The sequence below is a fragment of the Geobacter sp. AOG1 genome (assembly GCF_019972315.1).
Taxonomy (GTDB): Bacteria; Desulfobacterota; Desulfuromonadia; order Geobacterales; family Geobacteraceae; genus Geomobilimonas.
The window spans coordinates 3237082-3281910 of the sequence record NZ_BLIZ01000001.1 but is presented as its reverse complement, the minus strand read 5'-3'; the positions used below and the strand labels follow the sequence as shown (position 1 = coordinate 3281910).

Below are 44829 nucleotides of genomic sequence, written 5' to 3'. Positions count from 1 at the left end.
AAGGTGCTTGAGAGAACACTGGTTAAGGAACTCGGCAAAATGACACCGTAACTTCGGGAGAAGGTGTGCCTCCACTAGGTGTAGCGATTCGCACGTGAAGCCGATGGAGGTCGCAGAGAAATGGCGGTAGCGACTGTTTACTAAAAACACAGGACTCTGCAAAGACGAAAGTCGACGTATAGGGTCTGACGCCTGCCCGGTGCCGGAAGGTTAAGGGGATTTGTCAGCCGCAAGGCGAAGCTTTGAACCGAAGCCCCGGTAAACGGCGGCCGTAACTATAACGGTCCTAAGGTAGCGAAATTCCTTGTCGGGTAAGTTCCGACCTGCACGAATGGCGTAACGATTTCCGCGCTGTCTCAACCAGTGGCTCAGCGAAATTGAATTCTCGGTGAAGATGCCGAGTACCCGCGGTAAGACGGAAAGACCCCGTGCACCTTTACTACAGCTTGACAGTGACATTCGGAATAATTTGTGTAGGATAGGTGGGAGACGTTGAAGCTGGCACGCCAGTGTCGGTGGAGTCAACCTTGAAATACCACCCTGGTTGTTTTGGATGTCTAACCCAGGCCCGTCATCCGGGTCGGGGACACTGTCTGGTGGGTAGTTTGACTGGGGCGGTCGCCTCCCAAAGAGTAACGGAGGCGCGCGAAGGTTCCCTCAGCCCGATTGGAAACCGGGCGTTGAGTGCAAAGGCATAAGGGAGCTTGACTGCGAGACCAACAAGTCGAGCAGGTACGAAAGTAGGTCTTAGTGATCCGGCGGTTCTGTATGGAAGGGCCGTCGCTCAACGGATAAAAGGTACGCCGGGGATAACAGGCTGATCTCCCCCAAGAGTTCACATCGACGGGGAGGTTTGGCACCTCGATGTCGGCTCATCGCATCCTGGGGCTGAAGTAGGTCCCAAGGGTTTGGCTGTTCGCCAATTAAAGCGGTACGCGAGCTGGGTTTAAAACGTCGTGAGACAGTTTGGTCCCTATCTACCGTGGGCGCAGGATACTTGAGAAGAGCTGTCCTTAGTACGAGAGGACCGGGATGGACGTACCGCTGGTGTTCCAGTTGTTCCGCCAGGAGCAGTCGCTGGGTAGCTATGTACGGAAAGGATAACCGCTGAAAGCATCTAAGCGGGAAGCCTCCTTCAAGATTAGGTATCCCCGGGGTTAGCCCCCCCTGAAGGCCCGTTGTAGACCACAACGTTGATAGGCCGGGTGTGTAAGTGCAGTAATGCATTTAGCTGACCGGTACTAATCGGCCGTGAGGCTTGACCATAAAAATTATTGAAGAGGGGGTGGTAACCCCACCCCCTCGATAAATCAATCACCACTACCTACAAATCAAATCTATGCAATTGCCGAGATAAATTCGGGACTCGGACCCCGGGACTCGGGATCAGGAAAGTCAAAAGCTTTTGCTGATCCCCGATTCCAGGTCCCCGTTCCCCAACGATTTCTCGGTGGCTATGCCGAGAGGGTCACACCCGTTCCCATCCCGAACACGGAAGTTAAGCCTCTCTGGGCCGATGGTACTGCACGGGCAGCTGTGTGGGAGAGTAGGTCGCCGCCGGGAATTTTATCCAAAAGCCCCACCATTCTTTATGGTGGGGCTTTCTTTTTACTCAAAATTTGTCGGCTATCTGTGTCTATGAAATGTGCAAAATCTAGCTAGCGGATGCCGGCTGGAAGATGGATCGATTCGAAAAGCCTTTCCATGTAACGGGAATTCATCTGCCTGCTCGCCAGAACCTGCTTGACAGGGGGGAGTCTGAGGACCACCCCGAGAATTGCCGCCATTGCCCGATGACTCATGTGTGCCTGATTGTCAAAGATGAGGTTTTGCAGGCAATTGCGTTCGATTGCCATGAGCACCACGCGATGGGCAGAGTTGACCGGCGTGAGGACTCTTGTCGTGCGCGACTCCAGGAGGAGGGCTCCGAAACGGCAGGCCCTGATGCAGATGCCGCAGCCGAGACAGCGATCCATGTCGATTTGGGGTATGTTGATATCAGCTAGCTCATTAGCCGGATCAGTTGTGTGCACTATCGCTTCAACAGGGCATACGGCAGCGCACCTGCCACACCCCCTGCACCGCTCTGCCCGGATAGTCGGGGCAAAGTTGGTGGTGTGGACCGGGTGAAGGTTGGCGAAGCGTCGGACTGCGAGTAGTGCATCGCAGCAGCAGCCGCAGCAGTGGCAGATGAAATTTACCCCTTCCCGTACATTGTCGCCAAACTGAACGAGTTGCCGGTCGCGGGCCTGCTGGAGGAGATCGAAGGCCTCGCTCACCCCGATCTGCCGGGCATGGCCATGACGGATCAGAGGTTCTGCCACTGTGTTGAACGTCATGCAGATTTCCTGCGGTGCTGCACACGCCTTCCCGAGATGGGACATCTTGTGGCGACAGTAGCACATTCCCACGCCGATCCGTTGTGCGGTACGGATCACCTCGCTCGCCCGCTCGTACTCCAGCACCTGGCTGGAGTTCTCAGTTGAAAGTGCCGGTTCGTGTACAAATACCCGTCCCAGTTTTGTCTCGCCGCGGATAAACAGATCGCGGATGAAGTCCTCTTCGACGTTGAGGTACTGGTAGAAGAGTTCGCTCAGTGCCTGCTGGTCGATGTCGGTGCGAACCCGCATGAGGGAGAATTCGAAAAAACCTGCCATGGGGGGAGGGAGAACGTAGAAGGTCTCGCTTTCTTTTGCCAGGTCGAGGAGAAGGGCGCGGCTAGCGAGTCCGTCCAGCAGCGACCGGGCTTCGCGCTCCGGCATATTCCAGACCTCTGAAGCCCGTCTGGCGGTAAAGGGCATGAGGGGCAACCGGGACACCAGTTCCGCTTCCCGTTCGCTGACGAGCAGGGCGAGGATGTCGTAGAGGAGCGGGGAAGGGACCGCCCCTTGGGGGAATCGGTTGAGGCGTTCCACTAACTGCCGGTAACCGGTTTTCGGCACGTGGTGTGACATGCGCCTCCTGTCGTACGAGGGAATCGGTCGCCGTGGGGACGGTAAGGAAAAGAGCCCGTATCAGAAAGGTACGGGCTCTTTTGTTGTCCTGATCGGGCTGGTTATTTCCGTACCGTTACCTTCAGGGTTGTCGTATTGAACAGTGTCTGGTCATCGACCTTACGATCGTTGTAGCGGTTAAGGTCATAGATCAGCCGGGCCTGGATGGTGTAGTTGCCCGGTTTGAGCGGGGGAGACCAGGCAAGAACCCGCTCTTCGCCGGCCCGGATGATCTGTTCGTGGGGGCCCTGGGAGTCTGCCTGCATGGCTGCTTTGACGTCGGGGCGCTGCCTGTCCTCCTCCAGGAACTTCCGGTCATCGGGACGGGGGCCGTACCAGGGAGCGAACATCCATTCGTTCCGTGCCACGGTTTTGCCATGTTTGTCGGTGGCGTCCACCTGCAGATAGATGGCGCGGCGGTTGGAACCGGTTGGCACGGAGTGACCTGCGCCGATATTGATGACGTGGAATTCGAACGATGCCGCCCCCACTGCTGGCTGGACAACGACCTGACTCGGGGCGTTCTGCAGGCGCTGCAGCGATCGTCCGCCAGTCCAGAGGTGACGTGCTGCCACGCGCTCCGGCGAGTTGCCGCTTTCGGCAAGCTTGCGGGTAGTCCGCGGCATGTGGCAGTCTTGACAGTTCTGGCTCCCCAGTCCCTGTTTCCAGAAGTCGTCCCGCCATTCCAGGAACGTCTGGGTCTGTTTTCCCACCACCCGTTTCCCCATGCTGTGGCAGTAAGCGCACATGAGGGATGTTTTCATCCGCACATCGGGGAAGTTTGCGTGAGGAGCCTGCAGACTGTACGGGCCGCGAATTTTTCCGTCGGGAGTGAGGTGACAGCTGGCGCAGGTCAATCCGCCCGCTTCTGCACCTTTCGCCCTGGGTTTGGGTTTGAAAACTTCCGCTACGTCCATGTCGGGGATCTCGAAGGCTTCGGGGAAGTGACAGACGTTGCACGATCTCCCTTCTTCCTCTGCCTCCCGCGCATGAATGGGAAAAGGATCGACGCCGGCCATGGCATGGGCGGTGGCAGTCGATGAAACATGGGCGGGAAGGTCGAGTCCCTGTTCCCCGGGAGTTTTTAACGCGACGCCACGGTTGTGAATGTCGCTTCCGTAACCGAGAGCGAATTCACGATAGATAGCCTTGTGGCACTCCCCGCACACTTCTGAAGGGGTAACGGTTCCCTGGGGAAACGTTACCGTGACAGATGAAGACAACGGCTGTGGTGCCGGTTTTTCTGGTTGGGCGAAGGCCTGCCGAACAAGCAGCATTGTCAGTAGCAGGGTAAAGAGCGCATAGCGGCAAGGTCTGGTCATGGTGGTGATCCTCCATGTGGAATTGTGGCGTGATTGGTCAGTTCGTAAATTTTACCATCAATAACTGACAGAGCCAGTGCCTCCCAGCCGCGCGAGTTGATGAGTTCCCGGCGCTGGGCCGTTTCAAGCCAGAGTTCCTTGCGGTAATGGCGCATCTGCCTCTCCTTTAATGGTCGATATTTTCTTGAAACATCAGGTTATGCGTGTTGAGCTCCAGTACGGACAGACTCCCCATACCGGGCATGCCGGCATAGACGCAGCCGTTATCAAGAGTTATAAGACCGGTTGCCAGGCTTGCCTCAATTGCCTTGCGGGTTTGTGGCGTGTGGCCGCAAACTAGCTTGCGGCCCCCCAGCTGCACGTTGTCCACGCTGGTGGGGCGGAGCCAGAGCATGGCTTCCCGGTCGCTGAAGGGGTCGTCGAGGTCAAAATTCAGGCCGGCATGGACGAGGACCACATCGTCCAGTTTCAGGTATAAGGGGAGGTCGGCAAGCATCGTGCGATAGGTAAGCGGGATCTCGCAGGCGTCTTCCACCCCGAAGCTTGCCAGGGTAGCACCACCGCCGTTGAGCATCCAGAGCCGGAACGACGCCCGGTCGTGGCAGGCGTTCAGCAGCATCTCCTCGTGGTTGCCGCGCAGGGGGTGGATGGTGAAACCGTCATCGCGCCAGGACCGGATGAGCTCAAGCACCTCCCTGCTGCGCGGTCCGCGGTCGATATAGTCTCCCAGCAGATAGAGCGTATCAGTTTTGCGGAAATGGATTACCTCTTCAACCAGGCGTTGCAGGGTGAGGGCACATCCATGGATATCTGGTATGACGAAACGTCGGGGAGTCATGGCGATAATTATACACAATACCCCCTTCGCGCGTAATCGCCAATGTGGTATTGTTGTGGCATCGTTGAGGACACTAGTATTTTCGAGGGTGTCATGAGTCTTTTCCTGTTCACATTTTTCCTGGTGTATGGCGGCGTCCATGTCTACACTTTTGTCAAGGCGCGGCAGGCCATTGGCTTCGGTCCCCTGCCGGGAACCTTGCTCGCCATCTTTCTGGTGGGAATGGTGATAGCCCCGCTCCTGGTCCGTGCTATCGAACGACAGGGGCATGAAACGGCAGCCCGCCTCATGGCATATACGGGCTACAGCTGGATGGGATTCCTCTTTCTCTTTTTTTCCGCGGCCGTGGCCATCGACTGCTATCGTCTTGTTCTCTTCCTGGTTGCGCACGTGTGGCACCTCGACCTTGGCCGGCTGGCCGTTTCACCCCGTGCCGCGCTCTGTCTCCCCCTCGCCTGGGGAGTAGCGACGTCTCTCTACGGCTATTTCGAGGCAAGGGACATCCGCACCGACCGGGTCGTGGTCAGAAGCTCCAAGGTTCCCCGTGAAGCCGGGAAGCTTGTCATCGTGCAGATGTCCGATGTCCACCTGGGGCTTATCGTCAGGGAAGAGCGGCTGGCAAAGATGCTGGCCTGTGTCAGGGCAGCATCCCCTGACCTCCTCGTCGTTACCGGCGACCTGGTGGACGGTCAGATCAACGGCCTTACGGGATTGGCCGAGCAGTTCCGGCAGATTTCCCCCCGCTTCGGTAAATATGCGGTGACGGGGAACCATGAATTCTACGCCGGTATCGGCCAGGCACTGGCGTTCGAGGAACGGGCGGGGTTCACCCTCCTGCGGGGGAAGGCCGTGCCGGTGACCAAGTATCTGACCCTGGCCGGTATCGATGACCCTACAGTAAGTCGCAGCAAGAGAGGAAGTGCGTCGCCTGAGGCGCAACTCCTGCAATCACTTCCCCGCGACAGATTCACCATTCTGCTCAAACACCGGCCGGCCGTGGAAAAATCCAGTCTTGGCCGGTTCGACTTGCAACTCTCGGGACATGTCCACAAGGGGCAACTCTTTCCCTTCAACCTCGTCACCTACCTGTTTTATCCCGTCAAGGCCGGTCTTAGCGGGGTTGGCGAAGGCTCGTCGCTCTACGTGAGTCGGGGGACCGGTACCTGGGGGCCTCCCCTCCGGTTTCTGGCTTCGCCGGAAGTCACCGTTATTGAACTGCTTCCGACGTCCGGAGAGTGAAGAAATCCTGTTTACTTCAACATGGGTGCGTGTTAAGAATGGACATTGCCATGGAGAGAAGGAGGTAGTCATGGAGCTCAAAGCAGCCAAGACAGCAAACCCGGAGCTGAAGCTGGGGGAACTGCTCTGTCAGGCCGGCGTCGTCAGCCAGGAGCAGCTGGATCAGGCGCTGAACCTGCAGAAACAGAAGGGGGGGAGGATTGGGTCACTGCTTCTCGACCTCGGCGTTCTTACCGTCCCCTCTCTGGTCGCCGCCCTCAAGGAGAGGCACCAGGTCAACGCGGCGGACCTGTATGAACTGGAGATATCGCCCCATGTCCTCGGCATTCTCCCCCTGGAAAAGATGAAGCAGTTCCAGGTATTGCCGATTGCGGTCGGCCCGAAGAGCGTCTTTCTCGCCATGGCAGATCCCGGTGACGTGACGACCATTAATGAGTTGGAATTCTTTTTCGGCCGTAGCGTCCAGCCCCTTGTCGTGCCAAACTCCCAGTTGCAGGCGGCTCTTCGCCACCTGGAGGAAAACCCGGTGGATAGCAGCACACCACTCAAGGGGAAGGAGTTGCAGCGGCAGCCGGCAAGCACTGTGACGGCAAGCAGGACAGATGGTTCCCCGTCGCTCCATGACCTGTGCCGTCTGCTTGTTGAGGAGAAGGGCTCCGATCTCCTTCTCTCCGCCGGTGCTCCCCAAACGCTGAAAAAACATGGAAAGCTGGTCCGACTCCCCTATCCGGCCCTTACCCCCCAGCAAACGCTCGAATATGCACGGGAAATCATGACCCCCAGCCAACGTGATGAATTCGAGCGAACCAGTGAACTCGATTTTGCCTTCACCTTCCCTGATATCTGCCGTTTCCGGGCCAATGTTTACCGTCAGCGGAGTTCGGTCGCCCTTGCCATCCGGACGATTGTGGAAAACATCCCGACCCTTGCCGATCTCGGCCTTCCTTCCTGGCTGGGGGAGTTCGCCCTGCGTCCCCACGGTCTGATCCTTGTCAGCGGTCCGACCGGTAACGGCAAGACAACTACGTTGGCTGCGCTTCTCGACCTGATAAACACCAATCGGCAGGCCAACATTGTTACCATCGAGGAACCGATTGAATACCATCACCGGCACAAGATGAGCAACGTGAACCAGCGAGAGGTAGGGATCGATACGGACTCTTTTCATGAAGGGTTGAAAAGGGTCTTCCGGCAGGCGCCCGATGTCATCGTGGTCGGCGAGATGCGCGATCCCGCCAGTGCAGCCATCGCCATCCAGGCTGCCGGGACCGGCCACCTGGTCATGACAACCCTCCATGCGCCTAACGCCACCGCGACTATAGAACGGATAATCGACCTTTTTTCACCCAACCAGCAGCAGCTTATCAGAGCCCAGCTGGCAGAGAGTCTCCTCCTGGTCCTCAACCAGCGGCTGGTGCCGACGAAAGACGGCAAGGGGATCGTGCTCGCCGTCGAGAAACTCGTCAACAGCCATCGGGTCCGCTCCTTCATTCGGGAAGGGAAGACCCACCAGATCAGGAACATGTTCCAGCAGGGGGCCGAAGACTTCCTCCCTCTCGACTTTACCCTCGGCCAACTTTGCCGGGAGGGGAAAATCAGTCGGGAAGAAGGGATGAAGCTGTGCGAAAACCAGAATTTCTTTCAGGAAGTGTCCTCGCGCGCGCCGGGGCGCTAAGGCGGCCCCATTTCCTTTCTGCGGGGCTTCCACTCGGGGAAGCCCCGTTTCCCCTCTCTGCCCCCGCTTCCCCCTGCTAGCCAATTCTCTTTCCTCTGCATGATTGCCGTTAGTGATGCCTCGTTTGTTAACCGGTGTAGCGTGACAGGTTGACGATTTGGGTGGAGCTGTGCTACAAAAAGGAGAATGCCGGCATAATAAGGGGCGTATTGGTGAACGGTTTTCGTGAAGAACTGGAAACGCTGCGACAACAGGGATTGTTCCGGAGCATGCGGGTAGTGGAGGGTCCCCAGACCGGTCGGGTGCTACTCGACGGCAGGGAGGTGCTGCTCCTCTGTTCCAACAATTATCTCGGGCTGGCGGACCATCCGGCGCTCAAGACAGCGGCAATCCGTGCGGTGGAACGGTATGGGGTCTCCAGCGGCGCCTCGCGGCTGGTATCGGGCACCATGGAGTTGCATGAGGCTCTGGAGGCGCGCCTGGCCGCTTTCAAAGGGACGGAGTCTGCGCTTGTCTTCAATTCCGGCTATGCGGCCAACACCGGCATCATCCCCGCCCTGGTCGGCAAAGGGGACGTAATCTTTTCCGACCGACTCAACCACGCAAGCATCGTGGATGGTGCACTCCTTTCCCGGGCAAGATTCCTGCGCTACCCTCACAACGACATGGTGGCCCTGGGCCGGCTGCTTGCCGAGACAAGCGTCGCCGGCCGGCGTCTCATTGTCACCGACGGCGTCTTCAGCATGGATGGCGACCTTGCCCCCCTGGCTGAGCTGGTTGCACTCAAGCGGGAGTATGGCGCCCTTCTCATGGTGGACGACGCCCATGGCACGGGGGTCCTCGGTCCAACCGGCCGGGGGAGCGCCGAACTCTGCGGAGTACTGGGGGAGGTCGATATCCAGATGGGGACACTGGGGAAGGGCTTGGGGAGTTGTGGCGCGTACGTCGCCGGTTCCCGGGAGCTCGTCGATCTCCTCGTCAACCGGGCGCGGAGTTTCATTTTTTCCACAGCCCTCCCACCGGCGGTTCTGGCGGCGTCGCTGGCCGCCGTCGATCTGGTGGATTCCCCTGCCGGTGCCGATCTGCGGCGGCAGCTTGTCCGCAATACCGACCTGTTCAGTACCTCTCTCCGGGATGCCGGATTCGATACCATGGGAAGCATGACCCAGATCGTGCCGATCTTTGTGGGGGATGCGAAGCCGACCATGGAATTTTCACGGCGGCTCCTGGCGGAAGGGTTCTTCGTGCAGGGGATTCGTCCCCCCACCGTGCCGGCCGGCAGCTGCCGGCTCCGCTGCACCCTCATGGCGACCCACGGGGAAAGTGACCTGGAGCGGGGAGTGGCGGCGATCGGCAAGGTGGGTAAGGAGTTGGGTATAGTATGAGACGTGAAGGTTGTATTCATGCCGTTTCTTGAAACCCCTGGCGGGGTATCCATCCATTACGAAGAATCCGGTACCGGCCGGCCGCTGGTTCTCGTCCACGGCTGGGCCACGTCCGGCGTGGTCTGGCGGTTCCAGGCGCCGCTGGCAGAGACATGTCGGCTCATCACCGTCGATCTGCGCGGCCATGGCTGCTCCAGTTCGCCTTCATCCGGCTATGGCCTCACCGACCTGACGGATGATCTTGTCGCACTTTTCATCGAACTTTCCCTGAACGATGCGGTTCTCCTTGGCTGGTCACTCGGCGCCCAAGTGGCGCTTGCCGCGTTTCCTTACCTGCGGGAGCGACTTGCGGGGCTTGCCCTGGTTGGCGGCACTCCCCGCTTCACCCTGGCCGATGATTACGATTTCGGTCTTCCCTCGTCAGAGCCCCGCGGAATGGGGTTGGGAGTCAGGCGGGACTTCCAGAAAACAATGGGAGGCTTCTTCCGGAAGATGTTCGCAGCGGGAGAACTGACGCGTGAACAGGAAAACCTCATCGCCCGGGAGATCGTGATTCCTGGCAGACTTCCGGAGCCAGACGTTGCCCTGGCTACCCTTGACATCCTTTCCACCGCCGATCTGCGGGAGATGCTCCCCGCCGTGGACCGGCCGGTCCTGCTCATCCACGGCGGCGCCGACACCATCTGTCTGCCGGGGGCTTCCCGTTACATGGCAGAGCAGATACCCGGTGCGCATCTCGTGGAACTGGCAGGAGTGGGGCACGCACCGTTCCTCTCCCGTCCCGATGAGTTCAACCGGATTCTGTCCGGCTTCATGGAGGACATCCATGGTCGGGATTGATCGCCAGCGAGTCCGCAACTCGTTTCATCGGCACGCGACCGAGTACGAAGCGTACGCCGACGTGCAGAAGCGTGTGGTCTCACGGCTTGTCGGGATGCTGGACGGCGAGTCGCTGGCACCGGCAGGTGTGCTCGATATCGGTACCGGTACCGGCATGCTCCTGCGCGCCCTGTACGGCTTGTATCCGACAGCCCGGCTGGTGGGGCTCGATCTGGCCCTTGGCATGTGCCGGACGGCCAGGGGGGGCTTCAATGACTCTGGCAGGGTGGGTTTGCTGGCAGGGGATGCGGAACGGTTGCCGTTCCGGGATGGGGCTTTCGACCTGGTGGTTTCCACATCTACGTACCAATGGCTTGAGGAACCTACGGCCGCCTTTGCAGAGGCCTGCCGGGTGCTCCGGCCGGGGGGGCTCTTCTGTTTTGCCCTCTTCGGGGAAAAGACCCTGTATGAGCTGCGCAGTTCCTACCGGCAGGCCCATGAAGCCGTCTGCCACGCGGAAGAATCCCGTACCCACACGTTTCTCTCGCAGGAGCGGGTTTATGAATCCCTGATACGGGCAGGTTTCGTCGCTCCGCGCACCAGTTCCGAACTGGAGACAGAGCGTCATGCCGATGTCCCGGCACTTCTGCGCGCCATCAAGCGGGTCGGTGCCGGCAATGCTGCGCCGGTCAAGGGGCGGGGCCTTGCCGAACGGCGGGTCATGCTTGAGATGATGGCTATCTATCGGCGGGAATATGCTGCGGATGGCTTCATTCCGGCCACCTACGAGGTGATCTACGGGGTAGGGCGAAAGGGATGATCGCTGGCTTCGTTCCTGGCCGAAGCGGCCAGCTGGCGTTTGTCGGCATGTTTCATCTTCTTGATCTCGATTTCCCGTTTCCCCGCACTGCTCCTGTCGTGCCCCCCTTCCAGGTAGAGTAGCTCTTTCGGTCCGCGTCCCCGGAAGTATTTCGCTCCCTTCCCCGTGGCATGCTCCCTGAGCCGCCGGTCAATATCCGTGGTAATCCCCGTATAGAGGGTGTCGTCGCTACAGAGAATGATGTAGATGTGCCAGGTCATGGTGCGTCTCGCATAAACCGTGGCCGGTGAATTCCCCCGGCCACGGCGGGTCATGGCGTTAAGGTGATGTATTCAACAGTGCGCCGCCACAGGTGCGGTCAGTTCCCCCATCCTGCTAAAAATGCTCGTCGTCTTCCTCTCCCGCTGGAATTTGTGGCGTGGCCTTGGGCCTGCCACGCTTTTCCCACGGGTTTGCCTGCCAGTTGTCCGCGTGGCCCGCCCTGATGCCCCAAGGGGGAACGGTTATCCGGAGATAGGTGGCAAGGGCATTGGCGTACGGTTCATACTGTCGGCGCAGTTCCGCCAGTTCATGGTCCGCCTCTTCCCCCAGCCGCAACGTGAGACCGGCTGCCATCAGTTCGGTGCGCAATTTCTCCAGTTCCTCGGACGGCAGGCGGTTGTGGGTCGGTTCGTGGGGCGGCATATGGAAGACGAGAGAAAGGTCTACTACCGCGTGGCGGGCAATGGCGTAGGTCAGTTCCGCCTGACGTTTGCAATTCGCTTCGAGACTGACCATGAGGAATGCACAGGTGTCGAGAATGGAGGTGAGGGCCGTCAGCCAGGACTGGTTGTCGTGTTGGGAGCGGAAGTAGGCGAGGACCGGGTAGGAGAGGTGACTTTCCAGGAGTTCGGCAGACCAGTGTTCCCAATCGTGGAGCAACTCCCGGAGGGCCTCCATGCCCCGTTCATGGCTGTGTCGGCGGAGTATTTCGGAGGCCGTGGGAGGAGAGCCGGCCCGGGCGTCCAGCATTGAGATGCTCACCTCCCGCTGGGCAAAGGACTGGTTGAGCGCAGGCAGGTACCCGATGATGAGGGCGAGAAATCCGAACCCCATCCCCGATTCCGCGACGGTGAGAACCCTCGCCAGGTTTGTACGGGGGGTCACGTCGCCGATGCCGAGAGTGAAGAAGGTCGTGCCACTGAGGTAGAGGTCGGCAATGAAACTGTCTTGCAATGATGTGCTGGCCAAGGGGCCGACCCCCTGGTAGAGGAGGGCAAAGCCCAGAATCAGCCCGCCGGCCCAGATGCCGAGAAGAAGCAGTAAGGAGATGGGGCCAAAATAGCTGAGATAGGTTTCCCGCTGCTTCTCCGGCACCAAGCGACGGACCAGCGCGGACCAGGGGCGCCAGGTGGACCGGAAGAAAAGCCGGGTAAAACGATAGCGCCGGGTGACGCGCCGGGGGAGAACGATGGTCTCGAACCCCTCCCAGAAGACGGTCAGGACGAGGGCAGTACCGACCAGTGCCGACAGGATTGCCATGGGGACCTCAAGGTTGCATACGAAGCAGGGATGTCCTTTACTATACACGCTCCGACATCATCTGCAATCGGTCTGTGGCGCTCAAACCGCCTGGAGCACGAAGCACTTGAGGTACTCGGTTTCCGGTACTGCCAGAAGCACCGGATGATCAGGCGCCTGGGAACGGACTTCCACAACCCGCATTTCCCGCCGCGCCTGGAAAGCCGCAGTCTTCAGCAGGTCGTGAAACAGCTCCCTCCCCATGTGGTAGGAGCAGGAACAGGTAATGAGATGTCCTCCCGGTTTCAGCAGTTCCATGGCCCGGCGGTTGATGGTGAGATACCCCTTTTCCGCCTCCTTCAACGTCTTTCTGCTCTTAACGAAGGCCGGGGGGTCGAGGACGATGACGTCGAAGCTGCGCCCTTCCGTTTTGAGGCTCCGGAGCCGGTCGAACACGTCCACCGCCTCGAAGGCCATCCGGTCCGCCACCCCGTTCAATACCCCGTTCTCCCGGGCCAGGCCGATGGCTCGCTCCGAGATGTCGAGGCAGGTGGTCATCGAGGCACCGTACCCCGCCGCATGCACTCCCCAACTTCCCGAGTAGGAGAAGCAGTCGAGCACCTCCTTGCCGGGGGCAAGCAACTCCAGCAACCGGTGATTCTCCTTCTGGTCGAGGAAATGGCCGGTCTTCTGCCCCTCCCGAAGGTTGACCCGAAAGCGGAGTCCGTGTTCCTCCATCTCGATGACGTCGGGTATCTCCCCGTGGAGAAGTTCCACGGTTTCCGGCAGCCCTTCCAGCCCCCGCACTGCCACATCGTTGCGGGCAATGATCCCCTTCGGCGCAACGAGTTCCACCAGTGCAGTGGCAATGAGCTCGCGACGCACTTCCATGCCGCAGGTCAATAACTGTACCGCCAGGCAGTCGCCGTACCGGTCCACCACCAGCCCGGGGAGAAAATCCCCCTCGCCGTGGATCAGCCGGTAGGTGGTCATCGACGGATAGATTTCCCGGCGGTAGGCGAGCGCCTTTTCCAGCCGTTCCCGGAAGAACGTTGCGGAATCGATATCCACCCGTTCCCGGCTGAGGAGCCGGGCGGCGATGAGCGAGCGGGGATTGTAATAGCCGGTGCCGACGAAGCTGCCGCCGACGTCGTAAACCTCCGCAGCGCAGCCCGGTTGCCTGTCTCCCTGCAGTTCACGGATTTCGTTGCTGAAGACCCATGGATGTCCGCTCCGTATCCGCCTGTCTTCGCCTTTTCCCAGTGTGATCTTGAGCATGGGGTTTCCGTCTCTTTCGTCATAGTTTGCGGCTGAAATAAAAATCCCCTCGCGGGAGGGGATTGATGATGTGCTTTTGGTGCAGGGACTGGTCAGCTGAGCAGTTCGATGAGTTTCTTGGCCAAGGGGTGGACCACAGTGTAATGGACCTCGACACCATCCCGTTTTCCCTCGATGATTCGCTTGTTCTTGAGGAGTGCCAGGTGTTGGGAGACGGTGGCCTGGGGGAGACCAAGGCATTCCCATATGTGCTTGACGTTGCACTCCTTGGTGCAGAGTCCTGCCACGATCTTCAGCCGGACGGGATGGCCAAGGACTTTCAGGATTTCCGCCTCGTTGTCAAAGTTTCGGCTCTTGTCGAACTCCATCGGGCCATCCCCTTTCGTTGAGTAATATCCATATATATATTATTTTCCTAACCGATTGTCAATAAGAAGCTTTTTATGAGCGGTAAAGCTTTGTGCTGAAATGGCAGGCGGAAAGGTGCCCCGGTTCCCGTTCTGTCAGGGGGGGGGTGTGGGTCCGGCACTCTTCTTCGGCATAGGGGCAGCGGGTGTGAAACGGGCAGCCGGGAGGGGGTGCCAGGGGTGAAGGGGGGTCACCCGGCAGGATGATCCGTTTTTTGCCGGTCTGGCTGTGGATATGGGGAACGGCGGACAGGAGCGCTTCCGTATAAGGGTGGAGAAACCGTTCGAACACCGCGTCACGGGGACCGGTTTCGACGATGCGCCCCAGGTACATGATGGCGACCCGGTCACAGAGATGTCGCACCACCGACAGGTCGTGGGCGATGAAGAGGAAGGCCAGGTTGAATTCCCGCTTCAGTTCCTGGAGCAGGTTGATGATCTGGGCCTGGATGGAGAGGTCGAGGGCCGATACCGGCTCGTCGGCGATTAGCAAGCGCGGCTCCACTGCCAGTGCACGGGCGATGCCGATCCTTTGCCGCTGGCCGCCGGAAAATTCGTGGGGATAGCGGAAGTAATGCTCTTCCGCAAGGCCTACCTTTGTCATGAGCCGTGCCACACGATTGCGCAGTTCCGGGCCGGCAGCATGGCCATGGATGACGAGTGGTTCGCCGATGATGTCCCCCACCCGCTGGCGGGGGTTGAGAGAGGAAAAGGGGTCCTGGAAAATGAGCTGGGCCGCTCTGCGGAAGGCGGAGCGTTCGTGGTTTCCCATTTCCACGAGGTTTTTCCCTTCGAACAGCACTTCTCCCTGTGTGGGAGAGGTCAGACCGAGGAGAAGCCGGGCGACGGTGGACTTGCCGCAGCCCGATTCACCTGCGAGTCCGAGCGCCTCTCCCGCGGCAAGGCTCAGATCGAGGCCGTCTACCGCCTTCAGCAACTGGTGCGGGGCAAAAGGTCCGGAGGAAACGGGGAAATATTTGGCGATGGCTCTTGTTTCAAGGAGAGGAGCGGTCATGGGAACTTCCAGCAGCGGACCAGGTGGTTGCTGCCAACCTCCTTGAGGGGGGGAGGCGCCTGCTGGCACTCCCATGTTTTGTCCGGGCAACGGGGGCAGAAGCCGCACCCCGGCTGTTCATCGGCCAGGTTAGGTACGTGGCCGGGTATGGTGGGGAGCGGTTTTCCCGGCACGGAGTTCTGCGGCAACGATGCAAGAAGACCGCAGGTATAGGGATGGTGGGGATTGTTGAACAGTTCTGCCGTGGGAGCACTCTCCACCATTTTTCCTGCGTACATGATGGCGGTATGGTGGGCACGCTCGGCAACAATCCCCAGGTCGTGGGTGATGAGAAGGAGTGCCATGCCGGTCTCGCCCTGCAGACGGTCGATCAGTTCCAGGATCTGTGCCTGGATGGTAACGTCGAGGGCCGTGGTCGGTTCGTCTGCAATGAGGAGCCTGGGCTGACAGGCAAGGGCCATGGCAATCATGATACGCTGCCGCATCCCGCCGGAGAGCTGGTGAGGATAGTCGTCAACGCGCTGCTCCGGTGCGGGAATGCCGACCAGTCCGAGCAATCTGAGCGTTTCTCCAAGGGCTTCACGTCGAGGAAGATTCCGGTGCAACCGGAGTACTTCCATAATCTGATCCCCCACGGTAAGTACCGGATTGAGGGAGGACATGGGTTCCTGAAAAATCATGGAGATGCTGTTGCCGCGCATGCCGCGCATTTCCCTGTCAGACAGACGAAGCAGGTCGGTGCCGTCGAAAACGATGCTGCCGCTGACAATGCTTCCCGGTGGTGGGACCAGTCGCATGAGGGAGTAGGCGGTCATGCTTTTTCCGCATCCCGATTCGCCGACGATGGCAAGGGTCTCTCCTTCGTCGAGGGAGAAGTCGATGCCATCGACCGCCTTAAGGGTCGATGTGCCGAGGTGGAAATGGGTGGCAAGGCCGGTGACGTGGAGAAGGGGGGGCAAGCGCTCACTCCTGCGGGTGGGTGATGAACCTGCGGATAGTTATGTGGGAGCAGGGGTTCGGGTTAAAACGTTATACCACGAAACGAGGGGAGGGGCAAATCCTTTGGGGAAGGGAGGGACGACAGGTTGTGTGTCTAGGCAGCAGAGATGCAGATGGGAACACGTGGCTGCCCGTATTCCTGGGTGCCATCGTTTACTGAAATGGCGGCGAAGCTGAACTTCCCGCTCTGGAGAACTTCGACGAACGGTTGGACCAGGTCGGGATCGAACTGGGTGCCGGCGTTGTCCACCAGTTCCTTGATGGCTACATCCAGGGAGAGTGCCTTGCGGTAGGGGCGGTCGGAGGTCATGGCGTCAAAAGAGTCGGCAATGGCAAGCATGCGTGATTCGAGCAGAAGATGATCGGCCGCCACGTTGTTGGGATACCCCTTGCCATCGAAACGCTCGTGGTGCTGGCCGATACAGAGGCGGACGTCGCTCAGGAATTCGATCGGCTCCAGTATCTTCATGCCGATGACCGGGTGCTGTTGCAGTTCCCGGATATCCTCCGGTGTCAGGCGCCCTTCTTTGTGGAGGAGGCTCAGGTCGATGCCGATCTTACCGATGTCGTGGAGGACGGCGGCCCGTTCGATGATTTTTAGCCGCTCGGGGGGCATGTCCAGTTTCTTTGCGAGTTCCATGCAGTAGCGGGTAACCCGTTCCGAGTGGCCACGGGTGTAACTGTCACTGGCTTCGATGGCGGAAACCAGGGCATGGATGGTGTTCATGTAGGTCTTCTGCTGCTCTTCGTAGAGCTGGACGTTCTTGATGGCAATGCTTGCCTGGGCGGCGATGGTGGTGAGGAGTTCCAGGTCTTCGTTGTTGTAGACCGAATTGTCGATCTTGTTGACGACAGTGATAGTCCCGATAGTTTCGTCTTTGGTCTTCAGGGGGGCGCAGATGAGGGTTTTCCGCTCGTACCCCATGGCGCTCATCCGGTCGAATTCCGGGGTTTCTTGAATATCGGTAATCAGCCGGGGTTTACCGTTGTTGATGACCCAGGCGGAGACGCTGGAGGGTTTCATTTCCAGCTCCCCCTTTTCCGGTGCAAAGCTGTCGTGGCCGAGGAGCGTAGTGACCTTGAGTACGTTTCGCTGGCGGTCGTGGAGCATGATGTAGCCGATCTGGGCCTCCAGTGTGTCCATGGTGGTCCTTACCACCAGGTCGAAGAGCGGTTTCGATTCCATGGTGGAATTGATGGCCAGACCGACTTTGTAGAGGGTGGAGAGCTTAGAGACGGCCTTTTCCAGATTGGTGTTCTTGTCTTCCAGTTCGCCTGCCAGGTCGGCGATCTTGTAGTTCGCCTCCTCGATTTCTTCTATCCGTTCTTCCAGCGAGACGTTGAGGTTTTCGATCTCTTTCAGCTGATCTTCCAGACGATGATTCATCGTGTGGATTTCCCGGTGGTGGGCGAGTTTTTCCTGTGCCCGAGCCAGTTCACGTTCATGGCTGATGGCCGATTCGACCATTCCTTTCAAACGCTCCACCATCCGGTTGAACTTGTCCGACAGCAGGCTCATTTCTTTGCTGCTTGAAATGTTGGTTGAACAGTCGAAATCTCCTCCTTCGACCTTCTGCATGGAAGCGATCAACTGTTGAATCGGGCGATCGACGTAATGGATGAGGAACAGGGAGATGGTTATTATGATGAGACAGATGATGATGAAGGTTGACGTGGTAACGGTTTTCCGTTCCTTGGCGACAAGGGCATCGAGGTTGGCAAGGGAGAGTTCTATCTCCATTATGCCCAGGACACTCTGCGTAGAGGGGTGGCAACCGTAGCATTCGGGCGTATTCATGATGCGGGTGTAGGAGTCGTACACCTGTTTTTCGGGATTATACTCCTTGAGGGGAAAGGCCCCTTTGCGGACCAGTTTCAGGTCCGAAGCGGGGAGCATCTGTCCGATCTCGGCCTCGTCGGCGGAGTTGATGATGACCCCCGACTCGGAAACGATACGGAGGTCGGATATGAAATTGGAGGAACGGATCTTCTTGAAGAGTTCCCGCACTTCGTCAGAGTGGCCGGACCTCATGGCGTTAATGACGCTGCTTTTGACGGTTTCGATGATGACGGTGGTATTGTGATCGGCGAGGTTTCTGATTAATTCCTTATTCTGCCGGAAGTTCAGGAGGGCGGCAATGACGAGAATCGTAACGACGATTATCGTGATGAGGCCGAGGATTTTGACTTTCAGTGATTTCATGTCACCTGCTCTTGGGAGAGATGTCCGATAGTCTGTTTACTACTCCATATAGCCGGGGATATCAAGTTATATAGCGATTAAAAGTGTTTACTTATGTGTGGCTAATACTATCTGTCTAATGAGCCGCACGTTATCTGTGGAGTGTGCTGCCGGCGGTAAAGCCCGGCTGGAAGCTATGTATCCCGGTCTTGGAGTGATGAGTCGTTTTACGCCATTTGGCCGAGAACAAGAAAGACCTTGCCACTAACGGCTTCTCTACGTTCCATCATGTGCATTTAACACCGACTATAGTTGCAATTGGCTTGCCAACTCCTCATTGCCACGGGGTATATTACACAGCAGGAAAACGCGATAAAATCGTTGACTTTACAACCTGAATTGTGATTTTATCGACCAGTTTTGTATAAGGATTGTACTACTTGAAACTACTTTTTTCCATACTCTTTTGTCTCTGTTTTATTTCTGTTGGGGTCGGGGGGGGAGAGCCGCTCCAGACCGACACTATCCGGGTGGCGTTGCAGAAGGGGAGTGAGACGGTTCGACTCGATGGTACCGGTGTTCTCGCCATCGCCGATGATGGCGAGCCTCTCCGGCTCAATCTGCCGGTGCAGATCAAAAAGGTCAGGGACGGGCTGGCGGTTAACGGTAGAACAGTCCGCAAGTTGGTTGCTTCGGCGCCTGCCTTTCTGCTCATCAACGGCAAGGGGTACCGGGGGACCGTTGAAATTACCCCCGCCGACAAGGGGCTTCTGGTCGTCAACGAGCTTCCCCTCGATGACTACCTGATCGGCCTCATCAACTGCGAGATTTCATCGCAGTGGCCGATGGAGGCGATCAAGGCCCAAGCGGTGATCGCCCGTTCCTACGCGGTATACCAGCGTCAGGCTCGGAAAAACGCCCCCTATCATCTGGAGTCGAGTGTGCTCGACCAGGTGTACGAAGGATGCGACATCGAAGACAGCCGAGCTGCCCGCGGGGTGCAGGAAACCGCCGGCGAAGTTTTGACATATGACGGTAACGTTATCCAGGCCTTCTACCATTCCAACTGCGGTGGCCATACGGAAGCTTCGGAGAACGTCTGGGGGTTTCCGCTGCCCTACCTGCGGGGGGTGGACTGTGCATACTGCCAGTTGTCTCCGTCGCTCAAATGGGAACAGAACCTGCCGCTCAGGCGGATCGAATCGCAACTCAAGAATAGTGGCTACCAGGTGGCCGGTCTCAGGGATATCCGGCTTGGCCGGCGTAATGCCAGTGGCCGTCTGGTCGATCTGGTGCTCGTCACGGCGGCTGGCCGTCAGACCATGCCGGCTACCAAATTCCGGATGGCCGTTGGTTCCACGATTATCAAGAGCACCAACTTCGAGGTGCGGATTTCCGGTGAAAATGCCGTGTTCAGCGGTGCCGGTTACGGCCACGGGGTGGGGCTCTGCCAATGGGGGGCCAAGCAGCGGGCGAGTGACGGGTTTGACTACCGGGAAATACTGAGTTATTACTATCCCGGCACACAGCTGGCAAAGATCTCCGGCGACTGATCATGGTGCTGGAAGAGTTCGACTATCACCTCCCTCCCGAGCTGATCGCCCAGGCGCCCGCAGCCAGGCGGGACGCGGCCCGGTTGATGACCCTGGATCGGACCACGGGACAGATCGGCGAAACGGTCTTTTCCGAAGTCGCCAGGCTGTTCCGCCCCGGCGACCTGCTCGTGGTGAACGACACGCGGGTGATACCGGCCAGACTTCTCGGCCGGAAAGAGAGCGGTGGCCGGGTGGAAGTCTTTTTGGTGCGGCGTCTGCCAGTGCTTGGTGAGAGCTGGCACTGTCTGATCCGGGCTTCAAAGTTACCGAAACCGGGAACTGTTCTTCTCCTGGCAGACGGGATGACCGCCAGAGTCGAGAGTCGAACCGAGAGTGACTGCTGGCAGGTCGCCTTCGCACCTGCCGAGGATTTTGCCGCCTGGCTGGAACGACACGGGAGTATGCCGCTTCCACCCTACATTCGGCGGGCCGCGGAAGAGCATGACCGGGAACGTTATCAGACTGTATTCGCACGGGCTAAGGGTGCTGTGGCTGCCCCTACTGCCGGCCTGCACATGACCGCTGAGTTGCTGGCCACCCTGAAGGCAGGCGGGGTCGAAATAGCGCCCATAACCCTGCACGTGGGGCTCGGTACCTTCATGCCGATTCGGGTGGAAAACCTGGATGAGCACCGGATGCATCGGGAAGAATACATCATCCCGACCGGGACGGCGGCGGCCATCGCCCGACGGAAGCGGGACGGGGGGCGGGTGGTGGCTCTTGGTACCACGGCCACCCGGGCGCTGGAGCAGGCGGCTGCCGAAGACGGGACGGTCGTTGCCGGAACAGGGGAAGCGGACATCTTTATCCGTCCAGGCTACACCTTCAAGGTTGTCGATGCCCTGATCACCAACTTCCATCTGCCGAAGTCGACCCTGCTCATGCTGGTCAGCGCGTTTGCCGGCAGGGACCTGCTGCTGAAGGCATATGAGGAGGCGGTGCGGCGTGAGTTCAGGTTCTTCAGCTACGGCGACGCAATGATGATATACTGAGGAACGCGGCTTTTCCGCAATCTCTGCGTTGATCTTCGTGATTTCTTGTGCGACGTACCTTCAGTACGTCTCCGCGTCATCCCTCGATCGCCTTGACCTTGCGAAAAATCCACGTTCTGGCGACATATGCAAGAAATAAATATGGATTTGAGAGCAATTTGCCCGCTATAAATTTCAAGGTTATCAAGCAGGACGGAACGACAGCGGCCCGTCTCGGCTCTTTGACAACCCCCCACGGCAACATCGAGACGCCGATCTTCATGCCGGTGGGAACCCAGGCGACGGTCAAGGCGATGACTCCCGAAGAGCTACGGCAGGTTGGAGCCCAGATCATTCTGGCCAATACCTACCACCTCTATATCCGTCCGGGGCACGAGCTGATCGGGCGTCTCGGCGGCCTGCACGAGTTCATGCACTGGTCGGGGCCGATTCTGACCGACAGCGGCGGCTTCCAGGTATTCAGCCTGGGGGAACTGCGCAAGATATCCGAGGACGGGGTACGCTTCCAGTCCCACCTCGACGGCTCCTACCACTTTATCTCACCCGAGAATGCCATGGCTATCCAGGAGGCGCTTGGTGGTGACATCATCATGTGCTTCGATGAATGCCCACCCTATCCGTCGGAGTACGCTTACGTGGAAAAATCCCTGGGGCTTACCACCCGCTGGGCCCGGCGCTGCAAGGAAGCACACGCCCGCCCCGACCAGGCACTGTTCGGTATCGTTCAGGGGGGGATGCACCGCGAATTGCGGGTGCGGAGTGCCACGGAACTCATGGAGATCGGTTTTGACGGCTATGCCCTTGGCGGACTGTCGGTTGGTGAAGAGAAGGAGCTGATGTACGAGGTGATGGGTTACTGTGCACCCATCCTGCCGGTTCACCAGCCGCGCTACGTCATGGGAATCGGAGCGCCTGAGGATCTCATAGAGGGGATTCACGCCGGTTTCGACATGTTCGACTGTGTCATGCCGACCCGCAATGCCCGGAACGGCATGCTGTTCACTTCCTTCGGCCGGGTGAACATCAAAGGGGCAGCGTATGCCGAGGACCGTGCCCCCATCGACCCGGAATGCGACTGTTACGTCTGCAATAATTACAGCCGGGCGTATCTCCGCCATTTGTACCGGTCCGGAGAGATACTTGCCTCACGGCTCAATACCTGGCACAATCTACACTACTACCTGGATCTCATGGACCAGGCGCGTAAGGCCATCGGAGCCGGCCGGTTCGGGGAATTCAGGAAGGAGTTTTACGCAAAACGGAGTTCAATGTAGAGGCGAATCTTGTATTCGCCCTTGCTTTGGGCGATCACAAGGATCGTCCCTACAAAAACTAAATGTTATTTATGGAGGTTTCAACTATGTTTGGTCTGGCATTTGCTATGGGTACACCACCGGGCGGAGCGGCTGGCGGCGGGCAGTCGGCGATCATGAACCTGGTGCCGCTCGTTTTCATGTTCGGTATTTTCTACTTCCTGCTCATCCGTCCCCAGCAGAAAAAGGCGAAGGAGCACCGGGCACTGCTCGAAGCCCTGAAAAAGGGAGATGCAGTGGTGACGGCCGGTGGCGTTCACGGCAAGGTCACGGCCATCGATGAAACGGTGGTTACCCTGGAAGTGGCCACCGGCGTCAACATCAAGGTCAACAAAGGGCACATCGCCAGCGTAACGAAGCAGGGAGCGTAGGGGCAAAACTTTGTGGCTGCCTGTTCGGGCGTTCACAATTATTGATTCTACACGTAGCGCAATCCGCAATACCAGGCGGCCCGGCAATGTGCCGGATATGCCATGCCGAAAGGAGCATCCTCAATGTCCAAGGGCTTAACTTGGCGCGTCAGCTTGATTCTGGTTTTTCTGCTCTTGTCGTTTCTCTACCTGACCCCGACTCTGGTCAGCAAGCTTCCCGCCTGGTGGCAGGGGTATCTCCCCAAGGACAAGATCCATCTGGGGCTTGACCTGCAGGGGGGCACCCACCTGGTGATGGAGGTGGAAACCCAGAAGGCGGTTGAAGGGACCCTCGACATCATCGCCACCGATCTGGAAGATTCCCTCACCGCCCAGAATCTCCGCTTCAAACATATTGGCCGGGTCGGATCGGACAAGGTGCAGCTCGTCCTCTATGACAAGGCGACGGCCGAAAATGCCCAGAAGCTGGTGAAGAAGAAGTATCCGGAAATGGAACAGCTCCCGACCTACGATGAGGGTGGCTTTGTCAATATGTCGCTCCGGATGGGGGAAAAGGTCGCCCAGGACCGCCGGGACAAGTCGGTACAGCAGGCTCTGGAGACCATCCGCAACCGGATTGACCAGTTCGGCGTGTCGGAGCCGGTTATCCAGCAGGAGGGGATCAACCATATCGTAGTCCAGCTCCCCGGCATCAAGGATCCGAAGCGGGCCATCGAGCTGATCGGTCGAACTGCCCGTCTGGAGTTCAAGCTGGTGGACGAGAATATCAATGCGGCCACCGCCACGCCGGGAACCATTCCCGAGGATGACGAACTCCTCGTCGAGAAGAAGACCGATCCGACCACCGGGGCCGTCACTGAAATCCCTCTGGTAGTGAAGCGGAAGTCGATGATCACCGGCGACCTCCTGACCGATGCCCAGGTGCGGATCGATTCCCAGTTCAACCAGCCCTATGTGGCGATCGAGTTCAATTCAACCGGCGCCCGCCTGTTTGACCAGGTCACCGCCGCTAATGTGGGCAAACGTTTCGCCATTGTCCTGGACAACAGCATCTATTCCGCGCCGGTCATACGGGAGCGGATTTCCGGAGGCAGTGCCCAGATATCCGGTTCCTTCTCCGAAAAGGAAGCGGCGGACCTCGCCATCGTCCTGCGGGCCGGGTCGCTCCCGGCGCCGGTGAAGATCATCCAGAACGTGACGGTTGGCCCGTCCCTGGGGCAGGACTCCATCCACAAGGGGCTCATCGCCGGCCTTGTCGGTGTCGTCCTGGTGATCTGCTTCATGGCCTTTTATTACAAGCTGGCCGGTCTTATTGCCGACCTGGGGATGGTCCTCAACATCATCTACCTGATGGGGGCTCTGGCAGCACTCGGTGCGACCCTCACCCTTCCCGGCATCGCCGCCATCGTCCTTCTTGTCGGGATGTCCGTCGACTCCAACGTCATCATCTTCGAGCGGATCCGGGAGGAGCTGCGACTCGGCAAGACGCCGGCGGCCGGTCTCGATGCGGGGTATGACAAGGCGTTCCTGACCATCATGGACTCCCACGTCACCACCCTCATCACGGCGGCGGTCCTGTTCCAGTTCGGCACCGGGCCCGTCAAGGGATTCGCGGTCTCCCTCAGCCTCGGTATCATCATCAATCTCTTCACATCGCTGCTGGCTACCAGGGTGGTGTTTGACTTCTTCCTCAGCCGCATGCACGTGAAGAAGCTGAGCATATAGGGGGCATTCATGGAACTCATCGGTAAAACCAAAATAGATTTCATGGGGATGAAGAAGATATCCTTCATCATCTCCGGCATCATTTCAATCATCGGTATCATCGGCATCATCCAGATCGGTCGCGGTGCGGCCAACATGGGGATCGATTTCTCCGGTGGTACGTCGGTCCAGCTCAAGTTCAGCCAGCCGGTCGGCATCGAACAGGCGCGGGCGGCCCTCGCAAAGCACAACCTGGCAGAGGCAAACCTGCAGGAGATCAAAGAGGGGAACAAACTGCTTGTCAAGGTCGGCAAGACCACCCTGGCGACCGGCAAGGCGGCCGATACCATCGTCGACGTCTTCACGAAGGAAATCCCGGGAAACAGCTTCACGGTGGAGAGTTCCACGGAGATCGGTCCCTCCATCGGTGACAAGCTTCGCAAGGACACTCTTGTTGCCGTGGCCATATCCCTTCTCGGCATCATCCTCTACATCGCCTGGCGGTTTGACTTCAGATTCGGTATCGGTGCGACTCTGGCCACGCTCCACGATGTACTGGCCATGTTCGCGGTGTTTCTCATCCTGAACCGGGAGGTCAACCTCCTGTTCATCACCGCGGTGCTGACCATCGCCGGGTATTCACTCACCGACACCGTGGTGGTCTTCGACCGGATACGGGAAAACCTCCACAAGAACCTGAAGGAGTCGATGCCGACCATCTTCAACAAGAGTATCAACGAGGTCCTTTCCCGGACCATCATCACGTCGCTCACTACGTTTATTGCCGCCATGTCGCTGTTCCTGTTCGGCGGCGATGTCATCCACGACTTTGCCTTCGCCCTCGTCATAGGAGTTGTGGTCGGTACCTATTCATCCATCTTTGTCGCCAGTCCTATCGTCGCCCTGTGGGAAGAACGGGCCGGCCAGGGCAAAGCCTAGAAGGGGGCCTTTGTGAAAAAAGAGCAGATTCTTGTTGCTGTAATTGCTCTGGTAGCCGGACTGTTGCTGGGGATACTCTTCTTCGGCGGCAAGAAAGATTCGGCGCCGGTCGGTGGTGGAGTTCCCATGGGTGGAGGAGCGCCTGCCGACTACCAGCAGCGGATCGCCGAAGTAGAGAAGATCGTGGCGCGGGAGCCGGGCAACATTCAGGCGTGGGTCCAGCTCGGAAACGACTATTTCGACACCGGCCAGACCCAGAAGTCGATCAATGCCTACGGAAAGGCACTGGAGCTCGACCCGAACAATACCAACGTCCTTACCGACCAGGGGGTCATGTTCCGGAAGATGGGGTGGTTCGACAAGGCGATTGCCAATTTCGAGAAGGCGCAGAAGCTTGACCCGAAACACCTGCAGAGTCTCTACAACCTGGGGGTGGTTTACGCCCAGGACCTGAAGCAGCCTGCAAAGGCAACGGAAATTTGGGAACGTTACCTGAAGATGGACTCGACCAGCCCGACTGCCCAGCAGATCAAGGGGATGATGGAACAGTTCAAGTCCCCTTCTTCGGGGAGGTAGGAAACTCATGACCCCGCCGCAAGGCGGGGTTTTTTGTTTTCGGGGAAGGGGATTAACAGCTGTGGAACCGGTTACCACGCGCCGTTGGAAAATAAGGGAAGCAGAACAGTCCCGTGCCGATCTGCTGGTCCGCGAGTGTGCCATTCACCCCCTTGTTGCCCGCCTTCTGGTCAACCGCGGCGTTGTCGAGCCGGGTGTTGCCCGCCGTTTCATGGGAGGGACCCTGGCAGACATCCACGACCCGTTCCTTCTGCGCGGCATGGAGCAGGCCGTTGTCAGGCTGGCCGCGGCGGTGGCGACGGGTGAGCCGATCTGCATCTACGGCGATTACGACGTGGACGGGATAACGTCGGTCGCGCTGCTCGTCAGTTTCTTCCGGGCTCTCGGGGCAGCGGTCTTCTACCATATCCCCCTGCGCCTGGAGGAGGGATACGGCCTCTCCGCCGAGGGGATCGCCGGGGTGGCTGAGCAGGGGGCGCGGGTCATCGTCAGCGTCGACTGCGGCATCACGGCAGTGGCCGAGGCCGAATTATGCCGGCAACTGGGGGTCGATCTCATCATTACCGACCACCACACCCCGGGAGAAGTGATCCCGCCGGCCTATGCCGTCATCAATCCCCACCAGCCGGAGTGCCCTTTTCCGTTCAAATTTCTTGCCGGGGTCGGCGTGGCTTTCAATCTCCTCATCGCTCTCCGCAGCAGGCTGCGCGATACCGGCCATTTTGCCAGCCGGCCCGAGCCGAACCTGCGCGAATATCTGGACCTGGTCGCCCTCGGTACCATCGCCGATATCGTGCCGCTGATCGACGAGAACCGCATATTCGTCTCCTACGGACTGCGGGAGCTGTCCGCTTCGACGCGACCCGGCATCCAGGCCCTGAAGACCGTTGCGGGCGTTGACGATGCGGTAACCTGCGGTGCGGTCGGTTTTCGTCTTGCCCCTCGCCTCAACGCCGCCGGCCGCCTGGAGGACGCTGCCCTCGGTGTCGATCTCCTTCTCAGCGGCGACAGGCAGCGATCAAGGGTGATGGCTGAATCCCTGGACGACAGCAACACCGAACGGCAGGCGCTGGAACAGCAGATACTGCGTGACGCCCTGACAATGGTGAAGGGAGAGCCGGGAGGGAGCGGAAGAAAGAGCATCGTACTGGCATCCGATGCCTGGCATCCCGGAGTAATCGGCATCGTCGCCTCCCGTCTGGTGGACCTGTTCCACCGCCCCACCATTCTCATTGCGCTGCAGGATGGCAATGGTCGTGGGTCGGGACGCAGTATTCCGGGCTTCCATCTCCATGACGCACTCTGTGCCTGTGCCGATCTTCTCGTCAAGTTCGGTGGGCACAAGTATGCCGCCGGCCTCTCCATCGACGAGGCGACCCTGGAAAAATTCGTGGCAGATTTCGAGGCGGTGGCGGACGGGCTCCTTGCCACTGAAGATCTTCTTCCCGAGCTGGCTATCGACGCTGAAATCGCACCGGACGACCTGACCCTCCAGATGGCGGAACAGCTGGAGAGCCTTGCCCCCTTCGGCATGGGGAATCCGGAACCGGTCTTCGTGCTCCGGGGAATGGCGGTGACGGAGCGGCGGCTCCTCAAGGAGCGCCATCTCAAGATGCGTCTTTCGGCGGGAGGCAGGATATTCAATGCCATAGGTTTCAACATGGCGGGGAGGGACGACCCTGGCGAACGGTGCGACGTTGCCTTCTCCTTCGGGGTCAACGTCTGGAAGGGAAAGAAAAGCCTTCAGTTGCGTCTGAAGGATTTCAAGATGGCGGAGGGTTAGGATGCAGAGGGAAGAACGTTTCAGCCGGGCGGACCGGGTTATAAAAGTCGGTTTCTGGGTCAACGCCCTGCTCATGGTGATGAAACTTCTGGCGGGCCATTACGGGCGCTCAGAGGCGGTCTTTGCGGACGGTGTGGAGAGTGCCTGCGACTTCGTGGCAATTTCGGCCACCATGCTGGCCCTCAGGATCGGCCGCAAGCCATACGATGCAAAGCACCCCTACGGCCACGGCAAGGCGGAAAGCATCGCCGCCATCGTCGTCGCGCTGGTCATCTTCCTAACCGGCGGAGGAATTCTCTACAAGGCTATCCATACGATCATGGACCGCAGCTACGGCGAACCGGAGTTGATCGCGGTGGCTGCGGCTTTTGCGACAATCATCATCAAGGAGGCGCTCTGCCGCTATTCAATCCGTGTCGGTGGTGCCCTGGGGAGCCCGGCGGTCATCGCTATCGCCAAGGACCACCGTAAGGACGCGGTCACCTCCATCGCCACCCTCATCGGAGTGGGTGGGGCCTTCTTCGGCCTCCCCATCATGGACCCGCTGGCGGCCGGACTCACCTCACTCTTCATCTTCCACATCGGCTTCGAGACCTTTCGTTCGGCGGCCCATGACCTGATGGATGGTCAGCCTCCTGCTGAAGTCATTGCCGACATGAAGGTCCTGGCCGAAGGAGTCGCGGGGGTCGAGCATGTTCACGAGATACGGGGGCGGCGTTCCGGCCAGTACCTTATCGTCGACCTCAAGCTCGATATGGACCCGGAGATGACGGTCAAGCGTTCCCATGACATCGCCACGGAGGTGAAGAGGCGCATTTTCGAGCGGTTTCCCAACGTGGGAGACGTGATGATCCACATTAACCCTCACGATGAAGAACATGAGGACCTTATTCGGCTCTGAGGGAGAGCTCCTCCAAACGTCAATGTCCGATTGCCATTCCGGCAGGGTGGGGTATACTGTAAGAGGTTGCCTGCAGCAGGTCCTTACGGTTTCCGCAAGGCAGCCGAGCGAGGTGCGGCATGAATATTCGGGTGCTCTACAGCGACAACAGCAGCGGCATGGTGCCGGATTCCCTGCTTCAGGAACTGATCGTCAAGGGGGAAGTCGTGGCCTTTTTCCGTTCTACCGGCTGGGTCCACGTGAAACGGGGCCCCCTCCGGAGAAGTGAAAGGCGATACGAAGGGCCCGAGAGACGGAAGGCTTCGCCGGCATAGCTGGCCTGCACTGCGGTAAATCAACATTCAGAGGAGGTTGTAATGTCGAACGGACCCAAATCGGAGAACGACCTGAAGGAAGCGTTTGCCGGGGAATCCCAGGCCAACCGCAAGTATCTTGCCTTCGCCAAACAGGCCGAGAAGGATGGTTATCCCCAGGTGGCAAAACTGTTCCGTGCCGCCGCCGAGGCGGAGACCATCCATGCCCACAACCACCTGCGGGCTCTGGAAGGCGTCAAGGGGACCCGAGAGAACCTTTTGGAAGCGATCGCCGGTGAGACCCATGAATTCATGGATATGTATCCCCAGATGATCGCCGATGCCGAACTGGAAAGGTCCGATCTGGCACGACGTTCCTTCGTGTTCGCCAATGCGGTGGAAAAGGTTCATGCGGCTCTCTACCAGAAAGCGCTCGACACCCTCGGTGCGGCGGCCGAGCCGTTCGATTACTACATCTGTCCGGTCTGTGGCCACACGGTGGAAAAAGGAGCGCCCGATACCTGCGAGGTATGCGGGGCGAAGGGGAGTGTGTTCTTCAAGGTGAGCTAACACAACGCCATAGTTGTGTCCGGCATCTACAAATCACGAAGTTCAGAATGGAGAGGGCGGCCGATGGCCGCCCTCTCTGTTTTTAGGTTGACATGGGTTCGGAAGGAAGTGTCTCATCCAGGTGAGGGGAGTAGGTCCTCCCTCACGTACAAAAAAATGGGCCTGCGTTGGCAGGCCCCATATACGAAGGATGGGTTGGAAGATGTATGAATATTGAGTGGCCAGAAGAAGAGGGGCGCCGGGAGGCGCCCCAGATGTTTACCCTAGGGGAAAACGTTTCCGTACCCCCTGATTTTAGGAGGTTGTTACCATTCTGGACCTAGTAAGACACTGCTGCTATGGCGGAAATCTGGGCCGCCGTCAACGGAGTTGATCCCGTTGAGCGGTATTGGCTCATGGCACCGAAGTTTGCAATGGCTGCCGTGATCTGGGCCGCCGTCCTTGGCCCGAGCGTTCCATGGCAACCGAGGCAGTCGGAGTTATAGAACGACAGGGCGTTAAAGACCGGTGCTGCGGCGCTGGTGGTGGCCATGGCCTGGATCGAAGCGGCACTCTCACCGGTGCTGTTGACTGCGGTAACGACATAGTAGTAGGCGGTGCCGGCGGTAAGACCGGTTTGAACGTAGGGGCTGGTGCCCCCAGCGATCTTGGTTCCGGTTGTTTTCGTGACGCCCGTCGCGGTCGCCCAGTAGATGTTGTAGGAGGTAGCACCGGTGACGGCCGGCCAGGAGATGGTCACCTGATTTGCACCACCGGTGGCTGTCACGCTGGCTGGTGCGGCAGGAGCGGTCGGCGTCGGGGTGGGAGCGGGTGTCGGCGTCGGGGTGGGCATCGTCGGTGCCAGAGCGGTGACGATTGCCTGCTGCTGGGTAGTGGTCAGGGAGGAGAGGGAGCCCATGCCGCCGGTGTTGCTGGCGATGGCTGTCTGAAGGCGTGCCAGGGTGATCCCTATCTTGCTGGAAGTGGCCAGAGGTCCGTGGCAGCTGGCGCAGTTGCTGGTGTAGAGTGCCGCGCCGTCGACCGGTGTGGGGGTTGGTGTCGGAGTCGGCGTAGGCATAGGAGTTGGAGCCGGTGTCGGTGCAGGTGCAGGTGCAGGTGCAGCCGTCCCGAGGGCATTGGCAATGGCCTGGACTTGTGCTGCGGTCAGGGTGCTGAGGAAGTTCATGCTGCCGACAGTGCTGATGGCGGACTGGATCTGGGCGGCAGTCCTCCCTTTTTTGGATGAGCTGGCCAGGATACCGTGGCAGGAGGCGCAATTCGTGCCGTAAAGAGCGGCGCCGTCGATTGTCGCGGCGGGGGGGACCTGTCCGGCGGTGGGCATGTTCCCCATGGTGAAGGTGCCGGAGGTCATGTTCTGGATCGGTGCCGTGCAGATGGTGGCGTTGGTGGTTTTATTGGTAACCACCATGTTGCCGCTGCTGATGGTAACCGATACCGCGTCCAGCATGGCGTCGAGCCCGGTATGGTTGGCGACGAAGGTGCCGGTGAGGGGGTTCGCAGTGACGCCGTAAAGGTCGAACAGAGGTTTGAGACGGGTCTGCAGGCTGGTGGTCGAGGCGACGATGCTGGCGGCCATCTGTTGCTGTACCGCAGGGGTGAAGCCGGCATAGAGCGAAGTGGGATCGGTGACCCCCGCGGCATTGGCGACGATGACGTTGGATAGGGGGGTAACGTTGGCGGTACCATGGGCGGTAGCAAAGGACATAAGGGTTTGGGTTCCGCTGTTCCAGTTCACCTTGACGATAAAGGGAGGGGTCATCCCCTCGACGTTGAAACTGTATGAGCCGTCGCTGCTGGTGGGTGCCGAGAGCTCTTTTGCCGGCATCGACGAATCCTTGATGTACACGGTGCCGACAATGGGGGCGCCGGTGGCTGCCACCCCGGAGAGGGTTGCGGTGCTTGTGGGAGCGCCGCTTCCGCTGCTGCCACAGCCGGCCAGCGCGATGGAGGCGGCTGCGCTACAGAGCGCAATCAGTCTCGTGATGGTTTTTCGCATTGATGTCTCCTTTGTTTGGTGAATCTGCTGTTTCCTGGTTTCTGCCCGCATGCGGACACAAAAAAAGCCGGGACCGAATATCAGGTTGATATTTCGGCGACCCGGCTGTCTCGGTGAGACCCTGTAGGCTTTCCGTCCCATCCTCGCGAATGGTTTAGTATTGTCGTCTATCGGCAATAAGGTGTGTCAATAATGTTTTAATGAACTTTACGGTAAACAAGCCGATACGTCAAGAAAAAATGTATAAAAATTGTTACAAATGTGAAAATTTATTGCGGGGCATGGGTCATGATGCAGCTGCCAGTGCTTCTCCAGCCAATATTATCCGGTCGTCTTCAATGGTTATTGCCTGGGCGCTGTGCTCGATCAGTTCGTAGAGACGGAGGTATTTTTCCACTTCCGCTGGCTGACTGGTCTTGCGGCCGAAATACTTGCCCGGCTGGATGAAGACGTCGGTAACCGACTGGTCGTCGAAGATGGCGAAGTCGCAGGAGCAATTGGTATCGCGTCCGCTAATGTCGCTGGCGGTGGGGAGCTCGTCCCGGTAGACGATCCGCACGTCGATATCGTCGTGATACTGGGCGAAAAGCACTTTTTGTACCTCGGAATCGATCAGTTCGTCTCTCCCCACCACGAAGATGCGGGTGATCCGGACTCCCCGGTCGAGGGCGCGCAGGTTGGACTGGTAAAAGTTGAGGAGCGCTCCGCGACTTCCCCAGCCGCTGGTGAGGGGATCGACCGCTTTTATGGAGCGGGTTGCCTGGTCGGCGAGTTTGGCTCCTTCCAGGTAGAACTCGGTATCGTCGAGGGGGATGTACCCCTGCTGGAGGAGGGCGAGGGTCCGTTTTGTTCCCGTCATGAGTTCGCTGGCCTTGGTCTGGCATTCCGGGTCGGTGATCCGGGCGATGGCTTCCGGAATTTCGTGGGCCTGCAGGTACTGGTCCCGCAGTTCTTCCCTGGTTTTTTCGATTTCCTCGCGCAACAGCCAAGTGACGAGGGACAACAAGATGCCGACGGCGAAGATGACGTAGGCCGCCTCCTTGTAGTCGAGTACCCAGTGGAAAAAGATAGCCAGGCCGGAGCCGGCAAGGAATTCGATGAAGACCGCCATGTGCTGGAATTTCCTGTTCATACATACCTCCTTCTGTGCCCTGCCAGTCGGGAGTTGGACAGAGCCATGGCAGAGCATAAAAAAAGCCGGGCCGCCCCATATCTGGTAAGATATTTCGGCGGCCCGGCTGTCTCGATGAGACCCTATGGGTTTTCCGTCCCATCCTCGCGGATGGTTTAGTATTGTCGTCTATCTGCTGCCGGTTTTTTTTAAAAGTCGTTCAGACCATACCCGCTTTGTTTCCGAAAGTCAAGTAAGGGCTCCCTGCTTTTGGCATAACGGCGCGATTACACTCGCTTCAGCTGGGCTTTTGCAGGCGATATTTCTGTAAAGGCGCTGTTTCTGATCAGTTCCCGGCAAGCTCTTTTCCCTCGGCCACCATCAGTTCGGCAACCAGCCGGGTGAAGCGGAGGGGGTCCTTGATGGGGGACCCTTCGGTCAGAAGCGCCTGGTCGTAGAGGAGTTCGCAGTAATCGGCGAGCCGGGCATTTCCCTTGTCCTTTTCATACAGCCTGCCCAGAACCTGGAGGAGCGGATGCTCGGGGTTCAGTTCCAGTATCCGCTTGGATTCCGGCACTGCCTGGTTCATGGCCTTGAGGATCCGCTCCATGTTGGCGTTGAGCCCGTAATCGTCGGCCACCAGGCAGCAGGCGCTGTCGGTGAGGCGGCCGGAAAAGCGCACCTCCTTGACCTGCTCCTTGAGTCGCTCCTGGATGAAGCCGAGGAGATCCTTGTACTGCTTCACCGCTTCCTCTTTTTTTGCCTCCTTCTCCTTCTTCTCTTCTTCCGTGTCCAGTTCCAGGTCTCCCCGGTCCACCCCCTTCAGTTTTTTCCCATCGTACTCGGTCAGGTGCTGGACGACCCATTCGTCCACCGGGTCGGTGAGGAAGAGGACTTCGTACCCTTTCTTGCGGAAGATCTCCAGGTGGGGGGATTGCTCCAGCGCCTCGCGGGCGGTGCCGGTGATGTAATAGATCTCCTTCTGCCCTTCAGGCATCCGGGCGACGTATTCCTTGAGGGAAACGTACTCTCCTTGTTGAGTTGCCGTGCTCTCGAACAGCACCAACTCCTGGAGTTTGTCCCGGTTGGCGTGGTCGAAATGGATACCTTCCTTCAAGACCGGGCCGAATTCCTTGTAGAACGCCAGGTACCCTTCCGGCTCCTTCTCCCTGGTTTCCGCCAGGGTGGCGAGGACCTTGCCCACCAGGTTCTTCTCGATTCTCTTTATCTGCACATCTTCCTGAAGAATCTCGCGGGAGACGTTGAGGGGAAGGTCGCTGGAATCTACCACCCCCTTGACGAAGCGGAGATAATCGGGGATGAGGTGTTCGCAGTTATCAGTGATGAAGACCCGCCGGACGTAGAGGTTTATTCCCCGTTTCCGGTCCGGCATGAACAGGTCGAACGGTTTGTGAGCGGGAAGATAGAGAAGTGCCCGGAATTCGCTCACCCCTTCGGCGGCGTAGTGGATGGTCTTGAACGGCTTGTCGTAGTCGTGGGAGATGTGCTTGTAGAATTCCTCGTACTCCTCGTCGCTGATCTCGCTCTTCGGCCGTGTCCAGATCGCCTTCATGGAGTTGAGGGTCTCGGTGGTGGTCTTTTCGATGGTGCCTCCCCCCTCGATGACCTTGCCGTCTGCGTCGGTGACCGGCTCCTCCCGGGTGATGTCCATGACGATGGGGTACTGGACGTAGTCCGAGTATTTCTTGACGATGGTGCGGATCTTCCACTCGTCCAGATACTCTTTCATCTCCTCCTTCAGGTGAAGAACAATGTCGGTACCGCGTCCCTCCTTGGTGCACTCCTCGATGGTGTAGCTGCCGTCGCCGGCGGATTCCCACCGGCAGCCGTTCTGGGTGCCGTCACCCCCCTTGCGGGTAATGAGAGTGACCCGGTCGGCTACCATGAATGAGGCGTAGAAGCCGACCCCGAACTGGCCGATCATTTCCGGATGTTCCGCCAGGTTCTGTTCCTTGATGTTCTTGAGGAAGGCGCGGGTGCCGGAATGGGCGATGGTGCCGATGTTGGTCTCCACTTCCTCCGCGGTCATGCCGATGCCGTTGTCCCGGATGGTGAGGGTGCCGGCCGTCTTGTCGGGGATCAGTTTGATCTGCCAGTCGGCGTTCCCCTCGAGGAGCGCTTCGTTGGAGTGGGCCTCGAAGCGTACCTTGTCGATGGCGTCGGAGGCGTTGGAGATCAACTCCCGAAGGAAGATGTCCCGGTTGGAGTAGAGGGAATGAATGACCAGGTCGAGGAGTTGCTGAACTTCGGTCTGGAACTGCTTGGTGGTTTTGGACATGAAACGCACGTCTCCTTTGTTGACAATTGAATTGATGCACAACCCGCATAACATAACCATCGTGGTCAGATTTTGCAAGGGTGCCGGACCGATTTTTATGAGAATGCGAATCAACAAAGGCCTGAATTCGCTCCCATTTGTTGACACAAACCGGCCACTGTGTTAGCTTAAACACCCTTAAAGTCGTGCTTATGACATGGTTGCGGTTTCGTACGTAACTTTACCTCAACCCCTACCTTTACCTGCTTCTGGAGCCCCCATGTATCGCCCTGATGTATCAACCTTCCAGACCCTTGCTTCACGGGGGAACCTGATCCCGGTCTACCGCGAGATCATGGCCGACCTGGATACGCCGGTTTCCGCCTTTCGCAAGATCGATGACGGCCGTTACGCCTTTCTGTTGGAGAGTATCGAGGGGGGAGAGAAGTGGGCGCGCTACACCTTCCTCGGTGCCGCACCGGAGGTGGTGATCCGGAGCCGCGGGACGGTGGTGGAGGTGCTGGAGACCGGCAAACCGCTCCGCCGGGAAGAGGTGGCAGACCCCCTGGGGTTCGTGCGGGACTACCTGGCCAGTTTCACGCCGGTGGAGATCCCCGGAATACCCCGGTTTTTCGGCGGTGCGGTCGGATACCTCGGTTATGACATGGTGCGCCACTTCGAAAAGCTTCCCACGGAACGACCGGCGGTTATCGGTGCGTGGGATTCTTACTTCGTCATCACCGACACCATCCTGATTTTCGATAACGTGAGCCAGAAGATCAAGGTAGTATCCAACGCCCATCTGGATGGGGAGAAGGCACCTGAAGAGGCCTACGCCGAGGCGGTCGCCAAGATCGACGCCCTCATCGCCAAGCTGAAGACGCCGCTTCCTCCATCCGTTGCGGTCTCCTCGGCACGGAAGGTCGCCTTCTCGTCAAATGTGGGGAAGGCCGACTTCGAGGCGGCAGTGGAAAAGGCCAAGGAGTACGTACGGGCCGGTGACGTCATCCAGGTGGTCCTTTCCCAGCGCTTCTCCGGCGAGCTGACGGTGGATCCCCTCGACATCTACCGCGTGCTCCGTACGCTCAATCCTTCCCCCTACATGTTCTTCCTCCGCTTTGACGACACGCTGGTGGTGGGGGCATCGCCGGAAGTCATGGTCCGCAAGGAGGGGGACCGGGTGGAGCTTCGCCCCATCGCCGGGACTCGTCCCCGCGGCACCACTCCCGATGAGGACGCGTACCTTGGTGAGGATCTCCTGGCCGATCCCAAGGAACGGGCCGAGCATGTCATGCTCGTGGACCTCGGCCGCAACGACCTGGGGCGGGTCTGCACCACCGGGAGCGTCCGGGTCTCCGAGTTGATGGTGATCGAGCGCTATTCCCACGTCATGCACATCGTCTCCAACGTGCAGGGGGAATTGGCGGCGGGAAAGGATGCTTTTGACGTGGTGCGGGCCACCTTCCCGGCCGGCACCCTCTCCGGGGCCCCCAAGGTGCGGGCCATGGAGATCATCGACGAACTGGAGCCGGTCCGGCGCGAGGTGTACGGCGGTGCGGCCGGCTATTTCTCCTTCTCCGGCAATATGGATCTCGCCATCGCCATTCGCACCCTCGTAATTCGTGACGGCAAGGTGCACCTGCAGGCGGGGGCGGGGATCGTCGCCGACTCGGTGCCTGCCGCCGAGTACCAGGAGACGGTGAACAAGGCGATGGCGGTGGTGAAGGCGATAGAGATCGCCGAACGGGGTTTGGATTAACCCCGACGGCCGAAGACAAAATCCCTTCGGCTGCGTAAACTACATGGACTGCGGATTTTGCGCCAGGTCGTTGCACCCGCAGGAGCGACCGCGGAGGCGTAGCACCCAACCATCGGGCATAAACAGCGCTACGCCGCACAAGGAAGCGACGAGGACGGCGGCGAGATGGCGTGAAAGCCGCAGTCCCTAGGACATTCATATGCTTCTGATGATCGACAATTACGACTCCTTCACCTACAACATCGTCCAGTACTTCGGCCAGCTGGGTGAGGACGTGCAGGTGTTCCGCAATGACCGGATCACCCTAGAGGAGATAGAGGCACTCAGCCCCGCGCGGCTCGTCATCTCTCCCGGCCCCTGTTCCCCGGAGGAAGCGGGGATATCCGTCGAGGCGATCCGGCATTTTGCGGGCAAGGTGCCGATCCTCGGCGTCTGCCTCGGCCACCAGGCCATGGGTGCTGCCTTTGGCGGCAGGGTCGTCCGGAGCGGCACCCTGATGCACGGCAAGACCTCAGCCATCCATCACGATGGTAAAGAGCTGTTCCGTGGGCTTCCCAACCCCTTCCAGGCGACCCGCTATCATTCCCTTATAGTGGAACGCGCCTCACTCCCCGCCTGTCTGGAGATCACTGCCTGGGTCGAGGAAGGGGAGATCATGGGACTTCGGCACCGCGAACTGCCCCTCTGGGGGGTGCAGTTCCACCCCGAGTCGATCCTGACGGAGGGTGGCATGGAAATCCTCCGTAATTTTCTGGAAATGACAAAATGAAACGCGACTTTTCCGCAATCTCTACGTTGGCCTTCGTGATCGTTTGTGCGGCGTAGCGCTGTTTATGCCCGATGTTTGGGTGCTACGCCTCCGCGCAATCCCTCGGCCGCCTTGACCTTGCGAAAAATTCACGTTTCACGGAGAAAAGGCACACTATGATAAAAAAAGCCATTTCGAAAGTTGTCGAACTGATTGACCTGACCGAAGCCGAGATGATCGAGGTGATGGACCAGATCATGTCGGGTGAGGCGACCCCGGCTCAGATCGCCGCCTTTATCACCGCCCTGCGGATGAAGGGGGAAACGGTGGCGGAGATAACCGGCGCGGCGCGGGTCATGCGAGACCGGGCAACCCGCATCCGGGTCGGGAGGAATGTCCTTGATATCGACCGGGACGACATCAACATCGATCAGGAGACCATGCTGGACGTGGTCGGAACGGGGGGGGACGGGACCAATACCTTCAACGTTTCCACCACGGTTTCCTTCGTGGTTTCCGCCTGCGGGGTGCGGGTGGCCAAGCATGGCAACCGTGCCGTTTCCTCCTCCTGCGGCAGCGCCGATGTGCTCGAAGCCCTCGGGGTGAACCTGGATGTCACCCCGGAAACGGTGGAACGCTGCATCAGCGAGATCGGCATCGGTTTCCTGTTCGCGCCGGCCCTCCACGGCGCCATGAAGCATGCCATCGGTCCGCGCAAGGAGATCGGCATCCGGACCATTTTCAATATTCTTGGCCCCCTTACCAATCCCGCTGGCGCACCTTGCCAGGTACTCGGGGTTTACCGGGACGACCTGGTGGAAAAACTCGCCTATGTCCTCCAGGGGCTGGGCTGCCGGCATGGCTTCGTGGTGTATGGCCAGGACGGGATGGATGAGATTACCCTGACCACCGAGACGCGGGTTGCCGAGGTGACTCCCGGCAAGGTGACGGTTACCCTTGTGAAGCCGGAGGATTTCGGGCTCAAACGTTGCTCCATGGCAGAACTCAAAGGGGGCAATGCGGTCGGCAACGCGGTCATCGTGCGTGATCTTCTGGCGGGGCAGAGGGGGGGGAAACGGGATATCGTTCTCCTCAATGCGTCCTATGGTCTGGTGGCTGCAGGGAAGGTTGCCGACGTCCTCGCCGGTCTCGATATGGCTGCCGAGGCGATCGATTCGGGCCGGGCCATGGGGCAGCTGGAAAAACTGGTGGCACTGACCAACGAATAATAGGTAAGGGCACGGTTGCCGTGCCCAGGGCGGGGTAACCCCGCCCCTACGGATTGGGTTTACATGTCCGACACTCCCGACATCCTGAAGAAAATTGTTGACCACAAGCGTGGCGAACTGGCTGCCATCAAGGCGGGCCGTCCGCTGTCCGAGGTCCGGGCAGCCCTTGCCGACCTTGAGGATACCCCGCGCGGGTTCATCCGGGCGCTCCGCACCTGTCGCGACTCGGGATGGACGGCCATCATCGCCGAAGTAAAAAAGGGGTCCCCGTCCAAGGGGTTGATCCGGCCTGATTTCGATCCGTTGGAGATCGCCGAGATCTACCGGAACAATGGTGCCGCCTGCCTGTCGGTTCTGACGGAGGAACACTTTTTCCTCGGCCACCTCCGGTACCTTGCACTCATCCGGGAGCAGGTAGGACTGCCGCTCCTGCGCAAGGATTTCATCTTCGACCCCTACCAGATCTATGAGGCACGCGCCGCCGGCGCCGATGCCATTCTCCTCATCGCCGCCATGCTCGACCTCCATCAGCTGCGGGACTTCAGCGCCCTGGCACGTGAACTTCACCTCGATGTCCTTCTGGAAGTCCACGATGAGGCGGAGCTGGAACTGGCGCTCCAGACCGACTGCGAACTGATCGGCGTCAATAACCGCAATCTCCGGACCTTCGTCACCGACCTGGGGACCACGGAGCGGCTCATCACGTCCATTCCGGCTGAGAGGCTGGTCGTTTCCGAGAGCGGCATCAACAGTCGGGCCGACATCGTGCGGATGGAACAGGCCGGCGCCGGGGCGTTCCTGATCGGCGAGTCGCTCATGCGGGAAGAGGATATTGGGGCAAAACTGAGGGGATTGCTGGGAGAATGAACCACGCATTTTGATGTGTAGTTGTGATTATTTCACCTGTTTGGAGGAGTTCTGATGGACACCAAGATCATGCTTACCGAAGAGCAGATTCCACGGCAGTGGTACAACATCATCCCCGACATGCCGGGGCCGCTCCATCCGGTCATCAATCCCCGCACGCTGCAACCGGTGACGCCGGATGACCTCCTCCCCATCTTCCCCATGGCCATTATCGAGCAGGAGGTTTCGAACCAGCGCTGGATCGATATTCCCGACGAGGTCCGGGACATCTATCGGCTCTGGCGGCCGGCCCCCCTGTTCCGGGCGCGGCGTCTGGAGCAGGCCCTCGGCACCCCGGCTAAAATCTACTACAAGTTCGAGGGTGTCTCGCCGGCTGGTTCCCACAAGCCCAACTCCGCTATCCCCCAGGCGTACTACAACAAGAAGGCCGGCATCCGCCGCCTTGCCACCGAGACCGGCGCCGGGCAGTGGGGGAGCTCGCTGGCCCTGGCCTGCAGCATGTTCGGCCTGGAGTGCACGGTCTACATGGTCAAGGTCTCCTGCACCCAGAAACCGTACCGCAAAAGCATGATGCAGCTCTGGGGGGCAAATGTCATCCCGTCCCCCTCCGAGTTCACCGACGCGGGGCGCTCCATCCTGGCCCATGACCCGGACAACCTGGGGAGCCTGGGAATCGCCATCTCCGAGGCGGTGGAGGACGCCGCCACCCATGACGACACCAACTATGCCCTGGGGAGCGTGCTCAACCACGTCTGTCTCCACCAGACCGTCATCGGCCAGGAGGCGAAGGAGCAGTTGAAGGTCGCCGGGGATTACCCGGACGTGGTCATCGCCTGCTGCGGAGGGGGCTCCAACTTTGCCGGTCTGGCCTTCCCCTTCATCGCCGACCGGGCTTCCGGACGGCAGGTCCGCTGTCTCGCGGTGGAGCCCGCTTCCTGCCCGACACTTACCAAGGGTATCTACGCCTTCGACTATGGCGACACGGCCAAGATGGCTCCCATCGCCATGATGTACACCCTGGGCCACGATTTTATGCCCCCCGGCATCCATGCGGGAGGGCTCCGTTACCACGGCGAGTCGCCGCTGGTATCCCAACTCTATGCCGCCGGTGCCATCGAGGCGAAGAGCTACAAGCAGAATGCCTGCTTCGAAGGGGCGGTGCTCTTTGCCAGGAGTGAAGGGATCGTGCCGGCCCCCGAGTCATCCCACGCCGTCAGGGCGGCTATCGACGAGGCGATGCTGGCGAAGGAAGAGGGGAAGGAGCGGACCATCCTCTTCGGGCTCTCCGGCCATGGTCAGCTCGACATGGGGGCTTATGATGCTTATCTGTCCGGAAATCTGGAGGACTACGAGTATCCGGAGGAGAAGATACGGGAGGCGCTGGAGCGGCTACCCAAGGTTTCGGTGTGAGAAAACGCGCCTTTTCCGCAATATCTGCGTAAGTCTTCGAAGTTACTTGTGACTCGGCCTGCGGCCGCCCCCTTCGGGGCGCCTTCGCGGTCCAATTTCGCAAGCGAAATTGTGCGGCGTAGCGCTGTTTATGCCCGATGTTTGGGTGCTACGCCTCCGCGCAACTCCTCGACAGCCTTGATCTTGCGAAAAATTCGCGTTTCGGTGGAGCACAACTTAGGAATGGGACACACAAGGGAAGTATGGTCAGGGTTAAAATCTGTGGCATAACGAATGTGGAAGATGCGCTCGTGGCAGTGGAGGCGGGGGCCGATGCCCTCGGGTTCGTCTTCTTTTCCAAGTCTCCCCGCTGCGTGACGCCGGAGCAGGCGGCGGAGATCATTCGGGTGCTCCCCCCGTTCGTGCAGGCGGTGGGGCTGTTCGTGAACGAAACGGCTGCCCAGGTGAATGCGATTGCCGACCGGTGCCGGCTCGACATCGTCCAACTCCACGGCGACGAGTCCCCCGCGTACTGCAACCAGATCGAGCGCCGGGTGGTGAAGGTATTCAGGATGAAGGACAGGGAGAGTCTCGCGACGATGCAGGAGTACCGGGTTGCGGGCTACCTTCTCGACGCCTGGTCTTCCTCCGCCTACGGTGGCACAGGTCATGTCTTCGACTGGGAACTGATCCGGGATGCGGGACGTTGTGGCCCACTCATCCTGGCGGGAGGGCTTACGCCGGAGAACGTGGCTGAGGCGGTCATCCGCGTCAAACCGTACGCCGTGGATGTGTCGAGCGGCGTTGAAAGTATGCCGGGACGAAAAGACCCGGCGAGAGTCAGGGCGTTCATCGCCCGGGCGAAGGAGGCATTACGTTGAAATATCCCGATAAGCAGGGCCATTTCGGCCAGTTCGGTGGCCGCTACGTTTCAGAGACGCTCATGCCGGCGCTGTACGAGCTGGAGCAGGCCTATGCCCATTATAAGAACGATAAAGAATTCAAGGAGGAGTTCGCCTATTACCTGCGTCAGTACGTAGGACGACCGAACCCCCTGTACTTCGCGGCGAAACTTACGGAGAAGCTCGGCGGCGCGCGGATCTATCTCAAGCGGGAGGACCTGAACCATACCGGTGCCCACAAGGTGAACAACACCATAGGGCAGGGGCTTCTTGCCAAGCGGATGGGGAAGCGGCGGGTGATCGCCGAGACCGGTGCCGGGCAGCATGGCGTGGCGACCGCCACCATTGCTGCCCTGTTCGGCATGGAGTGCGAGGTATTCATGGGGGAGGAAGACATCCATCGCCAGTCCCTCAACGTCTTCCGGATGAAACTGCTTGGGGCCACGGTAACGCCGGTCACCGCGGGCACCGCCACTCTCAAGGACGCCATGAACGAAGCACTCAGGAACTGGGTTACCCACGTTGAGCGGACGTTCTACGTCATCGGCACCGTGGCGGGTCCCCACCCCTACCCCATGATGGTGCGCGACTTCCAGTCGGTCATCGGGCGCGAGGCCAAGAGCCAGCATGCCAAGGTAGAAGGACGGCTTCCCGACTACCTGGTGGCGGCTGTCGGCGGGGGGAGCAACGCCCTTGGGCTCTTCTATCCCTTTCTGAATGATACCGGCGTGAAGATGGTCGGTGTGGAGGCGGCAGGCTATGGCATCCCTTCCGGCCGGCATGCGGCGCCCCTCTGTGCCGGGAGCGTGGGGGTGCTGCACGGTAACAAGACCTATCTGCTCCAGGATGACGACGGCCAGATTGCCCATGCCCACTCCATTTCGGCCGGCCTCGATTATCCGGGTGTCGGTCCGGAGCACGCCTGGCTCAAGGAGAGCGGTCGGGCGGAGTACGTATCGGTCACCGATGACGAGGCCATGGCTGCGTTTCAACTCTTGACCCGGGAGGAGGGGATACTGCCGGCCTTGGAGTCGTCCCACGCCATCGCCTATGTGGTCAAGCTGGCCCCCACCCTGACAAAAGACCAGACCATCGTGGTCTGTCTCTCCGGACGGGGGGACAAGGACATCCATACCGTGGCCGACGCCATGGGGGTTAAGTTATAATCCGGTTTCAGACCGTAATGGGGTTGTTGAGACCGACCTAAACCGACCTAACCTATTGAATATTAATGTAAAACTCAATTTAATGTTTGACACGTACGCCGTTGTCGTGTATAGTTCACCAACCTGTGATATGTCGCAGGGAAAGAAAAAGGGCCCAATCGGGTCCTTTTGGCGTTTCTTGGTTAGAATTTAATGAATGTGCAGGGAAGAAGTTCATTAGAAAATGCATTTGCTGTAATACCGCTATGTTATGGAGAGGCCACGTCCCGATGCTGGACGGAGTTGTTTGGGGCTTCTACATCAAAAGAAAGGAGGTTCGGCCGGAGAGATTACCGAAAACACTGAGGGTTACCAGAACCATCCGGCAAAGCTGAATACACCGACAAAAAAACTTATGAAAAAAACAATGACTATTATGGCAGCGACGCTGCTACTCGGGGTTTCCTGTGATCAGTCCCACATTCGTCAGGCCCCGTTGCAAAGCAATGCGGGGGATTCGGAACTGGACCGGGAGATTCGCCGAGTGATGGAAAAAGGAATCAATTTGGAGGAACGACAACGGCAGGTGCCGGCCATTGCCGCCGCCTTTGCCCGTCGTACCGACCCGCAGCGGGCCCGCTGGCTCGCCGCACTCTGCTACCTGAAAACCCTCGGCACGCCGTTCATGCCGATGGACATTGCCGAGATTGCCCTCGCGGAAACCGGCGGACACGGGCTTTCGGGAAAATCGGTTTCCCGCAAAGGGGCTCTCGGCGTCTGGCAACTCATGCCCTACCGGGCCAAGAGCCACGGCTATTCTCCTGATGAAATGGAAAACGATGAGAAGTGCGCCGAGGCTGCGGTGCGCGAGCTTGCCAGCAAAATGGCGATGGCCAAGGGAAACCTGGTAAGGGCAAAGAAACTTTACTGCGGTGTCGGCCCTGATGCCGATGCCTATGAGGTGAAGCGGCGCCAGTTTCGCCGGGAGATCCTTGACGGCTTGGCTGGCCAAGGGATGAAGCGTGCCGACATGCCGCAACAAATGAACGATACTCCTTCCTGAGGCCGACAAAATCTGTTAAACGTCAGAGCAGAACGTGATATGGTAGGCGAGCCCCCGTGGGTTCGCCTATTTTTCTGCGCGTAAATGAAAGGAGCAGTAGTTGAAACGACTGTTACTCGTACCCTTGATATTACTGGCCGGTTGTTCACTGTTCGTGAAAAATCCCGAGGTGACGGTGAAGGATGTTTCCCTGGTTGGCCTCGACAGCGCCGGAGCCACGCTGGAGGTCGGACTGGACGTGACCAACCCCAATCCTTATCAGATAAGCCTTCAGGGATACTCCTATGTCCTGCAGGTAACATCCCTTCCCCTTGCCAGCGGGGCGGCCCGACAGACCGTGGTGTTCGCATCCGACAAAACGACAAACGTCCGCATCCCCGTGAAAATCGCCTATGGCGACCTGCTGGAGATACTTAAAAGTCGGCCGGATCCGGATCGTATTCCCTATCGTCTCCACGCCGGTCTCGATGTGAACTTGCCGGTTGGCGGAATGATGCTCCCTATCGATACGAACGGAACGTTTGCCATCCCGCTCAAGTATCGCCCCGCGACACTCCTCCAGCAGTTCAGCGATTTTCTCGGCCGGGTGCGCTGATGAACGTGATCGACGTGACAGGGGTGGCCAAGAGTTTCGGTGCCCGCCAAGTACTGGCCGGTGTCACTTTTGCCATCGATGAAAACGAGCGGGTCGGCCTGATCGGAGCGAACGGCTGCGGTAAATCGACCCTCCTGCAGATCCTTGCCGGCCATGACGCGGCGGAACAAGGGGCTGTCGCCACCCGGCGTGGTGCGAGCATCGGCTATCTCCCCCAGGAACCGGAACTGGACGGGGA

General features: G+C 59.1%; 40 protein-coding genes, 2 rRNA genes and 2 riboswitches (2 of these 44 cut by a window edge). Of the genes, 28 read left to right on the top strand and 14 right to left on the bottom strand.

Translation table 11 applies throughout. The features are described 5' to 3' along the window. Positions 1-1266, top strand: a 23S ribosomal RNA gene (locus LDN04_RS14935); it begins 1694 nt to the left of the window's first position. Between the two features lie 180 nt (positions 1267-1446). Next, positions 1447-1563: ribosomal RNA gene (rrf, locus tag LDN04_RS14930) — 5S ribosomal RNA — on the top strand. 95 nt (positions 1564-1658) lie between these two features. Here rrf and LDN04_RS14925 read toward each other — a convergent pair. From LDN04_RS14925 to LDN04_RS14910, 4 genes are all read right to left on the bottom strand, one after another. Then, complete coding sequence (locus LDN04_RS14925) at positions 1659-2954, bottom strand: 4Fe-4S dicluster domain-containing protein (RefSeq protein ID WP_223912334.1); 1296 nt, start codon at positions 2952-2954, stop codon at positions 1659-1661. 101 nt (positions 2955-3055) lie between these two features. Continuing rightward, the gene (locus tag LDN04_RS14920; protein ID WP_223912331.1) at positions 3056-4315 is read right to left on the bottom strand and encodes a CxxxxCH/CxxCH domain-containing protein; all 1260 of its coding nucleotides are present in this window, start codon (positions 4313-4315) and stop codon (positions 3056-3058) included. Next, positions 4312-4470: a hypothetical protein gene (locus LDN04_RS14915; RefSeq protein WP_223912328.1), complete on the bottom strand. Its 159-nt coding sequence runs from the start codon at positions 4468-4470 to the stop codon at positions 4312-4314. Before LDN04_RS14915 ends, LDN04_RS14920 begins: the two co-directional genes overlap by 4 nt. A gap of 11 nt (positions 4471-4481) precedes the next feature. Next, positions 4482-5153 carry a metallophosphoesterase family protein gene (locus LDN04_RS14910; RefSeq protein ID WP_223912325.1) on the bottom strand — a complete coding sequence of 224 codons (672 nt, stop codon included), beginning with the start codon at positions 5151-5153 and terminating at the stop codon, positions 4482-4484. Positions 5154-5246: 93 nt separating this feature from the next. On the opposite strand from LDN04_RS14910, the gene LDN04_RS14905 reads away from it, so the two are divergent. The 5 genes from LDN04_RS14905 to bioC all read left to right on the top strand — a co-directional run bounded on the left by LDN04_RS14905 (position 5247) and on the right by bioC (position 11091). Further along, positions 5247-6392, top strand: coding sequence for a metallophosphoesterase (locus LDN04_RS14905; RefSeq protein ID WP_223912322.1), 1146 nt, complete (start codon positions 5247-5249; stop codon positions 6390-6392). 70 nt (positions 6393-6462) lie between these two features. Continuing rightward, the gene (locus tag LDN04_RS14900) at positions 6463-8067 is read left to right on the top strand and encodes a PilT/PilU family type 4a pilus ATPase (RefSeq protein ID WP_223912319.1); all 1605 of its coding nucleotides are present in this window, start codon (positions 6463-6465) and stop codon (positions 8065-8067) included. Between the two features lie 212 nt (positions 8068-8279). Beyond that, entirely contained in the window at positions 8280-9452 is a 1173-nt protein-coding gene (bioF, locus tag LDN04_RS14895) for an 8-amino-7-oxononanoate synthase (RefSeq protein ID WP_223912317.1), read from the top strand. A gap of 18 nt (positions 9453-9470) precedes the next feature. After that, positions 9471-10292 (top strand): alpha/beta fold hydrolase, encoded by an 822-nt coding sequence (locus LDN04_RS14890; protein WP_223912314.1) that lies wholly within the window; start codon positions 9471-9473, stop codon positions 10290-10292. Beyond that, on the top strand, positions 10279-11091 hold the full coding sequence (bioC, locus tag LDN04_RS14885) for a malonyl-ACP O-methyltransferase BioC (protein ID WP_223912311.1): 813 nt from the start codon (positions 10279-10281) through the stop codon (positions 11089-11091). Before LDN04_RS14890 ends, bioC begins: the two co-directional genes overlap by 14 nt. On the opposite strand, the gene LDN04_RS14880 is transcribed toward bioC, so the two are convergent. The 7 genes from LDN04_RS14880 to LDN04_RS14850 all read right to left on the bottom strand — a co-directional run bounded on the left by LDN04_RS14880 (position 11067) and on the right by LDN04_RS14850 (position 18493). Then, complete coding sequence (locus LDN04_RS14880) at positions 11067-11351, bottom strand: GIY-YIG nuclease family protein (protein WP_223912309.1); 285 nt, start codon at positions 11349-11351, stop codon at positions 11067-11069. The two genes, bioC and LDN04_RS14880, sit on opposite strands and share 25 nt — an antisense overlap. Before the next feature lie 115 nt (positions 11352-11466). After that, positions 11467-12612 (bottom strand): potassium channel family protein, encoded by a 1146-nt coding sequence (locus LDN04_RS14875; RefSeq protein WP_223912306.1) that lies wholly within the window; start codon positions 12610-12612, stop codon positions 11467-11469. Positions 12613-12693: 81 nt separating this feature from the next. Beyond that, positions 12694-13869: a class I SAM-dependent rRNA methyltransferase gene (locus tag LDN04_RS14870; RefSeq protein WP_223912303.1), complete on the bottom strand. Its 1176-nt coding sequence runs from the start codon at positions 13867-13869 to the stop codon at positions 12694-12696. Positions 13870-13961: 92 nt separating this feature from the next. Further along, positions 13962-14237, bottom strand: coding sequence for a helix-turn-helix transcriptional regulator (locus LDN04_RS14865; protein ID WP_223912300.1), 276 nt, complete (start codon positions 14235-14237; stop codon positions 13962-13964). A 73-nt stretch (positions 14238-14310) separates the two neighbouring features. After that, positions 14311-15291 carry an ABC transporter ATP-binding protein gene (locus LDN04_RS14860; protein ID WP_223912297.1) on the bottom strand — a complete coding sequence of 327 codons (981 nt, stop codon included), beginning with the start codon at positions 15289-15291 and terminating at the stop codon, positions 14311-14313. Next, positions 15288-16250, bottom strand: coding sequence for an ABC transporter ATP-binding protein (locus LDN04_RS14855; RefSeq protein WP_223912294.1), 963 nt, complete (start codon positions 16248-16250; stop codon positions 15288-15290). Before LDN04_RS14855 ends, LDN04_RS14860 begins: the two co-directional genes overlap by 4 nt. A 134-nt stretch (positions 16251-16384) precedes the next feature. Next, complete coding sequence (locus LDN04_RS14850; RefSeq protein ID WP_223912292.1) at positions 16385-18493, bottom strand: HD domain-containing phosphohydrolase; 2109 nt, start codon at positions 18491-18493, stop codon at positions 16385-16387. Between the two features lie 419 nt (positions 18494-18912). Between LDN04_RS14850 and LDN04_RS14845 the strand changes: the two genes are divergently transcribed. The 11 genes from LDN04_RS14845 (at position 18913) to LDN04_RS14795 (ending at position 29509) form a co-directional block, all read left to right on the top strand. Then, complete coding sequence (locus LDN04_RS14845) at positions 18913-20025, top strand: SpoIID/LytB domain-containing protein (RefSeq protein ID WP_374045155.1); 1113 nt, start codon at positions 18913-18915, stop codon at positions 20023-20025. A gap of 2 nt (positions 20026-20027) precedes the next feature. Continuing rightward, positions 20028-21059: a tRNA preQ1(34) S-adenosylmethionine ribosyltransferase-isomerase QueA gene (gene queA / locus LDN04_RS14840; RefSeq protein ID WP_223912289.1), complete on the top strand. Its 1032-nt coding sequence runs from the start codon at positions 20028-20030 to the stop codon at positions 21057-21059. Positions 21060-21217: 158 nt separating this feature from the next. Continuing rightward, positions 21218-22333 carry a tRNA guanosine(34) transglycosylase Tgt gene (gene tgt / locus LDN04_RS14835; RefSeq protein WP_223912286.1) on the top strand — a complete coding sequence of 372 codons (1116 nt, stop codon included), beginning with the start codon at positions 21218-21220 and terminating at the stop codon, positions 22331-22333. An 86-nt stretch (positions 22334-22419) separates the two neighbouring features. Further along, the gene (gene yajC, locus LDN04_RS14830) at positions 22420-22743 is read left to right on the top strand and encodes a preprotein translocase subunit YajC (RefSeq protein ID WP_223912282.1); all 324 of its coding nucleotides are present in this window, start codon (positions 22420-22422) and stop codon (positions 22741-22743) included. Between the two features lie 123 nt (positions 22744-22866). Continuing rightward, positions 22867-24468 carry a protein translocase subunit SecD gene (gene secD, locus LDN04_RS14825; protein ID WP_223912279.1) on the top strand — a complete coding sequence of 534 codons (1602 nt, stop codon included), beginning with the start codon at positions 22867-22869 and terminating at the stop codon, positions 24466-24468. 9 nt (positions 24469-24477) lie between these two features. Further along, the gene (gene secF, locus LDN04_RS14820) at positions 24478-25386 is read left to right on the top strand and encodes a protein translocase subunit SecF (RefSeq protein WP_223912277.1); all 909 of its coding nucleotides are present in this window, start codon (positions 24478-24480) and stop codon (positions 25384-25386) included. A 12-nt stretch (positions 25387-25398) separates the two neighbouring features. Then, positions 25399-25962 carry a tetratricopeptide repeat protein gene (locus LDN04_RS14815; protein ID WP_223912274.1) on the top strand — a complete coding sequence of 188 codons (564 nt, stop codon included), beginning with the start codon at positions 25399-25401 and terminating at the stop codon, positions 25960-25962. A 61-nt stretch (positions 25963-26023) separates the two neighbouring features. Beyond that, positions 26024-27745, top strand: a complete 1722-nt coding sequence (gene recJ, locus LDN04_RS14810) for a single-stranded-DNA-specific exonuclease RecJ (protein ID WP_223912272.1) — start codon at positions 26024-26026, stop codon at positions 27743-27745. Position 27746: 1 nt separating this feature from the next. Then, entirely contained in the window at positions 27747-28646 is a 900-nt protein-coding gene (locus LDN04_RS14805) for a cation diffusion facilitator family transporter (RefSeq protein WP_223912269.1), read from the top strand. A gap of 119 nt (positions 28647-28765) precedes the next feature. Next, a complete protein-coding gene (locus LDN04_RS14800) occupies positions 28766-28960 on the top strand; it encodes a GSU3473 family protein (protein WP_223912266.1) in 195 nt (64 codons plus the stop codon). A gap of 42 nt (positions 28961-29002) precedes the next feature. Beyond that, on the top strand, positions 29003-29509 hold the full coding sequence (locus tag LDN04_RS14795) for a rubrerythrin family protein (protein WP_223912264.1): 507 nt from the start codon (positions 29003-29005) through the stop codon (positions 29507-29509). 319 nt (positions 29510-29828) lie between these two features. On the opposite strand, the gene LDN04_RS14790 is transcribed toward LDN04_RS14795, so the two are convergent. From LDN04_RS14790 to htpG, 3 genes are all read right to left on the bottom strand, one after another. Beyond that, positions 29829-31505 (bottom strand): c-type cytochrome, encoded by a 1677-nt coding sequence (locus LDN04_RS14790; RefSeq protein WP_223912261.1) that lies wholly within the window; start codon positions 31503-31505, stop codon positions 29829-29831. Positions 31506-31597: 92 nt separating this feature from the next. Continuing rightward, positions 31598-31674, bottom strand: a riboswitch (cyclic di-GMP riboswitch). Between the two features lie 117 nt (positions 31675-31791). Next, on the bottom strand, positions 31792-32637 hold the full coding sequence (locus LDN04_RS14785; RefSeq protein ID WP_223912258.1) for a hypothetical protein: 846 nt from the start codon (positions 32635-32637) through the stop codon (positions 31792-31794). 93 nt (positions 32638-32730) lie between these two features. Beyond that, positions 32731-32807, bottom strand: a riboswitch (cyclic di-GMP riboswitch). 155 nt (positions 32808-32962) lie between these two features. Then, positions 32963-34915 (bottom strand): molecular chaperone HtpG, encoded by a 1953-nt coding sequence (gene htpG, locus LDN04_RS14780; RefSeq protein WP_223912255.1) that lies wholly within the window; start codon positions 34913-34915, stop codon positions 32963-32965. A 259-nt stretch (positions 34916-35174) separates the two neighbouring features. Between htpG and trpE the strand changes: the two genes are divergently transcribed. From trpE to LDN04_RS14730, 10 genes are all read left to right on the top strand, one after another. Continuing rightward, positions 35175-36653 carry an anthranilate synthase component I gene (gene trpE / locus LDN04_RS14775; protein WP_223912252.1) on the top strand — a complete coding sequence of 493 codons (1479 nt, stop codon included), beginning with the start codon at positions 35175-35177 and terminating at the stop codon, positions 36651-36653. 199 nt (positions 36654-36852) lie between these two features. Then, a complete protein-coding gene (locus LDN04_RS14770) occupies positions 36853-37422 on the top strand; it encodes an aminodeoxychorismate/anthranilate synthase component II (protein ID WP_223912249.1) in 570 nt (189 codons plus the stop codon). A gap of 155 nt (positions 37423-37577) precedes the next feature. Then, positions 37578-38630 (top strand): anthranilate phosphoribosyltransferase, encoded by a 1053-nt coding sequence (gene trpD, locus LDN04_RS14765; RefSeq protein WP_223912247.1) that lies wholly within the window; start codon positions 37578-37580, stop codon positions 38628-38630. Positions 38631-38693: 63 nt separating this feature from the next. Beyond that, the gene (gene trpC, locus LDN04_RS14760) at positions 38694-39497 is read left to right on the top strand and encodes an indole-3-glycerol phosphate synthase TrpC (RefSeq protein ID WP_223912244.1); all 804 of its coding nucleotides are present in this window, start codon (positions 38694-38696) and stop codon (positions 39495-39497) included. Between the two features lie 54 nt (positions 39498-39551). Further along, the gene (locus LDN04_RS14755; protein WP_223912243.1) at positions 39552-40907 is read left to right on the top strand and encodes a TrpB-like pyridoxal phosphate-dependent enzyme; all 1356 of its coding nucleotides are present in this window, start codon (positions 39552-39554) and stop codon (positions 40905-40907) included. 242 nt (positions 40908-41149) lie between these two features. After that, positions 41150-41767 (top strand): phosphoribosylanthranilate isomerase, encoded by a 618-nt coding sequence (locus LDN04_RS14750; protein WP_223912240.1) that lies wholly within the window; start codon positions 41150-41152, stop codon positions 41765-41767. Then, complete coding sequence (gene trpB, locus LDN04_RS14745; RefSeq protein WP_223912237.1) at positions 41764-42954, top strand: tryptophan synthase subunit beta; 1191 nt, start codon at positions 41764-41766, stop codon at positions 42952-42954. Before LDN04_RS14750 ends, trpB begins: the two co-directional genes overlap by 4 nt. Positions 42955-43348: 394 nt before the next feature. After that, positions 43349-43996 (top strand): transglycosylase SLT domain-containing protein, encoded by a 648-nt coding sequence (locus LDN04_RS14740; protein WP_223912235.1) that lies wholly within the window; start codon positions 43349-43351, stop codon positions 43994-43996. Positions 43997-44096: 100 nt separating this feature from the next. After that, complete coding sequence (locus LDN04_RS14735; protein WP_223912231.1) at positions 44097-44591, top strand: LEA type 2 family protein; 495 nt, start codon at positions 44097-44099, stop codon at positions 44589-44591. Next, positions 44591-44829: the beginning of an ABC-F family ATP-binding cassette domain-containing protein gene (locus LDN04_RS14730; RefSeq protein WP_223912228.1), read on the top strand. Its footprint extends 1675 nt past the window's final position; the window shows 239 of its 1914 coding nt (coding positions 1-239); it begins with the start codon at positions 44591-44593; its stop codon lies beyond the right edge, outside the window. The genes LDN04_RS14735 and LDN04_RS14730 overlap by 1 nt, the downstream gene beginning before the upstream one ends.

What these genes read in the sequence shown, in the direction of transcription:
- LDN04_RS14925 (WP_223912334.1), bottom strand. Translation starts at nt 2,954, where the DNA reads ATGTCACACCACGTGCCGAAAACCGGTTACCGGCAGTTAGTGGAACGC.
- LDN04_RS14920 (WP_223912331.1), bottom strand. Translation starts at nt 4,315, where the DNA reads ATGACCAGACCTTGCCGCTATGCGCTCTTTACCCTGCTACTGACAATG.
- LDN04_RS14915 (WP_223912328.1), bottom strand. Translation starts at nt 4,470, where the DNA reads ATGCGCCATTACCGCAAGGAACTCTGGCTTGAAACGGCCCAGCGCCGG.
- LDN04_RS14910 (WP_223912325.1), bottom strand. Translation starts at nt 5,153, where the DNA reads ATGACTCCCCGACGTTTCGTCATACCAGATATCCATGGATGTGCCCTC.
- LDN04_RS14905 (WP_223912322.1), top strand. Translation starts at nt 5,247, where the DNA reads ATGAGTCTTTTCCTGTTCACATTTTTCCTGGTGTATGGCGGCGTCCAT.
- LDN04_RS14900 (WP_223912319.1), top strand. Translation starts at nt 6,463, where the DNA reads ATGGAGCTCAAAGCAGCCAAGACAGCAAACCCGGAGCTGAAGCTGGGG.
- LDN04_RS14890 (WP_223912314.1), top strand. Translation starts at nt 9,471, where the DNA reads ATGCCGTTTCTTGAAACCCCTGGCGGGGTATCCATCCATTACGAAGAA.
- bioC (WP_223912311.1), top strand. Translation starts at nt 10,279, where the DNA reads ATGGTCGGGATTGATCGCCAGCGAGTCCGCAACTCGTTTCATCGGCAC.
- LDN04_RS14880 (WP_223912309.1), bottom strand. Translation starts at nt 11,351, where the DNA reads ATGACCTGGCACATCTACATCATTCTCTGTAGCGACGACACCCTCTAT.
- LDN04_RS14875 (WP_223912306.1), bottom strand. Translation starts at nt 12,612, where the DNA reads ATGGCAATCCTGTCGGCACTGGTCGGTACTGCCCTCGTCCTGACCGTC.
- LDN04_RS14870 (WP_223912303.1), bottom strand. Translation starts at nt 13,869, where the DNA reads ATGCTCAAGATCACACTGGGAAAAGGCGAAGACAGGCGGATACGGAGC.
- LDN04_RS14865 (WP_223912300.1), bottom strand. Translation starts at nt 14,237, where the DNA reads ATGGAGTTCGACAAGAGCCGAAACTTTGACAACGAGGCGGAAATCCTG.
- LDN04_RS14860 (WP_223912297.1), bottom strand. Translation starts at nt 15,291, where the DNA reads ATGACCGCTCCTCTCCTTGAAACAAGAGCCATCGCCAAATATTTCCCC.
- LDN04_RS14850 (WP_223912292.1), bottom strand. Translation starts at nt 18,493, where the DNA reads ATGAAATCACTGAAAGTCAAAATCCTCGGCCTCATCACGATAATCGTC.
- queA (WP_223912289.1), top strand. Translation starts at nt 20,028, where the DNA reads ATGGTGCTGGAAGAGTTCGACTATCACCTCCCTCCCGAGCTGATCGCC.
- yajC (WP_223912282.1), top strand. Translation starts at nt 22,420, where the DNA reads ATGTTTGGTCTGGCATTTGCTATGGGTACACCACCGGGCGGAGCGGCT.
- secD (WP_223912279.1), top strand. Translation starts at nt 22,867, where the DNA reads ATGTCCAAGGGCTTAACTTGGCGCGTCAGCTTGATTCTGGTTTTTCTG.
- secF (WP_223912277.1), top strand. Translation starts at nt 24,478, where the DNA reads ATGGAACTCATCGGTAAAACCAAAATAGATTTCATGGGGATGAAGAAG.
- LDN04_RS14805 (WP_223912269.1), top strand. Translation starts at nt 27,747, where the DNA reads ATGCAGAGGGAAGAACGTTTCAGCCGGGCGGACCGGGTTATAAAAGTC.
- LDN04_RS14800 (WP_223912266.1), top strand. Translation starts at nt 28,766, where the DNA reads ATGAATATTCGGGTGCTCTACAGCGACAACAGCAGCGGCATGGTGCCG.
- LDN04_RS14795 (WP_223912264.1), top strand. Translation starts at nt 29,003, where the DNA reads ATGTCGAACGGACCCAAATCGGAGAACGACCTGAAGGAAGCGTTTGCC.
- LDN04_RS14790 (WP_223912261.1), bottom strand. Translation starts at nt 31,505, where the DNA reads ATGCGAAAAACCATCACGAGACTGATTGCGCTCTGTAGCGCAGCCGCC.
- LDN04_RS14785 (WP_223912258.1), bottom strand. Translation starts at nt 32,637, where the DNA reads ATGAACAGGAAATTCCAGCACATGGCGGTCTTCATCGAATTCCTTGCC.
- htpG (WP_223912255.1), bottom strand. Translation starts at nt 34,915, where the DNA reads ATGTCCAAAACCACCAAGCAGTTCCAGACCGAAGTTCAGCAACTCCTC.
- trpE (WP_223912252.1), top strand. Translation starts at nt 35,175, where the DNA reads ATGTATCGCCCTGATGTATCAACCTTCCAGACCCTTGCTTCACGGGGG.
- LDN04_RS14770 (WP_223912249.1), top strand. Translation starts at nt 36,853, where the DNA reads ATGCTTCTGATGATCGACAATTACGACTCCTTCACCTACAACATCGTC.
- trpD (WP_223912247.1), top strand. Translation starts at nt 37,578, where the DNA reads ATGATAAAAAAAGCCATTTCGAAAGTTGTCGAACTGATTGACCTGACC.
- trpC (WP_223912244.1), top strand. Translation starts at nt 38,694, where the DNA reads ATGTCCGACACTCCCGACATCCTGAAGAAAATTGTTGACCACAAGCGT.
- LDN04_RS14755 (WP_223912243.1), top strand. Translation starts at nt 39,552, where the DNA reads ATGGACACCAAGATCATGCTTACCGAAGAGCAGATTCCACGGCAGTGG.
- LDN04_RS14750 (WP_223912240.1), top strand. Translation starts at nt 41,150, where the DNA reads ATGGTCAGGGTTAAAATCTGTGGCATAACGAATGTGGAAGATGCGCTC.
- LDN04_RS14740 (WP_223912235.1), top strand. Translation starts at nt 43,349, where the DNA reads ATGAAAAAAACAATGACTATTATGGCAGCGACGCTGCTACTCGGGGTT.